A 57159-nucleotide genomic window follows, 5' to 3' on the forward strand; every position below is an offset into this window, starting at 1 on the left:
ACTCAATTGAAGTCGTCGTTTGGGTCGCATTGGGCGGCAGGGCCACGTTATATGGCGCCATTATCGGCGCGATTCTCGTCAACTATGCCAAAAGCTGGTTCACGGTGGAATTTCCCGAAGTTTGGCTGTTTGCACTCGGTGCGCTGTTTGTTCTTGCCACGCTTTATCTGCCCAAGGGCGTCAGTGGCATATTGCGAAGACAAGAGGTGAATTCATGATGTCTAGAACGCTTTGGAGTGAAGCCATTAACCACCCAAAAGAGCAATTACCAGACGTGCGCGGTAGCCATGAATTTATCAATGATCTGACGCGCCGTGATCAGGTGTTTAGTTTTTTGAAACCGCCGTTCAATCCCAAGGTAAATGTGAAAAACAACATGCTGCTGTATGTCGAAGGTGTGTCGGTGTCATTTGACGGATTCAAGGCAATTAACGATTTGAATCTTTATATCAAAGAGGGCGAACTGCGCTGTGTGATTGGGCCTAATGGTGCCGGTAAAACCACCATGATGGACATCATTACAGGGAAAACCAAACCCGATCAAGGTGAGGTGTGGTTGGGGCAGCAACTTAACCTACTCAAGATGGATGAAGCCCAGATCGCGAATGCAGGCATTGGAAGAAAGTTTCAAAAACCGACCGTGTTTGAGGCGCTTACCGTATGGGAAAATCTGGAACTAGCAATGGCGGGTGATAAAGGCACTTGGCACTTGTTTCGCGCAGTGCTTTCGAGTGATCAGAAATGCGACATCATGCAGGTGCTGGAGCTTATAGGCTTAGACACGCACTACAAAATGCAAGCAGGCAAGCTGTCTCATGGGCAAAAGCAATGGCTAGAAATCGGCATGTTATTGATGCAGAAACCGCGATTGCTGCTGGTGGATGAACCTGTGGCGGGCATGACGCACCAAGAGATGGACAGAACCGCTGAGTTACTGCTGTCGCTGGCGGGTAGTCATTCGATCATGGTCGTGGAACACGACATGGATTTTGTGCGGAGCATTGCCTCTAAGGTGACAGTGCTTCACCAAGGACACGTGCTAGCAGAGGGCAAGATGAAAGACATTCAAGATGACCCGCGGGTGCGCGAAGTGTATCTGGGTCAATAGTGTCTGTTTGGGGCAAAAGATTATGCCTGCACAGGGCAATAGTTGGCTGTGTGCAGCGAGAACAAAAAGAAAGGTAACGTCATGCTGAGTGTGAATGGATTGAATCAGCGATACGGTGAAAGCCAAACGCTTTGGGATTTGTCTCTGAATGCGCCAAAAGGAAAGTGCACTGTGGTGATGGGGCGAAATGGTGTCGGGAAAACCACCTTACTGCAGAGCATCATGGGATTGCTAACCGTCGATAACGGCGACATTTTGCTGGAAGGCGAGAATCTAGTGGGTCATCGCGCGGAAACGCGTCCGCGATTAGGCGTGGGCTATGTGCCCCAAGGGCGACAAATATTTCCGCGACTCACTGTTGAGGAAAACTTAGAAATTGGCTTACCGATACGCCCGAAAAACGACAGGAAAATTCCTGCGTTTATTTATGAATTGTTTCCTGTTCTTGCGGAAATGAAAAAGCGTTTTGGCGGTGATTTATCGGGTGGACAACAACAGCAACTCGCGATTGCTCGCGCACTGGTGATTGACCCAAAACTCCTCTTACTGGATGAGCCTACGGAAGGAATTCAGCCCAACATTGTTCAGGAGATTGGCGACATCATTGTCAACCTTAACCAAGAGATGGGACTCACGGTCATTCTGGTTGAGCAAAAGCTCCCGTTTGCCCGCAGAGTCGGCGACAGGTTCTGTCTGCTCGATCGCGGTCGAGATGTCGCCAGTGGTGAAATGAACGATCTGTCAGATGATCTGATCCGTCAGTACTTGACGGTGTAAAGGAGAGCAAATGGCGCAGACCGTGATTGATTGGCCTGTTGATCCTGTGAATCGTGATATGGCTTCCCGTTGCTGGGAAGCTGAGCTTCGTCTAGGTTTTGTCACTCGAGGTGATAAAACGGTTCTCAAAGATCGCACCCATAAAGGCCCTTTGGCTGTACAGAGATCTTTGTATCCTGAAGGCGGGGTCTGTCATACACATCTGTTACACCCACCGGGTGGGGTGGTGGGCGGTGATTCATTGGATGTCACCGTCGGTCTAGCTAATGGCGCGCAAGCACTAATAACTGCGCCAGGCGCAACGCGATTCTATCGTTCGGATGGACGAGTGGGTTCGTTAAAGCAAACCCTGACTGTCGATCAACATGCTCGCCTTGAATGGCTTCCCCTTGAAAATATCGCGTTTCCTAACGCCCGAGTTTTCACCCGCACCCACATTTCTCTCACTGCGCAATCTCAGTTCATTGGCTGGGATGTGTGGACGCTCGGTCAGCCGGCTACTCACACACCGTTTGAAAATGGCGTCATTGATGGCATGACCACCGTCACGGTGGATGATCGTCTGATCCTATGCGAACGCTTGCGAGTTAACCCTGAACAATCACGCTTCCCCGCCGCGGGTCTGCGATCTCTTCCTGTTTGCGGCACGCTTATCGCTCATGGTGATGCAGAAATCTTAGCGGCATTGCTCAAACAGTGGTGGGGCGAGCATAAACAGCAAGGGATAACGAGAGCCGAGCTTTCGCAAGTGGCAGAAATTGAACTCGGTATTACTCAGATAGATGGCGTATTGATCGTTCGTGCGTTGGGACAAAAAACCGATGCGCTTTTTCAGATCTTTGCCTTGTGCTGGCAGCAGATTCGTCAGCACTGGACTGGCGAGATGCCAGATATTCCGCGTATTTGGCGGACATAGAGCCTTTGCTGGCATAAGAACGTGAGCGGGAATAAGAATGCAGGCTTTCAAAGCAGCAACAAGGACGTGACCTGATACACATTCGACATATTTAGGAGTGAGCACCATGGAGTTGACACCCAGAGAGAAGGACAAGCTGTTGCTGTTCACGGCTGCGCTCGTGGCAGAGCGACGTAAAGACCGTGGCTTGAAGCTGAATTACCCCGAATCGGTTGCGCTGATCAGCGCCGCGATAATGGAAGGAGCACGTGACGGAAGAACCGTGGCGGAATTGATGGATTTTGGCCGCACGATTTTGACCGTTGACGATGTCATGGAAGGCGTCCCCAGCATGATTCATGACGTGCAAGTCGAAGCGACCTTTCCTGACGGTACCAAATTGGTCACCGTCCATGATCCGATTGTGTGAGGGCAGAGACATGTCTCAAGCAGGTAATTCTTCCAGTACTACATCGTCAATAACCTCGGCATTTACACCGGGCGAAATTCGAGCGAAAGACGGTGACATTGAGATCAATGCCGGAAAAACGTTGGTCTCAATAGATGTCGCTAACATTGGTGATCGCCCCATTCAGGTAGGGTCCCATTATCACTTTTTCGAAGTGAATGACGCCTTAACGTTCGACCGAACGGCGGCACGTGGTTTTCGACTCAACATCCCATCTGGCACAGCTGTTCGCTTTGAGCCAGGGCAAAGCCGCACAGTAGAGCTGGTGGCTTATTCAGGAAGCCGCACTGTTTATGGGTTTCAGGGCAAAGTCATGGGGCCGTTAGATGGCGCTGTAAACACGAATAAGGACGACTGACATGGCACGAATTTCGCGTAGGGCGTATGCCGAAATGTTTGGGCCAACCACCGGCGATTGCGTGCGGTTGGCGGATACCGATCTTTGGCTCGAAGTGGAAAAAGACTTCACTGTGTACGGCGATGAAGTGAAATTTGGCGGCGGTAAAACGATTCGCGATGGCATGGGGCAAAGTCAGTGTCCGAGCGATGAAACGCCGGATCTCGTGATCACCAATGTCGTCGTGCTTGATTACTGGGGCATTGTCAAAGCCGATGTCGCAGTAAAAGGCGGTCGCATTGCGGGTATCGGAAAAGCCGGTAATCCTGACATTCAGGACAATGTCGACATCATCATTGGTCCCGGAACAGAAGTGATCGCAGGTGAAGGCCAGATCTTAACCGCTGGTGGCGTTGATTCGCACATCCATTACATCTGCCCACAGCAGATAGAGGAAGCGCTGACCTCCGGTGTGACAACCATGATTGGCGGCGGCACCGGCCCAGCAACGGGCACGAATGCGACAACGTGCACACCCGGGCCTTGGAACATCCACCGTATGCTCGAGTCATTGGATGCCTTTCCGATGAACTTTGGCATATTGGGCAAGGGTAACGCGAGTTTACCTGACGCGTTAGAAGAGCAAATCGCGGCTGGCGCATGTGGGTTGAAACTCCATGAAGATTGGGGCTCAACACCTGCCGCTATCGATAACTGTTTAAATGTTGCTGATCTTACGGACGTTCAAGTCGCTATTCACACAGATACGCTCAACGAGTGTGGTTTTGTGGAAGCAACCTTGGGTGCGATTGGCGATAGGGTGATACACACTTATCACACGGAAGGCGCGGGGGGCGGTCATGCGCCAGATATCATGAAAGCAGCAGGGCTGCCAAATGTCCTGCCTTCATCGACCAACCCGACACGCCCTTATACCGTCAATACGGTAGACGAACACTTAGACATGCTGATGGTGTGTCACCACTTGTCGCCGTCCATCGCTGAAGACATTGCCTTTGCGGAATCTCGCATACGCCGTGAAACCATTGCCGCCGAAGACATGCTCCATGACATGGGCGCGTTTTCGATGATCTCGTCAGATTCTCAAGCCATGGGGCGAGTCGGTGAAGTGATTATCCGAACTTGGCAGACCGCGCACAAAATGAAAGTACAGTTTGGCGCATTAGGCTCAGACCCTAGCCACAGCGACAATTTTCGTATTAAACGCTACGTGGCGAAATACACGATCAATCCCGCGGTTACCCATGGTATGGCCCACGAGATTGGCTCAATCGAAGTGGGTAAATTAGCCGACTTAGTACTGTGGAAACCCGCGTTCTTTGGCGTTAAACCCGCACTCGTGATCAAAGGTGGCTTGATTGTTACCGCGCCGATGGGTGACCCCAATGGATCAATTCCTACGCCACAACCTGTGCACTATCGTCCGATGTTTGGCGCTTACGGTGCGGGGCCAGCTCAAAGCTCGCTGTTGTTCATGTCACAGATGGGCGTCGATAACGGAGTCGCCGACATGTTGCAGTTGAAAAGTGGTGTTAGTGCGGTGAAAAATTGCCGAAACATCAGCAAGAGCGACATGAAGTTGAATGACTGGCAGCCGAATATCGAGGTGGATCCTCAAACCTATGAAGTGCGTGCCGATGGCCAATTATTGGTGTGTCAGCCTGCCGATGTGCTGCCAATGGCACAACGCTATTTTCTGTTCTGAGCAGTTTCCGGCTTTTAACAAACTGTTTATTAAAGGGAAAAGGAATGATCGAATTCACACAAGTTATCAATGTTCCAGCGGATGCTGAAAGCCTGCCTACGGTGCATCTCGGCATTGATGCTCGCATCAAGAGTCGAATCAAAATCATGCTAGATGATGGTCACGAAGCGGGATTGTTTTTGCCGAGAGGCATCACGCTTCGTGACGGTGATGTATTGGTTTCTACTGACGGTACGAAAGTACGAATCGTGGCAGCCGACGAAAAGGTGTCAACGGCGCATGCAGACAGCGCACATTTGCTGGCACGTTTGAGTTATCACCTTGGTAATCGCCATGTGCCTTTGCAGGTGGGTGATGGCTGGGTGCGCTATCAACATGATCATGTATTAGACGAAATGGTGGGATTGCTCGGCGGGAAAGTGCTTGTCGAAATGGCAGCGTTTGAACCCGAGGCTGGCGCTTATGGCGGCCAATCTTCAGGTCATCACCATCATCACTAAGTGAAAAAAACACGACGTTTAGCCATACGAATAACAATGGAAAAGTGGAGTAAGAACATGGAAAAGAGCACCTTATTTGCCGCCTTATTCGCGGTCTTGATTGCATCAATGGCGATGCCAGTCAATGCGCATCCACATAAAGAATCCGCCAGTGGCGATACCATCGTCAATACGGTCATGCATGATCATGCGGGTGGCGTGGATACATTGAAGGCATGTGTTGGAAAAGAGGATGAAAAAGAGACATCAGCTGATGACTGCAACGTATCGCCTGTTTCAACTCATTAGTCCGTCCCTGCCTGTGGGTGCGTTCAGCTACTCACAGGGGCTGGAATGGGCCATTGAATGTGGCTGGGTTGCTGATGAGCAGGCATTGTCTGATTGGCTACAAAGTCTGGCGTATGACAGCTTGCAGCAACTGGAACTGCCTGTCTTGCGACGTTTGTACAAGGCGTTTGAGGCTTCTGACAAAGAGGCGATCGAGTACTGGTGCAATTGGCTTTATGCCAGTCGCGAAACGTTGGAATTGCGTCAAGAAGAGATCCAGCGCGGACGGACTATGGGAAAATTGCTGATCAGGCTCGAGTTGATCAATGAAAAGCATGAGTTAGTGCCGTCGATCACCAAAAGCCAATTGGCGGGCTTTGCGTATGCAGGGTTGAAATGGGGCATTGATGAAGACAGCCTTTGTCATGGCTATGCATGGAGTTGGCTCGAAAATACCGTTGTGGCAGGGGTGAAAATGATCCCGCTGGGGCAAACATCCGGTCAAAAAGTATTGATGGCATTAACACCGAGTTTAGAACGTGCGGTAGATGAATCAAAAACAATCAGTGATGACAACGTGGGCAGTTTTGCGATTGCGCAGGCGATAGCTTCAAGTTGTCACGAAACTCAGTATTCACGACTTTTCCGCTCATAAGGAGATGAACAATGAACGATAAACAGCCATTGCGTGTTGGTGTAGGTGGTCCTGTAGGCTCAGGCAAAACGGCGTTGCTTGAGGTACTTTGTAAAGCCATGCGTGATGATTATTCGCTAGCGGTGGTCACCAATGACATCTACACCCGTGAAGATCAGCGTATTCTGACCGAAGCGAAAGCGCTCGACGCTGACAGGATAGTGGGCGTGGAAACAGGAGGCTGCCCGCATACTGCCATTCGTGAAGATGCGTCGATGAATCTTGAAGCGGTGGAATCATTAGCGAAGTTACACAAAAACTTGGATTTGGTGTTCATTGAGAGCGGCGGTGACAACCTGAGTGCCACATTCAGCCCAGAGCTTGCTGACCTGACCATTTATGTGATTGATGTGGCTGAAGGCGAAAAAATCCCACGTAAAGGTGGGCCGGGCATTACGCGATCTGACCTGCTGGTGATCAATAAGATTGACCTAGCACCTTATGTTGGCGCGGATCTGGATGTGATGGATTCAGATACAAGGCGGATGCGACCCAATAAGCCGTATGTATTCACAAACCTCAAAAAGAAAATAGGGCTTCCTGAAATTATTCATTTTCTGGAAACGGAAGGGATGTTAAACAAAGCGGGTTAATCCCGCTTTTTCTTATTTATCTTTTTCAGTGCCAAGCCAAGCCAAGCCAAGCCAAGCCAAGCCAAGCCAAGCCAAGCCAAGCTAAGCCAAGCCAAGCCTATCGACCAAATCCATAATGGCGAATGTAGCCAATGCTTACCCAACTCACCAGCAGTGTGGCGACAGTTAGCTCAATCAAGCCTAAACGCTCTAGCCAAGACCAATGTGGGAAATCTGTTCCTAGCCACAGAGTGAGTCGTTCCATAGCAACGGCACTAATGACAGAAGGAAAGGTTAGTGCTGCCAGCGTGGGCTGGAAGGGCTCTCTTAACAAGTCGAAGTAACATAGGTAGACAAACAATGTCATCATGATGCCGACGCCAGCAAGCGCACCCGCCAGAACAGGGTCAGGGTTAGGAAGATTAACCAAATAGGCCGTCAATGCGAGATTGACGGGTGCAGCCATGATCGCTAACACGGGGCGAGAGTTTCTCGGTAGACTGTCTAAAAACACAAGTCGATACAACACAAACGGAAGCATACAGAAGTAGGCACCAATGCAGATGTGCGCAAGCAGGGTTGATTCGTCACCAAAGCCCAATTTTGGTCCAGCCAATGTACTGCTGATCAACCCTACCGGATATAAAAACCAGCTTGGATAAATATTCGATTTCTCAAACGATTTGAGCTGGTAGAAGAAGAAATAGCACATCATAAAAAGGTGCATTGCCATCGCGGGATACCAAACGAAGACAGCAGCTTTTACGCTCATCTCGCTCAGAAAATCAGCCATGAGCAGCAACGACATGGTCATTGGTGCCATTAGGCTGCCATACAGAGGATCACGAAGGTCTTGAAAGAATCGTTTTGGTTCAAGCGCGTATTTCAGCCAAACAGGGCCAATCAGTAAAATACCGATGATAGAAAGCAGCGGTCGAGAGATGGAGCCTGTGAGGGGGTGGTATAGCGACCAAGCAACGCCCAATCCAAAGTATGCCATCGCCAATGATGCTTGAGCGGTAGGAATAAATCGAAATGGTGAATGAAAAACTGTCAATCTGGCATCCATGGAGTTTTGATAGCGCGGGTGAATAGGAAGCTATTATACGCGGTCATGGTGCGCTTGCGATGGCGCATTAATATTTCTTTTTGATTTTAAATAGCTATGCGAAAACTTTGCCATTTTCATAACGACACGTGATGCCAAACCCGCATATAACATGGGCTGTAAAGCATAATGCTTGCCGATAATGAGTGACCAACCCGACAAAAAACTGTTTTCTGAAACCGGATCACATTCATGAAAATGTGACGTGGCGCGTTTGGCAAGTTTTCTTATACTCAAATTGCACCCAAACATGACTGACGAATGAGGATGAGCTCCAAGCTCGGCGAAGCCAGAAAGCAACAGACTGGCGCTGATACTGGGTTGCACAACAATTTGGAATGTTACACTGGCGTAGGAATACGCATCGTAAGTGAAAGTAGACCTTACTGTCCGATAGAACCCATGCAATGAAAAGCACGAGGTAGGAAGCTCAGCGTAGTGAGCATAGTAAGGCAAGTTTTGTTAGGTACCACCACACAGTATTAGATTTTAAACTTTTTAGAGCTAATCAAAAAGCCACCTTAATAGGTGGCTTTTTCTATTGGTAAATTCTATTGGTAAATTGATGACTGCTTACTTAATCCGATGGGCATTAGAAAGTGATGGACGAACGCCCTGTAGCTGCGTCATTTTTTGGCTTGTCTTCTGCAGGTTTGTCCGAATTCACTGTCTTGGCGCTAGCACTCAGTGACGACTTGGCACTTTTGCTCAATTTACTCGCCGCTTTCTTGTCCACTTTCTCGGGTTTAGCCTTTTTAGCTTGAGCGTTTTTCGCTGGCTTTTGTGTTTTAGCTTTTGGTTGAGCCTGTGGTTTTTTCTCGACTGCGGCAGGCTTTGGTTTTCTTGGTTCTACTGGTGTTGGCGGCTCGTCGCACAGTAACACGTAAAACTCTTCGTTAAACTCAATTACATCACCGTCATGGATCTTACGGCGCTTGCGCGTTTCGACTTCACCATTGACGACAACATAGCCTTCAACGATAGCCATCTTTGCTTCGCCACCACCGCTAACGGCGTTGGCGATCTTCAATACTTTGTAGAGTTCTACTGGGTGCGCTGACACTTCGACGCCAATGGCCTCGATTTCAATCTCTTCTTGAGACATGTTTGTTACTCTTTTACAGGTAGATGTGCGGAGTGTAGCTGAACTCGGTCAAAGATAGCAGCGAGAAATGGCGGTTTGAGGTGTTTGGCTGTGAAAGCGTTAATGGGCAACAAGCTTTAAACTGAACTGTGATGACGCCAGTATGCTTGGGGCGAGATTCACTTGAAACTTGCAATCTAATGTAATACAAATACATTTATCGTGATGGTGTTTGGAATTTTTCCAATTATTCGCTGTCATATCTTTAGCTGCATTATGCATATCTGAGTATACACACCACTCTAGAAGAAGTGCTCCTCTAAAAAAGCGAGGGGATACGTCATTCATTGACACTATGCATACATGAAGTGTTTTTATATCAATCAGGAAGTTAACGGTGTGCGCTGTCTAAACAGTGTGGGTGTTGTTCGCTTGTTTAATACCTGAACTAATAATAAGAGGTGTTTATTATGACTAATAAAGCCAGACGCCTGTGGTTCTATCATCAAAATAAACCGCAAAATACGCGTCCTTTGAAAATGCGTTGATCGCAGCAGTACCAGAAACGTCACTTGGCGTTTCTGGTTTAATACTCCATCTTCATTTTTATCTTTCCTACTCCCCATAAAACGACCTTTAAAACTGATTCATTCATTCGCCCTTGATTCAAGTCGCCACTTTTTCAATAATTTTTGGGGCAACTGTCAGAAAATCATACTTAAAATCAGTTTGTCACTCGGCTTGTGGCTACACTTTAATCACTGCTCACTCATCGAAATTGTGTGAACCATGAAACTGGATAAATTTGGCTTCACCACGATGATATTGCCAACATGGATGTCGGGAGAGAAAGAATGAATGTGTTGTCTTGGGATAATATTTCCAAGTTGACTGGACAGACAGTTCAGTTAATTGACGGTGCAGAAAACGAATATGACGTATTGGTTGAATCAGTACGTGAAGAAAGTGGAAATGGCACTGAGATTGATGGGCGTTTAGTCGAACATTTTACCATGGTGCTTGTCGGGCCAGCTGATACTGAATTTCCACAAGGGAACTACCTCATCTCTCACTCTTCAATGGGTCAGCAAATTCTCTATATGCTGGTGGCTGGGGATAACAGATATACGATCGTCATCAATACTGAGGCGTAGCACGAATTTTGTATTGCTTTGGTGGCTTTGCCAGCAAATGAATTCTCTCTGAACCAGCATCTTGAGTTTGCTCGGGTATGTCGCTTAAATAGTTGTTATGATAGTGCCTTTCTGTCGCGTACACGTAGGGCTCGTATGCAACGCTGCTTCCTGTTAATACTTACCGCATTCTCTTTGTTTGCAGGCTCTGTCGCCGCAAGCGATAGGGTTTTGGTGTATGCCGCTTCCTCGATGACCACAGCATTGAATCTCATCGCCCAAGAGTATGAGCGCGAAACGCAAAAAAAAATCACAATTTCTTATGCATCTTCCTCAGCCTTAGCGCGTCAGTTAGCGTACGGTGCGCCCGCAGATATTTATATTTCAGCCAATGAAAAATGGATGGATTATGCGATTTCTGAAGCGGTTATTGATCCCGTTTCTGTGTCGCCTTGGGTAGAAAATGCCTTGGTGCTGATTGCGAACCCTGACGACGCTGAGACTATCAGTTTGACGCCTGATGCTTTACTAAAAGCTATTGGCAGCAGTCGTATTGCTATTTCTGATCCGAGTCATGTGCCTGCGGGTATTTATGCCAAAGAAGCGCTTCAATCACTTGGCATTTGGCATTCGCTGAAAAACAAAATGGCGTTTTCAAACAGTGTTCGAGCCACTTTGGCATTGGTCGAGCACGGTGAAGCGCCACTGGGCATTGTGTATCGCTCTGATGCCATAGCGTCGCCTTCGGTAAGTGTTGTGGCAGATATTCCTAATAACACTCATACGCCAATCGTTTTCCCTAAAGCGTTAACTACCGACGCGACGCTCGCTGCGCAGCCTTTCTTTGACTACTTAGATTCCAATCAAGCGAGAATCGTTTTGCGTGATAACGGATTCATCGTGATCAACAAACCACTAGAGCACCAATAAGACATGTTTTTAACCCCCGTTGAATGGGAAGCACTGTCCCTCAGTTTGAAAATTTCCTTGGTCGCTGTGGCTGTGAGTTTGCCGCTGGGTATTGCCGTGGCATGGGTTCTCGCCAGAAAGCAGTTTGTTGGGAAATCGTTATTAGATGGATTTATTCATCTTCCTCTTGTGTTACCTCCTGTCGTGATTGGTTATTTGCTTTTGGTTGTTATGGGGCGGCGTGGCGTGGTTGGACAGTGGCTGTATGACACGTTCGGTGTGACGTTCTCGTTTAGCTGGAAAGGCGCAGCTTTGGCGTCTGCTGTTGTTGCGTTCCCTTTATTGGTAAGAGCGATTCGACTGTCGTTAGAATTGGTCGATCAGCGGCTTGAAGAGGCCGCACGAACACTGGGAGCGTCACGATGGCGCGTTTTCTACTCCGTGACCTTGCCTCTGATTGCGCCGGGGATTTTATCTGGATTTGTATTGGCGTTTGCGCGAAGCCTGGGTGAATTTGGGGCAACCATTACGTTCGTTTCCAATATCCCGGGGGAGACACAAACCATACCACTAGCCATGTTTGCCTTTCTCGAAACACCGGGTGCAGAGCAAAGTGTGGCGAGATTATGTGCGATCTCCATTGTGATCGCGCTGCTGTCTTTGTTTGGGTCTGAATGGTTAAGCCGAAGAATGAAGCGAAGGATGGGCATTAAATGATCGCCTTAGATGTGTCACTCCAAAGAGAAGATTTTTCGCTGTCATTGATTGCATCCATTCCATCTACTGGGATCACCGCGGTTTTCGGACGATCGGGTGCAGGCAAAACGTCGTTGATTAACGCAATAAGCGGTTTAGTTACGCCAGATTCAGGCAGTATTCGCATTGGAAGCAAAGTACTGTTTGACAGCACTGCTGGTGTCAACTTGCGGCCAGAGCAACGACGCATCGGTTATGTGTTTCAAGATGCCCGGCTATTCCCTCATATGTCTGTGGCGAAAAACCTCAATTATGGAAGCAAAGTATCCAATAGCGACAAATTTAACGAGGTTGTTTCCTTGCTAGATATTGGCGCGTTACTTTCTCGTTATCCTAATGACTTATCCGGGGGAGAAAAACAGCGTGTTGCCATTGGTCGCGCACTATTGTCAGACCCGGAAATTCTGATCATGGACGAGCCAACGGCCTCGTTGGATAAGCCCCGCCGACAAGAACTCATCTCCTATCTATTGCGTTTGGCTCAGACATTACATGTCCCTGTCATATATGTTAGCCATAGTTTGGATGAAATATTACAGCTTGCTGACCATATGTTGCTGTTGGAAAAAGGTGAGGTTATCGCCAATGGTTCGTTACATGATGTTTGGGGGTCACTACCCATGCGCCCATGGTTGGCAGCGAAAGAACAGAGTGCACTGGTTACAGCGACGGTTGTTGGCTCTCATCCTGTTTATGCGATGACACAGTTAGATCTAGAAGGGCAGCCGCTGTGGGTGACAAAAGTCGACGAGAATGCTGGCGCGTCGGTTAGGTTGCGTATTTTCGCTAACGATATCTCTATTGCAAAAACACGCTCTAATGACACCAGCATTCGCAATGTGATCCCGTCGGTTATTCAGTCAATTGAGAGCGCTACCTCTTTATCATCAGAGAGCGGCTATTGTCAGTTGGTGTTGCGAGTCGGTAACGAAACATTGCTTGCAAACATTACTCAGTGGGCATTGGATGAACTTGGCTTATTGGAAGGTCAGGAAGTTTATGCACAGTTAAAAGGAGTGAGCATCGCCCGTGGCGACTTAGCCCACGATCATCGCAATAACTAACAATTTACTTGCGCACTTTGATTCAATTTTCAGTAGAATCTGCCGATTCCGTACAGTGTGTGCTATGTGCCGCAAAACGGAGGGGTAAGACAGCGTAAAAAAGCGTAATCACGTGCGAATTGGATACCCTCAAAGGGTAACGGTTTGAGATGAGCAAGTAGGAGAAATAAATGTTTGCATGGCTAACCGGCTTGTTTAAGAAAGAAACGATCAAGTCGACTGAGTGGGTAAAGAAGCTCATGCAAGCGAACCGTTCGGGTAGTTACAGCAAGTACAAAGAATACTACGACAAGCATGTCTTTCGAATTCATAATTCTTATCACAAAGATTTCTTAAGATTCGAGCGATTCGCTACCCAAAGCTACAAGAAAAATGATCAGCGTGCATTTATGGCGATTAAAACCGCGATGTACGCACAAAAACTGGGTCAAGTTAAAGTAGCGGCGTGTTTGACTGCATCGGTAATTAATTTAAATAAGACGCTGGTGGAAACTAGACAGGTTCAGTTGCATCCAAGATTGCAACGGGCAGCGTTGGCACTGCACAAACAGATTGTTGAATCACATTCAAAATCAAAGAAGCGAAAAATGGAAAAAGCCTGAATATTCAGGCTTTTTTTAATTGCTGACGAGCAGCGTAACGAACACATTCCTAAACGAACGATTAACTCGCGCTTTCAGAAATAAGTCTATCAATGGCGGTTGTGACTTGAATGCTGCCCTCTTCCATCATCCTTAGATGACCAACCATTGAATGAAAATCACCACGCTTTCCTGCATCAAGTGCAAGACGGCCTGATTCGTGAACTTGTTTATGTGGCGAATCGATAGCGATGAAGGAAGGCAATGAATTAAAGTGCTTAGCGCCTTCACCTTCAAAGTACCATTTCCCTAAACGACATTCGGTATGGCGGTTAACTTGCTGAGAATAGTCGCTGTTGCTGACATATTTATAGACTGAGCTTTTCCATACGGCATGATCCAGTTTTACTGTGTTAAGAAACGATGAAACTGCGGCATTTTGGATAACGCGCTGCATGTTCTTTGATTTATCGATCACTTGATAAACGACAGTCTCAATCTGTGTTGATGAAGTGGCAACATCTTCAGCACCATGCTGGCTTTCTTCAACCAAAGCTTGGATATCACGGTTCTGCGCGATGACTTTTTTAACTAGCGCTTCGATTTGGCTGCTTGCTTCTCCGGCTTTTCTCGCTAATTGTCTCACTTCGTCAGCTACCACGGCAAAACCTCTCCCTGCGGCGCCTGCGCGTGCAGCTTCAATCGCGGCATTAAGGGCCAGAAGGTTGGTTTGTTCCGATATCTCTTTTACAGCCGAAACAAATCGACTGATAGATGTAGTTGTTTCCGTGAGTTCGGCAACCGCGGATTGGTTACGTTGTGCTTCTTCAGTGATTCGATTTGCTCGCAAAGACAGATTTGATATTGCAGAAAGGGTTTGTGCGAACATATCGTCAAGCGCAGCCAACTCGTTTTTTTCAGCAACAAGAATGTCGGCATTGCTGAGGAGACCTTCTCGGATCGTTTCCAACATTTGAGCACCTTGCTGTTGGCACTGACTTGTTTTTAATAGGTCTTCGATACGAGTGTGTAATATCGAAGCTTGTGCATCTTTTTCTTCGATTTGTTGCTCCAACACGGTTAGCTTTTTTTTGTAATTCGTTTCAAGCTCACACAACCTAGCGGTAAGTGCCATTTCGCGTTCTTTGTTGTTCCAAAATGCCATGCTTTGTTTCCTTGGGATGAGAATTCGCTCGTCGAATATGGCGTGATTCTATTGAATAACTTGGCTAAAAACACGTATAAATACTCAGTGTTTACCTGTTTTATTGTCGTTAATGTGTAACGAAGGTTTAGTCAGTGGCATGTGTGAAGCACCACCTCTCTATTTGTTGTTTTATCGAGGGTTTATTGTTTTGTTGAAGGGTCGTTTTCGTTAATGTAATGTGTGGAATCGGTGGCGCTTTCGTCGTTATATATCTATCCCAAAGGTGACTAATGGATTACTTAGTGAAGCTTTACCAAAACCCATTTATAGAAAGTGCAGCATTAATAAAAGCGGTGACGATTAGAAAGCCGATCGGGCCAGAAAAGCACATGCTGCTGGATTGGATTGAAACCCATTTTAATGAAAAATGGCGGAGTGAAGCGGACACTGCTTATTCACGTAAAAACAGCCTTTTTATCGCCATTGAAAATAACGAAATATTGGGATTTTCGTGCTTTGATGGCACCGCGAAAGGGTTCTTTGGCCCTCTGGGTGTGAAAGAAAATGCGAGAGCAAAAGGAGTGGGCAGACAGTTACTGCATAAAACACTGATAGCGATGAAAGATTATGGGTATGGCTATGCCGTCATTCCCACGACGAGTGAAGATTATTACCGCAAATACTTAGATCTCATTGAGATAAACGGCTCTGAAAAAAGTGTCTATCATGACATGATTTCAAATTAACAATATAAAACAAATGGTTGGATTTCTATTTTGTGTTTTGAAAGGCTGTGAATGTAACGAAAATTCATTAGGACACGAATAAAGTGATGGAGATCACCGAAATGTGCTGGTAGAGTTCCATCCCTCACGCCCACAGTGAGAGCAGCATGACTTTTAAATCTCTAATTTCTAGCGATAAACTTGTTTCAACATTGACCATCGGTTTCTTTTCAGCATTTCTATTGGCCGCGACAATGGATATCTCGCGCTTCTCGGAAATCATCAATACACTTTTTGCAAAATCCGCGCATTTTTTCGGACCGTTTTGGCAGTGGCTAATGGTCGGGAATTTCCTTTTGGCACTTTTCATCGCGATTTCTCCTGCAGGTCGTATGACATTGGGCAATAAGACTCAACCTGATATCAGTACCTTCCGCTGGTTGTCGATGATCATGTGTACCTTGCTCGCGGGTGGCGGCGTTTTCTGGTCGGCGGCTGAGCCTGTCTACCACTTCATCTCTGCACCACCAGCATTTTCCGAGTTAAGTTCAACCACAGAAGGAGCAGTGTCTAGCGCGTTAGGGCAAAGCTTTTTCCATTGGGGTTTTCTTGCTTGGGCAGTGTTAGGGACGTTGTCGACCATCATTTTGATGCACGCTCACCACAAGAAGGGCTTGAAACTTCGTCCACGTGCGTTGCTTTATCCCCTATTTGGCAAGAAGCTGGAAAACCATTGGTTTGGTGCGGTTGTAGATACTTTCTCGATTGTAGGTGTTGCAGCCGGCACCATTGGTCCCATTGGGTTTCTGGCTAGTCAATTAGGCTATAGCGTTGAATCCTTGTTTGGCGTGGCAAATACGCTAACGCTTCAAATCGGCATTCTGTTTGCCGTCGTTGCTGTGTATTCCATTTCGGCCTTCACGGGGATGGATAAAGGGTTGCAGTGGCTATCCAAAATGAATGTCATCGGTGCTGTCGCGCTTTTGGTCGCGGTACTCATACTCGGCCCAACGACGTTCATTTTTGAACAATTCGGCTCGGCGTTCGGCAGTTATATTGTGAATTTCCCAGCTTTGAGTTTGGGCGACCACAGTGCGGGTTGGATGACAGGATGGACGTGGTTCTTTTGGGGTTGGTTTATCGGCTTTGCGCCGATGATGGCAATTTTCATCGCTAAAATTTCTGATGGCCGAAGTATTCGTAATTTGGTGTTTGCGGTGGCTATCTGTGCGCCGATTGCGACGAACTTTTGGTTTAGTGCACTAGGCGGTACAGGTATTTTCTTTGAGCTGTCTCAGCCGGGTAGTATTTCTGGTCCCCTTGCCGAGGCAGGCTTACCTGCAGTGCTGATCGCTATGCTACAGCAGTTACCACTTCAGGCGATTTTAGTGCCAGCGTTCTTAGTTTTGACGACCACATTCGTGGCGACAACGGGTGATTCTATGGCGTATTCTATTGCTGTAGTGACGTCAAAAGATGCGACGCCTTCTAAATATCATCGTTTGTTTTGGGCGATGACATTGGGTGTTGTTGCGGCGGTATTGCTGTTGGCTGGTGAAGGTGGCTTGGGTGCTCTTCAGTCGTTCATCGTGATCACGGCGGTTCCTGTTTCTTTGCTGGTTGCTTCGACATTGATTTGTGCACCGATCACCATTCGTCAGATGATGATTCAAAGCAAACAGGAAAACTCGAGCAATTTAGCTTCAGCCACGCCTTGTTCTTAATAGAGGCAGGCAACGCAGAGTAGGCCGTTACGTGAAAAAAGCCATCCGCATAGGATGGCTTTTTGCTATCTATCAATCTCATTATCTCTGCATTAAATCACCAATATGACGACATGTTGTTGAGATAGTGAACGTAGTTATCGAGATCTTCTTGCGTGTCGATATCGATGTTGCACTGGTCTAGCACCAGCTTGTCAATTAAGTGTGCTTTATCCATTAGTAATGCTTTGGCACCGTGATCACCTTGTAGTGCTTTTAGCTCGCTAAACACATTGGCGCTAATAATGGCTGGAACGCCTATTGTGTCTGGATATTGGCAGCAAGCGGCATCGGAGTTGTGGCGTTCATAGACCTGACAAAGCAGCGCTATGTTGTCGCCCGTAATCGCGGGTTGATCGGCAAGAAGAAATAAAATTGCTTCATAATCATCGCCAAGCGTATTCGTTACGCTGGCAATCACATCACCCATCCCGCTTTGCCAGTTTTCGATAAAGAGAAGACGTGCATTCCAAGCGTTGTCTTGGGCTGCTTGAGCAAGCTCGTTATGCCAATAACCCGTGGCAACGAAAACGTCAGGCGTGGCAGTTTTTGCTGCTTCAATAGCAGATTCAATTAATGGTCGATCGTTGATCAGGGCGAGTGCTTTACAGCTGCCAAACCGCGAAGATCGACCCGCGGCAAGAACTACGGCTGCGATTTTTTTCATTCTGATAGGGCACCACTGAACGACATGGCGTTCGCGTTATTAAGCGTTGCAATACATTCTGAAAGCATAGAGATTGCGATACCTTCTGGCAATGCTGCACCGAGTTGCAAACCGGCAGGGGCGTGTAATTTGCAGGGGAATTGTGACAAAGATAACTTTGCAATGGCCAGGACTTCGTCTTTGCGATGAACGGGGCCGAGTAATGCAAGGTAGCGAATGGACGACGTTTTTAGTGCTGAGAGGACAGAGGCATCGAGTGAAACGCTATGTGTCATCACTATGGCGGCATCAACACCGTACTGTTGACAATATGTATCGAGTAAATCGGCGGATGATCGCAAAATCTCATCCACATTTCCGAAGTATTCACGACGCGCGTTGGCGGGTCGAGGATCCCAAACTGTCACTTTCCATCCAAGCTGATGGGCAAGGTTCACGAGAGGTATTGCGTCAAACCCTCCGCCTGCGACCATCAAATGTACGGGTGGCTGAACATAGGTTTTAAGCCATGTTTGTTTGCCTTCTTGCACCTTGCTTGCAATTGTTTCTTTATCACTGCGAAGGTGGTGAGCAGCGATGGAAGGAACGAACTGGGCGTCAATTTCATCATCGTTCGTCGGAATTCTCTGAAAATAATGACCCGATTTTCTCGCGGAGAGATGTTGATACAAGGTGTCTAGCGCAAGGTAATCGTTATTGGCTGAAATTGGGTGCAACATGATATGCACCGTTCCTCCGCACCCAATGCCGAGTTGAAAAGAGAGGTCATCTTCATCTTGGCTGTCATAAACCATTGTCATGGGACGACCCGTCGCCATCACTTTCTTGGCATGACGCTGAATGTCAGATTCCAAACATCCGCCACTTAACATGCCCAACTGTTGTCCAAAACTGTTGAACAACATCATGGCGCCAGCTTTGCGGTAGCAGGGGCCTTCGGTTTTGAAGACAGTGCCGAGCACCCACTCGGCATTGTCTTTTTCGGGATACCACTGACTCAACAAATGAAGAAGATGGTTGGACATGTTTATGCTTCCGTACCTTGTTGATGGCAATCGGTAAGTATTCGTTTACTACTGTTCAAGCTACTACGACCTACGACAGTTTCATCGGCAAGTCATAAAGACGTTTCCCCGTAGCGGCAAACACAGCATTGGCAACAGCCGGCGCAATGGGCGGTGTACCCGGTTCCCCCACACCCGTAGGGGCTTCTGCACATGGCACAATATGCACTTCAATTTCTGGCATTTGTGTTTCTCTGAGAACCAAATAGTCGTGGAAATTGGATTGCACCACAGCACCGTCTTGTAAGGTGATTTCGCTCATGAGCGCAGGTGACAAGCCAAAGCCAATACCTCCCTGCATTTGTGCTGTGATGATGTCAGGATTAACAGCCACGCCACAATCAACAGCGCATACCACACGGTCTACCTGAATCTGTCCATTCTTGACGGTCACTTCGACCACCTGAGCCACGTAACTGTTGAACGACTCGTGAACTGCAACGCCGCGTCCTCGACCTTCAGGTAGTGGCGTTCCCCAACCCGCTTTTTCAGCGGCGAGTTTGAGCACTCCAAGATGTCTAGGGTGATTTTTGAGTAGTGCCGCTCTGAATTCGACGGGATCTTTGCCTGCTGTATAAGCGAGTTCGTCAAAGAAAGTCTCTGTGGAAAAGGCGTTGTGGGTATGCCCAACGGATCGCCACCACAAGACTGGAACCGGTGAAGTGACCGTATGAAGCTGAACTGAAAAATTGGGTATGGCATAAGGAAGTGTTGATGAACCTTCCACTGATGACGCATCAACACCACCATTTACCATAAATTGTTCAAAGGGTGTGCCTGCAGCAATCGACTGTCCGACAATTCGTTGCTCCCACGCTTCAATGTTTCCATCTGCATCAAGTGACCCACGAATTTTGTGTACATACATAGGGCGGTAGTAGCCCGCTCTCATGTCGTCTTCGCGAGTCCAAACCAGCTTAATAGGCACATTGGGTAGCTTCTTGGCTATGTGTGCGGCTTCGACAACATAATCTGACTTCGGGTTGCCTCGACGACCAAAACTACCACCAGCAAAGAGTGTATTAATGCTGACATTTTGCGGTTTTAGCCCCAACACGGTTGCCACCGAAACTTGGTCAATGGTTTGAAGTTGTGCGCCGTACCATAGCTCCGCTTTGTCGCTATCTGCAAGGATCACACAGTTCATTGGTTCCATCGGTGCATGGGCGAGGTAAGGGAAATAATACGTGGCTTCAACCACGGTCTTGGCTTTAGACAGGACCTCCGACGCATCACCATCGTTGCGTGCCGACAGGCCGGGCTTATTCGCCAATGCTGTATATTCTGCCTTCATTTCTGCTGTGTTTTTCTTGAATGCCGACCTGTCCCATTCGATTGTTAGCTTGTCGCGGCCAACTTTTGCACTCCAGAAATCCGTGGCAATCACAGCAATGCCGGTGGGAATTTGTACTACATCGACCACGCCCGGTGATTGCTTGGCGGCTGTTGAATCAAACGACACGACTTTTGCATCGAACGCTGGAGGGTGTGCCACCAGAGCAGTAAGCATACCTTCAAGCTGGACATCTTGGGTATAAACCGCTGTGCCGTTGCTTTTTCCTTTATCTTTTCGAGGCGTGCCTGTTTTACCGATAAGGGTAAATTGCTCGGGAGACTTTAATGTTATTTGCTCATCTGTCGGTACATTCTGTAACGCAGCGAGCTCTGCCATTTGACCAAAGGTGGCTGATTTCCCAGTGGTTTGATGGGAGATAACGCCTTGGTTGACGACGATTTTATCGATGGGAGCTTCCCATACTTTCGCTGCCGCATTCACCAACATGGACCGCGCTTTCGCGCCCGCATATCTCATCTGCATAAAGGAGTTGGCAATAGCAGTACTGCCGCCTGTTCCTTGAACTGGCCCAAATAACAGGTTGTTGTATTCCTTTGCATTGGCAGGTGCAGCTTCTGTGGTGACTTTTGCCCAATCTGCATCGAGTTCGTCCGCTACAATCGTGGCTAAACCTGTTGTCACGCCTTGCCCCATATCGAGATGTTTGATGACAATGGTGACGGTGTCATCTGCACCAATGCGAACAAAGGCGTTAGGTGAGAAAGGCGCTCCTGCCGTTTCTGACGCTTTTGCAGCGATACTCGGTAAATGAATGCCCAGTGTGAGTCCTGCACCTGCCGTTGTCAGCAGTTTGATAAAGCCGCGGCGGCTGGTGCCTTCTTCGTGACCGCTTTCTGTCTTAAGAGGGTCATATCCTTTAAGGTAATCTCTCATGTTATGCGACCTCATTTAGCGCGGTAGCCGCATCTTTAATTGCTTGGCGGATACGCACATAGGTTGCACAGCGGCAGATGTTTCCGGACATGGCAGCGTCAATGTCTGCATCTGACGGAGAGGCGTTGTTGGCAAGAAGTGCGCTAGCAGCCATGATTTGCCCTGACTGGCAGTATCCACATTGAGGCACTTCCAACTTTTCCCACGCGGCTTGAATAAGATCCGCAGCCTTTGATTCAATACCTTCGATGGTCGTGATTTGTTGACCAACAACGGCTGAAATAGGGGTAACACATGAACGTATAGGCTGGCCTGCCATATGCACAGTGCAAGCGCCACATTGCGCTAATCCACAGCCAAACTTTGTACCCGTGAGTTGTAGATTATCGCGAATAGCCCAAAGCAATGGTGTATCGGCGGGAATATCGAGATTGTAATCTTGTCCGTTGATATTGACGGAAACGGCCATGGTTATCTCCTTCCTAGGGTCGGCAGCGTTGTTCTTTTTCCTTTGAGAGGAACGGGGAAGTCTATTTATCGTTTGTCACTATGGCTGCCGTTTGTTCTTTTTGTTATCGAGATGTTCCAAAGTTCTTGCCTAAAACTACGAGTTATCGCTTTGGTTTCACATTAGATGCATCTTAAGTGTCATAATTGTCCGGCTATACCCAAACAACCTCAAAGGTGAACTCAACCCTACAACGTGAGGTTGTTTGGGTATATCAGGAGTAGAAGCACTTATGGAATTCACATCGTCACTGGCGAAACAAGTCGTTGCAAAGATGGGCAGCGAAGGCTGTCACCTCACGGCTATTGATGGGCTGAAACTGTATTCGTGTTCGTCAAATATCCCGTTGATCCCGCTTGTCCTTCAGCCAACGATTTGTTTTGTGTTACAAGGACAGAAGCGTGTAACGACAGGAAAGTCATCGTATATTTACGACACACACACTTACCTCATCAATTCAGTGACGCGACCAGTTGAAGCCAGCCTATCGGAAGTAAGCAAAGATAAGCCTTATGTAGGACTAAGCTTGGCGATTGACCAGCATTTGGTCGGACAGTTAATGATGGAAATGGCGCCCTGGCAGCGTGACTCAATCAATGAACAACAAATGGCACTGACGCAATCAACAAGGTTAACGGCATCAATTGCTGACCTAATTAGTCGTTTGGTGGACACACTGGATAACCCCATGGATCAGCAGATTTTGGCAGATTCTTTGCGTCGAGAACTGTATTACCAGGTGTTGAAAGGCCCATGCGGCGGTTTACTGCGAAACAGCGTGAGTAATCATGCAGGGGCTAATCGCATCGCCCCAGTAGTACATTATCTTGAACAGAATTTTGAGCGTAATCTTGATATTGAAGAAATAGCGAGTGTCGCGGGTATGAGCTCGTCGACACTGCATGAACATTTCAGAAAAGTGACGTCAGTGTCACCGATTCAGTATGTGAAATCATTAAGGCTGCACAAAGCGCGGTCAATGCTTTCATCCGGATTTCAAGTCGCGGAAGTGTGTTATGGGGTGGGGTATAGCAGCCCTTCTCAGTTCAGCCGAGAATTTAAACGCTATTTTGGGTTCACACCGAGCGAATCGCGATCGTCCGTCAGCACGTTAAGCTGACTCCCCAAAAAAAACGGCGGCGTTGACCAACTACACCGATACTATCTCGCTAAATTCGCACTGTGGCTTATTTGGTGATTCCGTTGTGGACAGATGTTTTATCGACTAAAACTCGAACCTGACATTAAAATAAAATTGTTCTTTATAAAGACCATTAGCGCGATAGCTCGCACCGATTGATAGCGCATCGGTTGAGTGGAAACGTCCGCCTATTTCAACAATACTGCGTGTGTCATCAGAATCAAAGGCGACCTGACCGACAACCGCATTTGCCTCAATTTGTGGCAGTATCCATGCTCTCAAGCCCACGTTTACGCCATACGCAAGCTCGCCGAAATCGTGTTTATCATCTTGCGGAAATTTCACTGAATAGATGCGAGCGTCGCCATGAACATCGACAAAACCGTTGATTGGCGCATGAAAGCCAGCACCGCCCGAAGCGATCCAGTCCCCTTCAAATTGACTACTTCCGTTCACCACAAAGTGCGCGCCGTCCATAAAGGCTATTCTGCCCGTTGCAGCTAACCCTGATGGGTTTCCGGTAAAACCAATTTCTAGATTGGTGTAGTTAAAGTTAGTCGCCATTGTTGATGCAGATAATAGGCTCATCAGCATCACAACCCATTGTAGGGTTTTTATTTTTTTGAATATTTTCACAGCATTCCCTGCCTTGTTTACAATTTTTACACTTTTGAGAGTGTATGAGTTGCTGGTCTAAAACTTTAGTGATGATTCAAATAACTTTGACCATGATTGCAAACAATTTCTTAGCAACGGATTGCGTTGGCATTTTTCTGCAAACAGTGTGATATCTTTGCATTCCTCGTCGGCGATATTGATGTGCCGAAAAACTATTAGGTCTTTTCATGCTTCCAACTTCTAAAGCGCTCATGGTGCAAGGCACAACATCCGATGCTGGGAAAAGTGTTCTTGTCGCCGGACTAGGTCGTGTACTTTTACGCCGTGGTATTGCTGTTGCGCCTTTTAAACCACAAAACATGGCGCTCAACAGCGCAGTCACCTCCGATGGCGGCGAAATTGGCCGCGCTCAGGCGTTTCAAGCATTAGCTTGTGGTGTAGAGCCCACGGTGCACATGAATCCGATACTGCTAAAGCCTAACTCCGATTGTGGCGCACAAATTATTGTGCAAGGCAAAGCGGGTGAATCCATGAACGCGATTGGCTTTAAATCTTATAAGCAATTCGCCATGAAGCCTGTGATGGAATCTTTTTCTATTCTTCAACAGCAATTTGAATGTGTGCTGATTGAAGGAGCAGGTAGCCCAGCCGAAGTAAACCTTCGGGAGAATGACATCGCGAATATGGGGTTTGCTGAAGAAGCAGATGTGCCAGTGATTATTGTTGCTGATATCGACAGAGGCGGCGTGTTCGCGCACTTGGTTGGAACATTGGACTGTCTCTCCCAATCTGAGCGAGATCGTGTGATTGGTTTTGTTATCAATCGCTTCCGCGGAGACATTTCTTTACTTGAACCAGGGCTTGATTGGTTAGAAGAGAAAACGGGCAAACCCGTGATTGGCGTCGTGCCTTATCTTCAGGGTTTGATGCTTGATGCAGAAGATGCCATTGATGTCACTCAGGTTACTTTGGACACTGATAAAACCCTTAACGTTGTGGTACCTGTAGTACCCCGCATCAGTAACCACACAGATTTCGATGCACTTCGGATTCACCCTCAAGTGAATTTGCAATTTGCTGCGCCGGGCAAGCCTTTACCTACGTGTGACCTCATCATTCTTCCAGGAAGTAAAAGTGTCATTTCAGATTTGGCATCATTGCGCGAATACGGCTGGGATGAACAAATTACCAAGCACCTGCGATATGGCGGTAAAGTGATGGGGATTTGTGGAGGATATCAGATGCTTGGCAAGATGCTTGAAGATCCCCACGGTATTGAAGGAACAATTTTACGCGCTGAAGGACTCGGCTATCTAAACACTCACACCATTATTGAGCGTGAAAAAGTACTGACGCGTTGCAAAGGACAATTACGTCTCTGTGGTAAAACAGCCCCCGTTTTTGGATATGAAATACATATGGGTATCACAGACTCCGCTGGGGAGCACTTGATCTCATCAGAAAATGGTCTCGACGGGTTGATTAATCAAGATAATAACGTGCTTGGTACCTACTGGCATGGGCTGTTTGATTCGCCAGAAGCCTGCTCATTGCTTCTGGAATGGGCAGGGCTAGGCGATGCGAAACGGGTTAGCCTGGAAGACGAAAGAGAGAGGAGTCTCAATGTGTTAGCGGATGCGTTGGAAACATCACTCGATCTTGAAAAGCTATGGCCGACTCGCTAATCATCATGACTAGGTAAGCAATCAAAGCTTCCTTTAGCACATATATTTCCTCAGTCAATGTTGTAAGTGCATAAAAAAATCTATATATCTGTAAAATTAGGTTTGCACTCTGTGTGGAATGGCGATAAGTTAACAATCAATATGTAGGGAAACACATTGCTTAACCTCTTTGTAGGAGCAATGGTTAGTGAGCAGCAAGGTGAAATAATGAGCATTTATAAAACAGACGACGTACGAATTAGCAACATTAAAGAACTCCTGCCACCTGTGGCAATTCTGGAGAAGTATTCAGCCACTGAAAAGGCGTCTGAAACGGTATTTAATGCTCGTCAAGCTATCCACAATATTCTGAATGACAACGATGATCGTCTTTTGGTTATCATCGGTCCTTGTTCAATTCACGACACAGAAGCTGCCGTTGAATATGCGAAGAAGCTAAAAGCGCTTCGTGACCAACATGCAGACAAACTTGAAGTCGTGATGCGTGTATATTTCGAAAAACCACGTACGACTGTTGGCTGGAAGGGGTTGATCAACGACCCGTACATGGATAACAGCTTCCAGCTCAATGACGGTTTACGAATTGGTCGTAAATTGCTGCTTGATATTACCGATATGGGATTGCCAACGGCAGGCGAGTTCCTTGATATGATCACGCCACAGTACATGGGCGATTTGATCAGTTGGGGTGCAATTGGTGCGCGTACTACAGAATCTCAAGTACACCGCGAGCTATCGTCAGGTTTGTCTTGTCCTGTTGGTTTTAAAAACGGTACCGATGGCAACATAAAAATTGCAACGGATGCGATTCGTTCCGCGGAATCTCCGCACCATTTCTTGTCAGTGACCAAATATGGTCATTCAGCGATTGTTGAAACGGCCGGCAATGATGATTGCCATATTATTCTTCGTGGTGGTAAAGAGCCAAACTATTCAGCAGAGCACGTTGCAGCGATAACCGAGCAGCTGGATGCAGCAAAACTGCGCAACAAATTGATGATTGATTTCAGTCATGCAAACAGCAGCAAAGACTTCAAACGCCAAGTTGTTGTCGCTGACGATGTTGCAAACCAAGTGGCTGGCGGAAACGATGCTATCTTTGGTGTGATGATTGAAAGCCACCTTGTTGAAGGTCGCCAAGATCTTGTTGAAGGAAAAGCGCCTGTGTACGGTCAGAGCATTACCGATGCATGTATTGGCTGGCCTGATACAGAGCAAGTGCTTCAGCGTCTGGCTGATGCAGTTCAAGAGCGTCGAGCAAGCAAAAGCTAACGTCTAGAAATTCCTTGATAAATGAACATCAAAGCCAGTGGGGTCCCACTGGCTTTTTTCTTTTTCTTTTCTGCCATCCCAGCAGTTTGTTTGAAAACAGGCGTTATTTTAGAAAGCGCTTTCTTTGCATAAATGTGAATGGAAGGTCTTATCGAGATGCATTGGTGAAAATGAATAAGTCGTTGAATAAAAAAATAATCTGAAATATTCATATGCGTAGGCGTACATTATTTTTTGTGTCTCCTAATCGATACATCGTTACATTCATCCGCAAATATTTGTATGTCACATCACTTATAGGAAATATACCAAATTCACCCATCTATTCAGATGATAATCTCGCCAATAGTCTATTTTTAATAATAATCACAATGGAAGCTTCTGTTGGTGACATATAGAACCAAAGAAAGCGCTTTCAAAATGATATTTAATAGGCATGTGTTCTTGATGGGTGATTTGATGTATCTCGCAACACTTGGTTAGTATTGCAATACCAAATTCACAATCGGTTAACAAGTAGAGCGATGTCACAGATAGAAGCGACAGAAAATCAAATCATGAAAGCGAAAATCGACGTTCCGATGACACAGAAAGGGGCGTACGGTGCAGGCACACTCACGCTTAACCTTTTACCTGGAGCGTTAGGCGTCTTCTCTTTCTTTCTTATCACTGCTTTTGGTATTGACCCATTTCTAGCGGGTTTATTGGGTGGACTGCCAAGGCTTTTTGATGCATTAACCGATCCCATCATGGGATTCATCACAGACAACACCAAATCACGTTGGGGTAGAAGAAGGCCTTACATTGTTGTTGGCGCCATTCTAAGTGGCGTGTTTTTTGCCTTACTTTGGCAACTCGATCCTGAAGCATCTCAAGCGTATAACTTTTGGTATTTCCTCATTTTCTCGATGATCTTCACTATCGGTAACACCATGTTTGCGACGCCTTTCGTTGCCCTTGGTTACGAAATGACCTCGGACTACAACGAACGTACTCGCTTGATGGCATTCGCTCAAACGATGGGTCAGGTTGCATGGATGATCGTACCGTGGTTCTGGGTAATGATTGCGGATAAAGATTTGTTCCCAACGCAGGCCGAAGGGGTACGTGAACTTTCTCTGTATGTTGCAGGTGCATGTATCGTTTTGGGTATTTTGCCGGGTCTATTCTGTAAAGGTCTTGATGACAGCAAACTTGAGAACCGTGCTGAGATTTCATTCGCAACATTGTGGACGAACTTGAAAGCAGTCTTTTCTGGCATTCGAACAGTCTTCAAAAACGGCCCTTTTGTTAAGCTGTGTGGCGCGACTTTCTTAGTCTTCAATGGCTTCCAATTGGTGGCTTCATTTAGCTTCTTTATCATTGTTTTCCATATGTTTGGTGGCGACTACGGTGCGACAGGTAGCTGGCCAGCATGGTTTGCAACGGTTAGTGCTATGACAACGGCATTTTTGGTTATTCCAATTATTAGCTGGATGGCAAGCAAGTATGGAAAGCGCAATGCTTTCATCATTTCAACGATGATTTCAATTGTAGGCTATAGCCTGAAATGGTGGAGCTTTGATCCTTCAAACCCTTGGTTGATCTTCATGCCGATCCCGTTGATGTCGTTTGGTATTGGTGGTTTGTTTACTCTGATGATGAGTATGACTGCTGATGTTTGCGATATGGATGAACTGTCAAATGGTATGCCACGCCGTGAAGGTACCTTCGGTGCAATCTATTGGCTGATGGTCAAATTAGGCCAAGCACTGGCGCTAATCTTGGGTGGCTTGGTGATTAAATTGGTCGGCTTTGACCCCGGTGCCGCGAGTCAGTCGGCTGAAACGCTGATTCAATTACGTCTTGCTGATATTATTATCCCGGCTTCGACAGCAGCACTCGCGATTATAGTGATGTGGAAATATGATCTGTCGGAAGACAAAGCACGTGCAATTAAAGCGAAACTCGTTGAGCTACGCGGTGAATTGTAAGTGCTAGATCTCATCTAGATTTAACGTATCACCACGTGAAAGGGATGAACATATGTTCATCCCTTTTTTGTTGCTATCTGTTTACTTTAACAACAAGAAAGGAGGGATGGATTTTATTTGAGTCCATTCATATCGCGAATAATCTGCTCAAAAATCTTACTTGAAATATCGATTAGCGTGTCGGGAAAATCATAGCGAGGATCATGAAGAGGCGGGTGGTCGGCTCCGCTGCCAATGCCAAAAAATGCTGATGGCCATGTTTTAGCGTATTCAGAAAAATCTTCGGACCATCGCATTGGCTGCTCAAGCCCAATGAAATCAAATCCTAAGTCTTTACATGCTTGTTTTAACAGCATGTTAGCTTCGCTATGATTGATGGTGGCACTGAATGAATCAATCCATTCAATGTTTAATGTTAGATCATCTCTTTTTGCATAATACTCTGCTCGCTCTTTCACCTGTGCACAGAGTGTCGAAAAGCATTTGTTGCTGTCACTTCTCAATGTCGCCATTAATTCGCCAGATTGAGGTGTCGTTCCAAATGCTGCTTGTCCCAAATTGATATGCACAATGGTCGACATAGCAAACCCTTGAGTTATCTCCGTGGGCAAGGTTTCGATGTCTAGCATCATTTGTCTGATGGCTCGGGAAGGATTGGCCGCAGTTTCTGGGTAGGCTGCATGTGCAGTCGTGCCTTTAAACGTGATGGAAACACCGATCGATGCACAAGAGAAAGTGTTATCTCGGCAGAGTATCTGCCCCAGTGGGTAGCCAGGGATATTGTGATAACCAAATGCGTAATCAATGTTACCTTTTGCCCATGCATTATCATTAAGCATGGCAAGTGCGCCGAGCCCGTTTTCTTCAGAAGGCTGAAAAATAAGGGTGATGGAACCACGCTGAAGGCGCTGAGAAGACAGTCGATGTGCGAGTGCCATTAAGCTGGCTGAATGACCGTCGTGTCCGCAGGCATGCATGGCGCCATAGCGTCTCGATCCATGTTCGTGTTTTGCGAGTTCGTTAATTGGAAGCGCATCAGTATCTGCACGAAACAAAAGACGTGGCCCGTCCAAACCCGTTTCAATTTGAACGACAACACCATGCCCCCCAATGCCTTCTATTGGCTCAAAACCAAAAGATCGTAATTTTTCAGCAAGGATTGTCTGTGTTTTTTTTTCAAAACCAGACAGTTCTGGGATCTGATGCAATTGATGACGAAACAGAATTGGGTTGAACATTTCACCGCCAAATTCGCAGAAATAAACTCAACACTCTACGCGCTCAGATTGGCCGATTTTGTGATCAAAATCTACTTTATTAGGGTTGCAGATCAGAGTTGTTTTTAACTGATTTTGAGTCTAATAAGGGAGAAAAGAAATCGGGCAGATTTGAAATCTGCCCGATTAGTAGGGGGAGTTTGTTTGGAGAGATTCGTGAGTAAATTACTTTCGAATACCTTCGACATGCAACTCTAAATCTACATAGCTAGATGCACCCATGACCGCGATATCATAGTCTTTCAACGCAAGGCGGGTAGTCCCTTCAAAGCCAGCACGATATCCACCCCAAGGGTCTTCACCTGCACCAATGAAATTTGCCTGAATAGCAATTGGATTGGTTTTACCATGCAATGTCAGGTCGCCATTAAGGGTGAGTGTACCATCTGCATTTTCTTCAACAGATGTACTTTTAAAGGTGGCTGTTGAGAACTTAGATGCATTAATGAAGTCTCCACTGCGCAAGTGCTTGTCGCGTTCGGCGTGGTTGGAATCCAGACTCGTTGTATCAATGTTCACAACGATGACCGAATCAGTAACATTCGCGGGATCGTAAGAAAACTCTCCACCAAAATCGTTGAAACGACCTTTAATAAAGCTGTAGCCCAGATGTGGAACTTTGAAGTTGATTGACGCGTGAGCGCCATTGGTGTCGATGACATAGTCATCTGCCAACGTAGCCGCTGAGAATAGTGTTGTCGCTCCGAGCGCTAAAGCAAGTAGGGTCTTTTTCATCACGATTTGCCTCCAATCATTTTCCGTAACGTATTATCTTTATCGATAAAGTGGTGCTTAAGTGCGGCGGCGGCATGCAATACAGCCAATCCGATTAGCCCAAAAGCGGCATAGTAGTGAACGGTTCCTGCAATGTCAGATTGGTCAGGGAATAGCTCACCCAACGCAGGAACTGCAAACCAGTCGAAAACTTCGATGGGACGACCATCTGAAGTGGAAATTAAATAGCCCGACGTGAAAATAACAATCAATAGGAGATAAATGACGTTGTGCGCTGCGTGTGCTGCCATTCTTTCGAATCGTTTACCCTCTATCTCTGGCGTACTTTTGACAAAACGCCAAACCAGACGAAAAAGGGTTAATGCTGCGACACAAAGACCGACTGATTTGTGCCAATGAGGGGCCGTTTTATACCAGCTGCTGTAATAGGTAAGGTCAACCATCCACAATCCGGCGGCAAACAGTCCAATGATAAGCAAAGCACTGAGCCAGTGGATTAGGCGCTGGGTAAGACCATACTGAGCGGGTTTTTCCATTTCAGAAACGTGTCCAATTGATTAGTGTTAATGAGAATTATAATCAATATTGCTTTAAGGTTAAGCACCAGCAACTGAACAACTTGTTCGAAAAAATAGAAGGAACCTTAAATTTTATGCATTCCGTATCATTCTTCTTGCTGCCAACTCAGGCTCAGAGAGACAGAATCGGCAAACCTAAGTGCATGAGGTTTATCGATGGTCACGCGTGCAAACGTGACCCAATGGTGACCTTTAGCGATATCGAGAACACTTGAAACTAATTTTTCGAGCAACAGGAAACGGCCATTTTCGACATGGTCGATGATGGTTTTCGTGATCACCTTATAATTTAACGCTTCGTCAACGACATCGCTTGAGCATGCTTTGTCGCCGGGGTAGTGAATCTCAATGTTCAGCACAACATCCTGTTTCTTTTCTTGCTCATCAGGATTAAAGCCAATGTATGTGCGTAGGCGAAGATTGGTAATAGTGATAATCGCATTTTGCATAGCTATCATTCCGTCTTGTTATTTTAGTGCTCGGCCACCGTCAAGATTGACGCTTTGGCCTGTCATGTAGTTACTGTTCAATATAAATTCAACCGCATTCACTATCTCTGCTTCACCTGGAGCAAGGTTCATCAAAGATTTAGACAGTGCTTTTCGCTTGTAATTGTCGTCGTCACTATCGTTAAACATAATGAGTGCGGGAGCAATGCTATTCACCTTAACTTGTGGCGCAAGTTTCTGTGCGAAAGAGAGAGTGAGGTTTTCCAGTGCCGCTTTACTCGCTGCATACGCGATATGTTTCGCGCTGCCTTTCTTCACGACATAATCAGTAAAGTGAATGATGTCACTGTCCGCATTCTCATCAGTACGCATAAACGGTGCGAGTGCCTGATTGAGCAAGTAGGGCGCTTTTACGTGTACTTGCATCATCTGATCTAACAAGGCGGCATAATCGTCAGTATGCTTTTCTGCGTTCCAATCCGAGGCGTTGTGTATGAGTGCACGAAGGGTAAGGTTACGCTCTGCCAATGTTCTCGCAAATTGATGAATGCCAGCATCGGTTGAAAAATCAGCGTGAATGCATTCCACCCCCATCTTACGTAGGGTGGCGATGCCCGACCTTTCAGTACGATAGGAAACAATCACCGAATTTCCGCCTTCGACAAAATGTTTAGCAAGCGCAAACCCGATCCTTTGCGCAGCGCCAGTGATCACAATGGTGTTTTGAGTCATATATAGCTATTCCAATGCTCGTGCAATTTTCAGTACCGAACGCAATACGTTTAAATAATTGAAAAGATCACGATAATTGATGAATCAGTGTGTTAGGTGATATTAGCAGAACAATTTAGAGGAATAAGGATGAAGAAGACGGTATTGGTGGCTGGCTCACATGGAAGTATTGGTTTGGCATTAACCAAGAGGCTGCTTCAAAACGACTATCGCGTTATAACGGCAAGCCGATCAGATCTTCCTAGTGATGACAGGGTCAGCGCACATTTGTGTGTCGACATGACACAATCGGATAATGTGCAAAAGATTCGAGATTGGCTTTCCCCTTATTCGTCTGATCTTAAGGGTATTATTCAATGCGCAGGAATACTTCACGATGACAACCATTCTCCTGAAAAGCACCTAGGGCAAGTGTCAGCAGAGTGGTTAGAAAAGTCGATGTCGGTGAATGTTTTGCCACATTTATATTTATCGCAGGCAGTGTCCCCGTTGATTAACTCTCACTCAGAACTTACATGGGTATCGCTTAGTGCCAAAGTTGCTAGCATTGAAGACAATCAGTTAGGTGGTTGGTACAGCTACCGCATGTCAAAAGCCGCGCTGAATATGTTTATCAAAACGCTTTCTATTGAATGGGGGAGGCGTTCAAAGCGTTGCACTGTGATTGCGATGCACCCAGGAACGACACCAAGCGCACTCTCAGAGCCTTTTACCAAGAACTGGCCCCAAGATAAGTTATATTCGCCGTCGATGACGGCAAGCCGGATACTGGCCCAATTCGAACATGTTAATGCTGAGGACTCAGGGCGGTTATATCATCACGATGGGACGGTGATTCCTTGGTAGAGATAATCGTTGAAAGCTTATTCAGCAAAATAGCTACGGATCTGCCAGATGCGTGCCGACCAGTATGGGTTGTCTAACGTTGAGATGCTGACACCTTTCGACGAAGAGGCATGCATGAACTGCTTATCACCGATATATATTCCAACATGATAGCGGCGAGCGCCCGTTTTGAAGAAGATTAAGTCGCCATAGGTTGCAGAGTGTAACGTTGTTTTGTTGCCTTTCGTCACTTGTTGCCTAGTAGTACGCGGCAGCGGGTGTTGAAAAACGGCTTGATAAGCTTGCTGCGTAAATGCCGAACAGTCGATTCCCTTCTTCGATACTCCGCCCCAACGATAGGGTGTACCTTGCCATTCTTCGAAGTATTGAACTAATGCCGCACTCAGAGGTTCACCCAATTTAATATATGGCGCTAATGAATTTGGTCTGTCTGTTTTGTAGTGCGCATTCGTGGAATCGTAGGGTGTGGCCGTCGGTGTTGATTCACAACCCGTGAGCACAAAGCTGACGAGCGAAATGGCTTTTAATGTGATGATGGCGCGCATTAGTAGAATAAACACCTGCTATAAGCGAATATCTCCAGTCTAAATGCGAGCAACTTGTGGCGCAATATTATGCCTCTCACAGTGCTGCCTTATTCTCACTAATTAGTCAGACAGATATCGAGTGAGAGAAGCTGCTATGCTGCACTTTGATTGCGGCGCATATACCATTCAGTAATGTAGTCAGCCAGAGCAAGAACCGCGGGTTCACTTGCCCCTGGTTTTAGACTTAGTCCACTGGCAATCGATGTTTCTACCGAATTACTGTTCAACCATTCCAGCAAATCCATATCTTCCGTGACTGAGCAAGCGGCAATCAATGAAACCGCCATGCCTGATTCAATGGCTGCGTTTAAGCCATGAAAATCTGCAGCCGACAGTACCACCTGATAAGGGATACTCGCGCGATCGAGAATATCCATGGCAAGCCGTCCCCATCGGCACTCGACTTCGATGGCTAGCGGGAGTGGTCGGTCTTTGCAGTAGGTAATGTGCTTGGCTTTGGCCCAAACCAGCTTTTCGGTAAAGAGTTGTGTGGCAGGGTAGCTTTGGTCGTGAATATTAATCAATGCGAGATCTAAACGCCCATCCAGTACTTGTTTGAGCAATCGTTGGCTGCTGTTACTTTGAACTGAAAGCTGAAGGTTAGGGTAGCGCTCAGAAAACCCCGTGAGTATCCGACGAAAAACAAGGTTGACGTAGTCGTCACAGACACCCAATTTAACAATGCCGTTCATTTCCGGGCTATGAAAATGGGCCATCGCCTCATCATTCAATACCAGCATTTGGCGCGCATAGCTCACCAACGTCATACCGTGAGACGTAAGTACATGGCGACGTCCTTGTTTTTGAAACAATGCAACGCCTGACACTTCCTCAAGTTTTTTCATTTGCATGCTAACTGCAGATTGCGTGCGGTGAACGCTGTTTGCTGCTGCGGCAAAGTTCCCGCAGTCAACGATCGCGACGAGTGTTCTCAACTGGTCGATATCAAAGTTGGTCATACATCAATTCCTTTGAAGTTTTGTGTGAAAACTATTGGCTTTTCTTAACAATTAAATTGTTTAAATATTGAACTGTCAAGTGGGTTAGTGAAAGAGACACAGATAAAAGGGGAAACGTCATGAGAAGCAAAGCAAGCAGAACGGTAAATTCTCGGCACGGCATCGACATTGATCAAATGCCAAGCAAGCTTCATGGCGGTTTCATCGCAACCCTCGTCCACAAGTGTTGGGGTTTATGGCGTCGTTATCAGTTACGCAGTGAACTTGAACGAAAACTGGAAGATCAACACTTTCTTAACGACGTGGGTTTAACACGCGCTGACGTAGCAAAAGAAATTGAGTTATTAAGGCGTCAGAAGTAAAGAACGAGTCCTTTGGCAATATGCTCTGCATATCCAACCGCATCTTTTTATGAAGTTGCGGTTTTTTTTTGGCTGTTGACTGGGGAAGTATTGAATCATATTTGTATCATGAATAAGACGGGTTCGACGTCTTCGGTTGGTTAATATACCTGTCATCTAGCTGTGTTCTCATTCAGTTCGGTATTGGGGTGATAAATTTACAGGCATGCAGGGTATAAAAAGTTAGGCGAAGAGTTGGTTAATTTCAATTGGGCAGTCTACGCTTAAAGTAACTCAATGAGTATTAAGATGATTTCTTATACTGATGTGTGTGGTGATGTTTACAATAACTTTACATCATGCTTTGTTTTATGCGAGCATTATCACTATATTGAGTCGACGGTTTGATGTGATGTCATGCTGTTGAAGATTGTAAACATGTTGATTCTTTTGGTTGTGCGAAAACGCTTACATCGTTCAACCAAACATCAGCGTGATGTAGCAAAGTACTGTTTCAAATATATACATTGAATAACAATAAGGTTTGCAACGAGCAAACTGGTTTGGACAACAAACAGTCATAAGGATTTGGTTTGGCCGCCGACAACCTAATGATTGGTCCATTTTTGGCGTTACTGCATAGCTGGACTTTACTTTGCTTACGCACTGAAAAGTCAAAAGGTAACCTGACCCGGCTCCATGGACCGGGTTTTTTATTGCCAAAATTTCGCTAACTGACCATCAACAGATCAAAAAAAAGCCAGACGATGTCTGGCTTCTTCGAAGACTAAAGGTGCGATAGGTTATTCGCCCTTTGTAGCAACCGCATCTTCTGCTTCTAGCTTCTCTGCAACGACAGCAAACTCTCTCGTTGGCTTCCCGACAATAGAGCGGGTAGCCTCTTTGATGTCAGTAATATTCACTTCAATCTGGTCGCCCAGTTGGAATTCTTTATTACCGTCAACGGAGATGGTTCCCATATCAGCATTGCATTCAACGCGTTTCTTGTTCTCACAAATCAATGAACCAGGAATAAAGGTCATTGCGCCATTTTCAAGAAGACGAACACGCATGCCGGCACGGTTGATATCGAAAATTTCAGCCAAGAAAGCTTTCTTTTCTTTTACGCTGTCTTTAAGCAAGCGCACATACAACCAGTCAGAAACGTCACGCTCGGCCATGCGATGATGCTTGCGGTGCAGCGCCAGCTCATCGCCAATCAGCTCGTCAGGCGTTTGTGCCGCGGTTTCGCCACGCACGATCGCTTTAAGTAGGCGATGGTTAACCATATCGCCATACTTACGGATTGGAGATGTCCACGTTGCGTAAACATCCAGACCCATTGCAAAATGCGGGGCGGGTGCCGTACCCACTTCGCTATATGCTTGATATTTACGAATACGATTGTCCAAGAAGGTGGTCTCTTGAGTGTTCAACCAGCGACGCAATGCACTGAAACCTTCAACGGTTGCTAGTGTGTCTGCGTTTACGTCACCACCATGTTGGTTGATCATCTCAACGGCATCCGCCATTTTCTCAGTAGAAAAACCAGCGTGAGTGTTAAACACACCAAAGCCAAAATGCTCACGCAAAGCACGACCTGCACAAATATTCGCGGTGATCATTGCTTCTTCAACCATGCGGTTGGCAATACGACGTGGGTCAACGTGTATGGCGATAACGTCATTGTCTTCGCTTAACTCAAAACGATAGTCTGGACGGTCAGGGAAGGTCACTGCGTTGGTTTCACGCCAATTCACACGCGCCTTTGCAAGGCGGTGGAGCGCATTCACTTGCTCTGCAATGACATCTGATGGTTGCCAGTTTTCGCTGTGACCGTTCTCAATCCAATCAGACACGTTGTCATACGCTAAACGAGCTTGCGATTTGATGGTGGCTGAAAAGAAAGTGGCGTCTTCGGCAATCGTGCCATCGGCTTGAACGGTTACACGGCAACAAAGTGCAGGGCGAATTTCTTCTTCACGCAAGGAGCAAAGGTCGTCGCTCAACTCGCGAGGCAACATTGGAATGTTACGACCAGGCAGATAGATAGTGAAACCGCGCTCGCGGGCTTGTTTATCAAGTTCTGTGCTTTCGGCAACATATGCTGTTGGGTCAGCAATAGCGATGGTCAGCGTATAGGTACCATCTTCGTTCGCTACCGTGTGCAACGCATCGTCCATATCTTTGGTTGAGGCGTTGTCAATAGTGATAAATGGCACTTGGGTCAGATCTTCGCGGATGAGCGATTCGTCGAGCATTTCCCAATTTGTCTGAGGTGCGGGTTCTTGGTTCGGCAGATCATGCTTTGCCAATGTTACCCACCAAGGTGCACCCTTGTCGTTTGCGTCAGTGATTTTTTCACTGATTTCACAAAAGAAGCCGTTTTCACCTTTTAAAGGGTGGCGGATAAGTTTCGCCACAACCCAGTCACCGTCAGATAACGCATCATGACTTAGCCCTTTACACGTCTTAGCACGTATAGCGTCTTTTAGCTGGGGACTGTCAGGGACGACATTTAGATTATTGCGGATCATTTTTACTCGACCGATGAATCGAGTAATGGATTGCTCCAATAATTCATCGGGTTCCGCTACTTCTTTCTCTTTTTCGGTGCGGATCAGCGCGACAACCTTGTCACCATGCATCACTTTCTTCATGTATACAGGTGGAATGAAGTAGCTGGTTTTATTATCAACTTCAAGAAAACCGAAGCCTTTTTCTGTGGCTTTGATCGTGCCTTCTTTTTTCGGAATGGTTTCTTTAATTTGCTGTTTTAGTTGTGCTAGTAGCGGATTGTCTTGAAACATTAGCCTGATCTCAGAGTGTGAACCGCAACACTATACGTATTCAAGACATTAAAACCAAGACGTGTGTCCTAACAACTTGCTCAATAACACAGGCTAAAACTTCGTGGCGCATCTCAAAGTTGATGTAACAGCAATGCGAAATTTGATTCGGATGACAGAATGGGTTCAGTCGATGTTGTGTGAGTGGGTGTGCACATGGAAAGTGCTGAATTAGAGCGTCAGATTGAAAAAATAGGGACGAATGACACCCTTGAATCCTGGTGTAAGTGTGTCTTTGAGCAACTAAGAAAACAAAACGGCATCAAGAACATCGCGTTGTTTGTTTGGGGAAATGACGTGCTTCGGCTTGCTGCAAGTCAAACGCAGCATGTGTTTAGTTTTTACGCCAATTTTAAGCCCGTTGAAGAATACAGCGGCTATTTCATTGACTGGCCACTTCTCGCCAAAAAATATCACGACGAATTTTCATTTGTATCTGAATTACCCTTTCATGGCGGATGGCAAAAAAATCATGTCATGTGGGAGCACGCTGTTATTCCCCTGACCAAAAGTGACTGTTTACTGGGTTTTGTTCTGGTTGAGATTGATATACCAAACGAAATCAGAACGCTGCGTCGAGAAGCGTTCAATTGGCTTCGCCAAGATGCTGCCTTTCAGTTGAAATGCAAGGTCCTCAAACACCAACTCACGCAGATGCAACTCTCTAAAAAGCAAAACGAGTTGAACCTAGCCTTAAACAATCGCACCTTATCTTCTCAGCTCACCTACTTAAAAAGCCTTCACGAAATATCGCTTCGATTCACCAAAGCAACGACGACACATTCTCTGTGTCGAATCGCGATTGAGCTGGGACGAGATCGACTCCAAATCGATCGAATGGGCATTTTTCTTTGTGATATGGAAACGTTGAAAATGTGGGGGACATGGGGAACTGATCCCCATGGCAATGTGGTTGACCGATCTGATTTTTGTCAGGAGATGCCCAACAGTCTGTTTATTGAAGAAGCGTTTACTCGGAAAAACGAATTGATTGTGAAAGAAAACGTGCCTCTTTATTTCGGATTAGAGGAAGTCGGGATTGGTTGGAACATCATGATGGCGATGTGGGACCGGGACGAGTGTATCGGTTGGCTCGCGGCTGATAATTTGATTTATCGTTCAGTATTGGACGAACCAAAGAAAGAAGCGATTAAATTACTTGCGGCGTCGGTGTGTCAGAAAATTATTAAATTGCGCGAAACAGAGTCAGCCAATGCGAGATTCTCTGAGCTTCAGATTGTGCACAAGGATCAAGCAAAAGAGTTGGCACAATTAAGACGGGAATTGTCAGGAACCAAGCAACAGGGACTGTGGGCAAATATCACAGATTTCCGTACTGGTTTACCGAATGAAAAACACTTGGCGCTGAGTTTATCCGGTTTTGTCTCACAGGTTCGAAAGCAAAAAGCATCTCTTGCTGTCATATCCATTGCGATAGATTTTTTCCGCGCGTATGAGAAAAAGTATGGCGTGGACTCGACTGATCGAATGTTGCGGTTAATTACAGCATCGATCGAAGACAATTTGGTGGAGCTGGAATCTAGCCATTTGGTGACAACGTCACCGGGTGAATTTGTTGTTTTAGTGCAATATGATGATGAAGTTGAGATACGCGAGTTGGCTGAAAAGATTGTCAATTCAGTTTGTCATCTCAACATTAGCAGCAAAACATCAACAATTTACCAACGCATTACGTTGAGTGCTGGTGTTCATCTGTGTGGTGTTTCGTTGTTTACCAAGCAAAGTACGTTGCTTAAAAAAGCGGAAAAACAACGCATGATGGCGAAGAAATTGGGGAGAAATCGGGTCTGTGTTGACTAAAAAGTGATAGGTGCTGTGCGACCTCATGCCTAAATTAACGACAATTTGCTAGTGAATTAGGCTATTGCAGTCAAAAAGTCGACAGTCGAGGAAAAAATTGTGAACTTGTTCAATTTTTTCTGGCTTTTTTTGGTTTATTAGCGCAGAATTCTGACCCTTATTTGTCGAGGCCCGTAGCGTTAGTTACTGTTGCAGAGAGTAGGAAGTCATTGTCGTAAACAATAATGACCCTGCATCAGTAAAATATAACAGTACGAAACCGCTAGCAGGGGCCCCGTTACTTTAGTCTATATATTGGGATCCCAATGCAAGATACCGTTACTGAATTTCGTCAGCTAGATCTGTCTGAAAACCTTCTTTCCGCTTTAGATTCAATTGGCTTCGTATCACCAACGCCAATCCAAGCGGCTTCGATTCCTCTTCTATTGACTGGTGCTGATGCACTGGGCAAGGCGCAAACCGGTACAGGTAAAACTGCCGCGTTTTCACTGCCAGTTCTTAACAAAATCGATCTGAACCAGCACAAGCCACAAGCTATTGTTATGGCGCCTACTCGTGAGCTCGCTATTCAGGTTGCAGCAGAAGTTAAATTGCTGGGTAAAAACATCGCTGGCCTGAAAGTGCTAGAGATCTACGGTGGTGCTTCTATCGTTGATCAAATGCGTGCTCTACGTTCAGGTGCTCACATTGTTGTTGGTACTCCTGGCCGTGTTAAAGACCTTATCAACCGTGAACGTCTGCAACTAGACGAAGTGAAAACTTTCGTTCTAGATGAAGCTGATGAAATGTTGAAAATGGGCTTTGTTGACGACGTGACTTGGATCATGGAACAAGCGCCAGAAACTGCACAACGTGTGTTGTTCTCTGCAACCATGCCACCGATCGTAAAAGAAATCGTTGACCGTTTCCTTCGCGATCCAGCTCGTATTGATGTAGCTGGTAGCAACCGTACTGTTGAGAAAGTAGAACAGCAATACTGGGTAGTGAAAGGCGTAGAAAAAGACGAAGCAATGTCTCGTCTTCTTGAAACCGAAGAAACTGACGCATCTATCGTATTCGTACGTACTCGTCAGGATACCGAGCGTCTGGCTGATTGGTTGCAAGCACGTGGCTTTAAAGCTGCTGCATTGCACGGTGATATTCCTCAGTCTCTTCGTGAGCGCACTGTTGATCACATCAAACGTGGTGTTATCGATATTCTTGTTGCGACTGATGTTGTTGCTCGTGGTCTTGATGTTCCACGTATCACTCACGTATTCAACTACGACATCCCATTTGATGTTGAGTCGTATATTCACCGTATTGGCCGTACTGGCCGTGCTGGTCGTGCAGGTAAAGCGATTCTGTTGGTTCGCACCAACCAAATCCGCATGCTGCGCACCATTGAGCGTGTCACTTCTACTCGTATGGAAGAAATTCAACTTCCAATGCGCGACAAGGTTGCAGAAGCACGTCTTGCTGCACTTGCTGCTGACCTGCTTGAGCAGAAAGAGCAAGAAAGCTTAGAAGCATTTGTCGGTCTAATCGAGAAGCTTCAAGAGCAAATCGAAGTAGATACTGCAACGCTAGCTGCAATGTTGCTTCAGCGTCAACAAGGTAAGCGTCCGTTGTTCTACACCGGTCCTGACCCAATGCTTTCTGCTATCGAGCGCGAAAACAAACGTCGTGAATCACGTCGTGATGAGCGCCCTCGTGACGGCAGCCGTCCAGAGCGTGGTGCTGATCGCGGTGAGCGTCGTAGCTACAATGCTGCAGATTGGGATACTTACCAACTGCAAGTTGGCCGTGACCAAGGCGTTCAGGTTAAAGATATCGTTGGCGCTATCGCAAACGAACTTGGCCTAGAGAAGCAATTCATTGGTTCTATCAAGTTGGCAACTGGCCATACTTACGTTCAATTGCCGAAGAAAATGCCTAATGAAATTATGGCGCAACTTAAGCAACTGCGTATTCGCCAGAAAGCAACTGACGCACAACTGGTAGAAGGTCATGTGAACATGGAGCCGCCACGTCGTCGTACTGGTGGTGACCGCAATGGTGGCGCTAACGCTGGTGGCGGTGCACGTCGTTTTGATGAGCGCGGACCTCGCGGTGGCAACGGTGGCAAGCCTTCTGGTGAGCGTCGTTTCAATCGTGACCGTGGTGGTAACGGTCGTCCAGCTGCAGCTCGCACTGACCGTCGTCCAGCAGACGCATAATCTGTTGTAAATGACATTAAAAAGCCGACGAAAGTCGGCTTTTTTGTGCCTGTTATATTTTAGGATATCAGAGACTCAATAATAAATGAGTTCCAAAGATTGGGACGTTGTCTCCACCAATGTGGGACTATATTATTGATACAGCAAGCCTAAACTGGGTATGACCAGTGTTTCCCTGTTTGAGGATTGTCTTATGCTGAATATGCAGTTTGATAGACGGGTGATTATCAATGCCAATGATCTCGCTTGGCAGCCTTCACCTATGGATGGCGTACTTCGTAAACCTTTGGCACGTGAAGAGGAAGAACGAGGGCACGCAACAAGTATCGTAAAGTATGCGCCTAAGAGTGTATTCAAACATCACGAACATCCGCTTGGAGAAGAAATTCTTGTCCTAGATGGTGTGTTTTCTGATGAATTTGGCGATTACCCTGCTGGAACGTATATCCGCAACCCTGCCGGAACCTCTCACACGCCATTTAGTCATGTTGGCTGCACACTCCTCGTTAAGCTTCATCAGTTTTCTGCTAATGATCACCATCAGATACGAATAGACACCCGTGATGACAAACATTGGATTGATGGACAAGGCCGTTTAAGAATGCTGCTGCTTCATGAATTTAATGGTGAACAAGTCGCAATGATCCGTTGGCCTGCTGGTCAGCATTTTTTCTCTATCTCTCATTTTTGTGGAGAAGAAATCTTGGTGCTTAGTGGTGAGTATCGAGATGAATATGGAAAGTACCCAGCTGGGACTTGGCTTCGCAATCCGCATATGTTCGAATACAACCCATTTGCCGAAGAAGATACCTTGTTGTGGGTGAAAGTTGGCCACCTTCCTTATCCTGTTGGGTAACGCAACCTGCTAAGCTTGAAAGCGCTTTCTTACCGTGTGGCTTAATACTGATACAGATGTCTTCTCACTATACCGCTAGTATATTGCTTGAGTGTTTAGCTCGATAATTCGAGCGCTTTCTTGATTGTGCCTCAGTAACGCTAGGATATGATGGACTCGGATGTTTCAGACTCAAAATCAATCACAGATGCTGTACTTCGATATCGCACCTGTCCCGATGCTCATTCTCAATGAGCTAGGTGAAATAGTTCATAGCAATCGCGAGTGTCAAAACATATTGCGGTTCGAGCAAACGAGCAGTCATATTGATGATTGTCTTTCTGCGGGCGTTTGGTTGGACATTAAACGCCACTTCTCAATGCCACCTGTTTTTACGCCACCTGAGCCTTTCAGCAAGGTCATCAAGTTCACGTGTTCCAATGCCTCCTATTCTTTGAACGTAAGCGTTGCCGATACCTCTTCTGGTGTTACCTACGTTGCCGCACTTACCTTGCATTCAAAAGAAGTTGCTCCAGGCGGCGTTGCCATGGACAGACTCCCGTTCGGTATGGCAGTAGTAGACTCTGATGGTCATTTTCTTGATATGAATCAAGCATTTTATCAGCTGTTGGGCTACCGAGAAGAAGAACTCAAAACGAAAAAAGACTTTGACCTTACCTATGTGTCAGATGCCAATAGCGAAAAACCACTGAGACATAATTTGATAGGGCGTGGTGGACAGCAGTATCACGTAGACAAGAGATATATACATAAACATGGCCACCAACTTTGGGTGAGAACTTTTGTCTCTGCGGTATCTGATGATGTGTCGGGTGATATGAAATTTATCATCTCCGTTTTTGATATTCATGAAGAAAAACAGCTTCAAGATGTTATCGCGACGTCTGAAAGACGGTTTCGTGTGATTGCAGAAAATGTCAGTTCCGTTGTTTGGATATCCGGCGCCGATCCGATGCGACTTTTCTACGTGAACAAATGCTATGACAACGTATGGGAAGAATCAGCCGAGTCGCTTTACGGTGATCCTCGCGCATTTCTTAAAAAGATCCACCCTGCAGAGAGAGAGCTAGCATCGGTCACCAGATTCTCATCGTCTACGGATTCATGGAATGTGAACTATCGATTGCTATTTCCTGACGGGCGCATTAAACACATTCGTGATAGCGGTCATTGCGTCTTTGATGGCAATAGTGAGCTTATTTACCGCGTGGGTACACTGACAGACATTACGTCAGAAATTGTTCAACGGGACAACGTGGTGACAATGGCGCAACAATTACGTCAATTGGTTGAGTACGACTCTTTGACAGGGATTAAGTCTCGCCACGCCATCATGAATGATATTCGAGAAACCTATCAGCAATTTTCAATGACGGGTGACCCTTCAATGCTTGTGTATATTGACGCAGATGGGTTCAAAGGCATTAATGATTCATTTGGTCATGAGGTCGGCGATCAAGTGTTGGTAAAGATCGCAGAGCATCTGACCAGCAATATTCGTGATTCTGATGTGGCTGGACGGATAGGTGGTGATGAATTCGTTGTCCTTTTACGCCATACCGCTCAATCTGAAGTGCCTCAGATACTGGAAAGACTCTGTCGGGATATCAACTCGGAGGGACTACCAATTAACATTGCTGTGACCCTAAGTTTGGGTGAAAAAGAACTATGTTCAAACATTTTATCAGCAGAACAATGGCTTAGTGAAGCAGATCAAACGATGTACCATAATAAGCGAGAGAAGAAGAAAGCGCGTAGCCAGCATCTAAGCACGTTGTGACAAGTAAAGTACTAGCACTTTAAGCTGATACAGTTCAGTTGTTGTTAAAATGAGACATATCTCTGTATTGCTTCGGCGTATTCTCTTAGTTGAATAACAGGGGGATTGTTTATGCAGAGCGTTGTTGAAGTATTTGGTACAGCACTAGCCAGCTATTACAACGGCAATAAATCAGGGAAACTTATTGTGAGGGAAAATAATGGAACGTCTGTGATACCGACGTCCGATTTTTTCCGCCGCCCTGAGGACGTTGCCACAGATAGAATTGCACTCTCGTATTGTCGACGAAGTGTCTTAAACATCGGCGCAAACGGTGGAGAGCATTCGCTGTTTCTTGTCGCTAAGGGTATCAAAGTTATCTCCGTCGACAGCTCTCCAATAGCGTGTGCCATCATGCATCAGCGTGGGGTTCCGTCAGTGATATGTGGTCACTTGTTTGATCAACACCCCATGTTTGACCGCACTTTTACGTGGTTAGCATTACGCGGCGTGATTGGGCAACTGGGTAACATCAGAAACTTTTTTCACTTCCTCGATTTGGCTCATCGCAATCTTTACCCAGGGGGGCGTTTAATTCTCAGTTCTGAAAACCTGAAATATGAAGGTTATCGAACGCGTCACTTAACTTTTGAATTTGACGGTCGAGTCAGTGAAGAAGTGCCATGGTTTGATGTGGGAATGTCGACGCTGAGACGTGTTGCTGAAAGTAAGAACTTTAATTGTCGTGTTGTCTATTGTGATGACAGTAACAAGTATGTGGCATTACTGACTAAGAAATAATAATGTGACGTTGTCACTATTGTGGTTATGCAGAACCACAATAGTGACAGACTGATAAGTACACAAATCGAAATTGAAAAATGGGGCTGATCACAGCCCCATAATTTTTGAATATTTTTCTACACAGTTTACAAAATGCGCACGCTCATCTTCGTTGTTCAACGCCTGTGCTTGCTGCGTAAACGTACTTCTTTCGGCCAATGCATTTTTTACCTGCCAAACAGCATAAGACGCTTGTTTGTCTAATTCTATTTTTTGTTTTTCATCCGCAGGAAGCAGGGCAAGGTTGTAGCTCATGGTAAATCTCATCATCTGATTAACGGCGTTACCATAGCGAAGAGTGAGAAGAGAGACAAGTGCTTACGCAGCCCTTACGGTTAACTGACACAGTAAATGGTATTTTCCCTAATATTGCCTTATCAAATGGGTAGGTAGTAGAGGGAAACAATGGAATTTACCTATCACGACAGACAAACACTTTATGATGCTTGGATGTCGTACAAAGCAAAATTACGCATTACGCAAATTGATATGGCGAAGCGATTGGGTGTCAGTCAACTCGAGTTATCTAAAGCTTTGCGTGGTGACGTTCCAATGGAACAGAGTTTCGTCTTTCGACTCTGCAAAGAGATCGGCTTGGACCCTCATCAGGCACTGCCCAGCTTGAGAAATAGCAATGCGAATACGCCAGTGGGGAGTGTTACCGTGAGAACATCGCTGACGGTAGATGGGAAAGTGACCAAGGTTGAATACTCAGACAACCAAGTGTTTATCGAATACCTCAAAGAAATGTAAGAAAAGCCATCCCGAGGATGGCTTTTTTGTGTTTTGGGTGAATGGTTCACTATCTTGTTGATTGTTATTTAAGCTGACTCGCTGAAAGATTTGACCAATGCGATAACAACATACCCTTCGGCAAATAGATCTGCTGCCTGTTGATTAACCCAACGCGGCTGATGCTTCAATAAACGCCGGGCGCTGGCTGAGCTTTTGTTGCCAAGTGACAAAAGAAGGCAGTGATTCGTCGATATGAATTCCCAGGTTCTTAATAAAACCGCACATGACATAAGCGGTGATATCCGCTACAGAGAACCTCTCTCCAGCAAGATAAGGCGTTTCCGCTAAGCGTTTTTCGAGCACAGGTAAGAACTCGATAACCCGCTGTTTGGATTCGACTCCCCAAGCTTCGACGCAGCGTTCTCTGTCGTCGTAGATACTCGTGATGTTGCGAAACGCTTGAAAGGCCGAGAATAGCCCTTGAAATTCAGCAATACGGTTCCACATTTCGACCTGACCAATAGAAAGCGGACAATCGCCAAACAGGGCGTGATCTGTTGGAAATTCAGCGTCTAAATAGCGGCAGATTGCAATGGATTCACAGAGTGTTGAGCCGTCATCGAGTTCGAGAACGGGGATCCTCCCATTTACACTGATTTCTTTGAACGCATCGGTGATGTTTTCTCCACCACGAATGTCCACATCCACTCTTGGAATCACAATACCTTTTTCAGCCATGAATAAGCTAACGCGTTGTGCACTAGGTGCAGGGCCTTTCTCATATAATTTCATAACCACTCCATGTAACTGGCTGACATTAAGTTTATGCCATGGGAAGCCAAACCGTGACGATAACGCCATCACCACTTGGGCTATTGGCGATGGCAAGCTCACCTTCGTGAAATTCTGCCACTAAGCGCGCGATGTAAAGCCCTAATCCTAAGTGCGGCTTGTCGGATTTTTGCTTTTCATCCCGAACAGAGACCATAGAAGCGAGCAATTGATTTCCCATATTTTCTGGTAATTTAGGGCCAAGGTTTGAAACCGTGATCCGTGCCTGCTGTTCATCTGGTATCAGCTGAACATCAATAGCCGAGCTAGGTGTATGAAATTCAACAGCATTGGCGATCAATTTGTCGAGAAGTTGCGCCACATATTCCGGTACGCCGACCATGTCATAACATCCTTCGCTTATCTTTAGTGAAAATGCTTGCGTGGGGTAAGCATATTCATAACCTTGAACGCAGCCAGCGACCACTTTGTCGAGAGGGAAATGGGTCTTTTCTGAATGATCAAAGCTTTGCTCAAGCCTTGTTGCTTCAGTCATGCTCGACAAAATGGTAGCAAGCCGAGCAACGCCTTCTTGAGCGCGATCTATGTAACGGCTTTGGTCTGAATCTGTGGTAACAAATGCAAGGTTTTCCAACGATGAACGAACTACGGCGACAGGCGTTCTCAATTCATGAGAGAGGCTTGAGGACATTTTTTCTAAGTAACTGTTGTAGTCGGAGAGGCGGGTCACCATTGTCGACATCGTCCGCGACAGATCGCCGATTTCGTCTTTGCTTTCGGCGGGTTCTAATTGATGGCGCACTCGCCCCTGCGGATCAATGGCACTTTCAGCATCATCGCGCAGTTTTCTGACACGCTTTGAGATGTGAGACCCGAAAAGCAATAAGACAACAACGCCGGTACAAATCACGGCGAGTAACACGTTGAATAATTGTTCAAGTGCCTTGTTTCTCAGTGTCGTGATGCCATTGGTTGTTTCCTCGACAACGACTGCACCAACAATATTGCCATTGACCTTGATGGGGTAAGCGGCGGACAAAATCATAGCCCCTTGTTCTTGTGTGGTACGCCAATTGGCATAAGGTCGACCAATTAGGGCTTGCTGCACTTCTACACCACGGAAGACGGCAGCATGTTGCATTGCGTCGATAATATTTTCGGGTGGGCGCTCTAGCAACTGATAGTAGATGGGGTTAAGAATCTCAGTTTGAATCCAACCCATGATGCCTGATGGTGGGTCTTGATATTTGATGGTGGTTTCCCACACACCATTGGCGGATTGCAAATCGCCCGCTTTGGCAAGCACCCGCCCGTGTTTATCAACGACCCAAACACGGGATTTACCGTCATTAATGCTCTGCAATGCGCGCTCAAGGCTAGGCGAAGGCACTAAGAGAGTCCCTAGGGTTTCGGCGCTACGAGAATTTGAGGTGGCGAGTATGGTTTCCACGTCACGATTAAATGGGTCGTTGACATTGTAGTAAGTGATACCAAGCTTTTCGCCCACCAACCAATCAGGTATGGCGAGTTCGATCACATAGCCTTGGTCGGTTTCTTGCCACCAGCCTCGAATGGCCTCAGAGGGAAAGGTATGTTCGGCATCTGTTATCGTCGTTTCAATCAAGGAAACGTCTGCAGGTCCGCTCTGACTGGCTGAAATAGCATAACGTTTCAGTTCGCCATTTGGGGTTGTTAACGTCAATACAAGATGGTCATTACGGTCGATGCGTTGAAAGTTGTCACGCTTTAATACTGGGGATGAGTCGACGACATCGATCAGCGCAAAGATCTCGTCACCATCGCTTGCCAGAATGAGATCGAAATGAAGATCGTCAGGCTCATAAGGCGAACGGCTGAAGATAACGTTACCATCGCCATAATGTGTTCGATGTACTTTATAACGGTCCCAGTCGAGGGTTGATCCATCAAGATCGATAGGCGTTTGCAGCGCGATAGCGTACAAATCTTTGCCTTTTTCCAATCGGGGTTTGGTTGTTAGCTGTCTTTCAAAAAGCGAAGGTTGCTGGTTGAGTGACATAGAGAAAGCACGCGCCGAACCCATCAGGGTTTGTTCTTGGCCTTGACGCAACACATTTTCCAATTCCCACACATAGTTGTAGCCAATGAAGGGTAATAAAAGAAGCAAACCTGAGAGTAAGACAACTTTGGTGCGAATTCCCGCCACCCAGCGCCAGACAGGTTCTAAATAGCGTTTCATTTGCTGCTATCCCAGCGATAACCCATGCCATAAACCGTGTCGATATAGTCAAATTCGGCATCGATAGCGATGAACTTCTTCCTGATTCGTTTGATGTGGGATGTGATGGTACTGTCATCGACCACCACGTGCGCTTCTTGCATCAAATCTTGACGGCTGCGCACATGACCTGGACGTTTGGCCATGGCATGAACCAGCCAAAATTCGGTGACGGTCAAGTCCACGGTATGGTCTTCCCATTTGACCTGCATGCGATTGAGATCGAGCGTCAATTTGCCGCGTTCCAATAAAGATTCTGTGTCTGTGGCAGCCAGGCTTAACAGTTCACTGCGGCGGAATAGAGCAGCGATTCGTGCCATCAAGTGAGGCAGGCTGATGTCTTTGGTTAAGTAGTCGTCAGCGCCCATGCGTAGGCCAACGACGGTATCAATGTCACTGTCTCGCGCCGTCAGAAAAATCACGGGTAAGGTGGCAGACATCGCTCGAACAGTTTGGCATAGCTGAAATCCGCCATCAATTTCGTCAGCAAGACCAATATCAATGATGACCAGATCGGGTAAACGTTGCTTGAAACCCTCTTCGGCATCTTGGCGATTGGCATAGGCGGAGACGGCATAACCTTGTTTTCTCAACACGTCAGCGTAGTTTTCACGGATAGCGGGTTCGTCTTCTACGATGGCAATACGTTTCATTTTTACTCAGATAATCAACCACAAGATGATTTGACTATACCCGAAAATAAAAGCGGTAAAAGGCCAGAAAAGCGATTCAGTGCAAAAGCTATATTTTTGCCACATTTGCTCGCCACATTGCCATTTTTGCTCCCAAGCAATGCCATTTTAACTTGTTTTAATGACCTCATCGAAACAACAAACGGGTTCATACCCAATCCCTATTAGGATGAGGAAAGCATAATGAAAAAATTGAATAAGACACTGGCAGCGATTTCTCTTGTTATCCCAATGACCGTTTCTACCGCTTATGCGGGAGAGCAACAGGTTAATACTGAGCGTGACACCACGGTCGAAATGATTGGGTTTGGTGGTGGTGCGGCGTTTGGCGCTGTGATTGGTGGGCCAGTAGGTGCGGTAGCCGGAGCACTAGTAGGGGGCTTGATTGGTCAGATTGCTAGCTCTGATAAGCAAAATGCCGTGCAAGAGCAAATCATTGCTGAGATTCAAGATGAAAACGTACAGTTAACGACATACCGCGATATGTATGCGCAAAACGAGCTAGAACTCGCCAATCTAAAAGCGACAATGCAACAGACAGATATCAACCTTGACCTGGCCATGGACATTCAATTTCGTACGAATTCTGCCGACATTGAGCCGCATTTCAAACAACAACTCAATGAAGTGGCAGCATTGATGCGCCATACACCCGAGGTCAGCTGGGATTTGGAAGGGCATGCCGATGTCCGCGGAAATCAAGACTACAATTTGCAGCTTTCACAGCAACGATCGCAAGCTGTGTTTGATTACTTGATTGAACAAGGCGTTGCACCGGAGCAATTGGTACAAACTGCTTATGGCAATCAACTCGCTATTGAAACGGAAGGGGATCGTGACGGCTATTTCTTTGATCGTCGTGTGAGCTTGCGTTCAGTGTCGGGCGGTCAAGCAACGGCAAACAATTAAAGGGAGCGGTTATGATTATTCGTCCCGCTACGTTAGAAGACGCGGAGCGCATTAATGCGCTCTGCCATTCACTTGGCTATGCCGCTGAGCTTAGTCAAACAGAAGTGCAACTAGAGCGCATCATGAAGCAAGAAAGAGATGCGTTATTTGTCGCAGAGGTATGCGATTTGGTGGTTGGTTTTATCACCCTACATACAGTAGATGTCGTCCATGATGATATGCCATGGGGAAGAATTTCCGCCATCGTGGTGGATGACAACTTCCGTGATATGAGCATCGGAAAACAACTGCTCGATCACGCGGAGCAATACCTCAAGCATCGGCGCTGCATGCGCATTGAAGTGACCAGCAATATCAGCAGAGAAGAAGCACATGGTTTTTATCTGCATCTTGGTTATCGTATAACACCACTGCGTTTTATTAAGCTATTGGCTCATCGTGTTCTGGTGGCTGCATCTTGAGGTTGCTTGGGTATATTCGCCGCCATTGCTTGTTCGTGGTTTAGCAACCAAGCTTTGGCGTCGAGCCCTCCCGCATATCCTGTGAGTTTACCGCTTTTACCAATGACGCGATGACAAGGAACAATGATAGCGATAGGGTTTTGGCCATTGGCTGCCCCCACGGCTCGAGAAGCTGAAGGTTTACCAATGTCAGCCGCGAGATCCCCATAGCAACGCGTTTCACCTGCCGGAATGGTTTGCAACGCAGCCCAGACTTGCTGTTGAAACGCTGTGCCCAATAAGTCCAACGGTACAGAGAACTGAACGGATTCCCCCGCAAAATAGCCGTCTAATTGTGCAATCACTTCATTGAAGGGCGAGCGTGTCGTTATCTCTTGCTCGGAAGACGGAATGTCGTACTTATAAGTAGGTAAAGACAAAGATGTCAGCCCCTTTTCTGACGCGGTGAGCGTGATAGCTCCCAGTGGTGAATCGTAGAGGTGACGATACTGTTTCATGATATGTCCTTATTTTTTTCGATGGCACCTTGAGGCTGATTTAATGCTGTGCTCTGCTGTTCGTGGATCTGACTTAGAGAAAGGTAACTGCGCCAAGGTGCTGCATGATTGGAGCTTGACGGTATGTTGTTAGCGTCATCGAGTAAGTCTGCAATATCGGGTAACCCGGCGCCGCGAAGACAGGCATAGTTATACTGCATGGTGCTCAGCGGATGGGTTCTGATATCCCTCACGTTTCGACCATCTGTGTCGGTATCGACAGAAGTGTGTGCCGTTTGCTGGGAGAGGCAAAAGGCTGCCCATGCTGACAACGGCTGTTTATTTGCATCAGGTAGTGGCAATAACTCAACATGCGACAACCATGTATTGGCGCTGGGAAAGTACGCGACATGGGTATTCGCATCATGGATCAATACGTGTTCAATCGATGAAATATGCGCTGCTGCACCAAGCACAGATTCGCCAAACATTGCGCGTACACCGGCCTCGAAGGTATCCCATGTACCTGGAATTCGCGTGCCATTCGATGCTGATTGATTGGTAGCATCAGCCATTGTTTGAGCAATCGCGTCGGGGTTAGCATCGAGATCCAAGAGTTTGCGAATTCGATTGAGTACTGAATACAAATGTTTCGGTTCGGATAATTGGAGAGCGACTCGAAATCTGTTTTTATCCGGTTCCCATGTGGCGGTAAATTGACCTCTCTGATTTCCGTTTATAAAGGTTCTTCCATAGCCACTTTCGCTTAGCCATTCGACGTTGGGGATCAGTCTCGCCGCTACAAACGAATGAAACTGCTTCCAATCATACGGCGGTCGGTAACTGAGCGTGACGGAAAGCGATTCGGAGGGCGACGTTTTCTTACCGCGCACTTGCGTGGGAGATAGCGCGAGCTGCAAATGAAAACAATCATTAAACCGTCGGACACTGTTAAAGCCGGCTGCGAATGCAATATCTGCGATGGGCAATGTCGTTTCATGAAGCAGCTTCTTCGCGAATAATATTTGCTGATAAAGCGCATATTGTTTAGGTGAGCAACCTAAAGACTCGCTGAACAGTTTTCGAACATAGCGATCGGTCACCCCCAATCTTTCAGCCAAATCCGGAATGCTATTTTCTTGTAAGAAGCCATCTTGGATAAGCCCAAGCGCCCGTTTCAGCGTGGTTTCTTTGCCTAACCATGCGGGCGAACCCGGTGCACTATCCGGTCGGCATCGTAAGCAAGGGCGAAATCCCTGAGAGGCGGCTTCATGGGCGGTTGAGAAGTAACGAACATTCTCTTCTTTCGGAGGCGGCGCAGGGCAAATAGATCGGCAGTAAATGCCTGTGGTAAGCACTGCCGTGTAAAACAGGCCATCAAAACGCGCATCTCGGGAAAGGCGTGCTTGTTGAAAATGTGTGATGTTGGTGTTCATGGCGTTCTACAAAGTTAATCTATCTGACGTCACTTTAGCATTTGTCAGTAATAGGGGTCGCCAGAATCGGAACTGAATAGTGAAAGGTATATGGATCAGGAAAGAGAAAAAGCAGAAAGGAGTGAAGAGATTAAGTGGAAAGGGAAAAGAAACAGGCCACCTAAGCAGCCTGTTATCGTCGTTACTTGTTCAAGTAAGCACACGCCGTTGTAAACGCGTGCTCTTGGAACTGTTTCAGCCCCACTTCTTTTAAAGAAACCATCACTGGGTTGCTTTTTATTGATTCTTTCATGGCTGAAGACGTGAAAATCTCACAGTCCATGTCTTGAATAAGCTGAAGCGCTGCTTCCAACTTGAAGCCAATCGCGCTACCCGCAAATTTGCCTCTCATCGGGCGTTCACGGATAACAATCTTGTCTACTTTGTAGTCAGTCATCAGCTGCGCGAATTGCTTTTGGAAGTGACGGATTTGTTCAGCGCTTGCCCCATCGGTGATGGTAAATTTACGTGCACGACAATCAGGTACGTCGAACAATCCCTCTTTTAGTTCTAACAGACAGATGTTCGCCTCATTGCTTTTAAAATCGACAGCACAAATTCGCATTTTTCTTATTCCACGAGTTAATGAACCAAGCATTATAGGCAATAGTGAGGCACGGGTCATGAAGAAAGATAGGAACTATCGTTGATTGGTGTCGTTTAGGGCAAAAAAAGTACGATTTGGGCGGCGGAAGGATGTGTTATCACGTGAATCAGCGGAAATCGCTGAAGCTGGTTTTGAGTTTTGCTTCTGTCAGGCCACGCACAATCTTCAGATCGGGACGTTTTTTCAGGTCAATGTATTCAACTTCTCGAAAAGCATCGGTGCGCGCAGAGTAGAAGAGCTTCACGGTAGGTGTCATGAGATCCTCAGGATTTTCCTTGCAGACCAAACCGACGCGACCATTACTTAGTTCGACGACAGATCCGACAGGGTAGAAACCAATGCAGCGGATAAACTTTTTGAGCAAATCTGCATCAAGGTGAAACGGCGTGAGACCGATCATTATTTTAAAAGCTTCGGAGGGAGACAGTGCGGGTTTATAACAACGTTCAGCGGTGAGTGCGTCGTAAATGTCGACAATGCATGACATACGGCCAATGAGTGGCAGCGCATCGCCTTTAAGGCCATTTGGGTAACCGTTACCGTCGATTTTCTCATGGTGCATGATGCTAACATCTTTGCTGATTGATGGTAGATCGGCCATGTTCTCAAGCACTGGCTGAGACAGTGTCTGATGCTCTTTCATATGCACAAACTCGTCATCAGTCAATTTTCCCGGTTTATTAAGAACTTCGTCTCGCACCAATATTTTGCCAATATCGTGAACGAGTCCTCCAACCGCAAGGTCTTCGAGTGTCGATCGATCCAATTCCAAAAAGCGTCCGAAGTTAACCAAATGGAAAGCAACATTCATCGAATGTTCAAGCAGGTAGGCACTTTTCTCTCGGATACCACTGATCCAGAGGACGGCTTCGCGACGTTCAAAAATATTTTCTACGATGTTGGCACTGATTTCTTTTACCGGTTCGATATCGACTGGATTATTTTCATAGATATCGCTAAGGAGTTTACTCAGTTGCTTCTTGGATCTATCGACAAGATCTTTTGCCACTGCATATTCGTCGTTGCCATTAATCGAGGAATGCTTGCCAACATTCGTTTCTTTGTAGCGTATATCTTCATCAGATGTAATTTGATCCGCATCGATATAGACAAACATCACGCCTTTGGTGCGTAAATTGTCGATGGTCTCTTGTCTTCTGATAAAGCCCGGCTTTTTCATTTTGGTACGTGCTGTCTGAGATTCGATCTGCTCGACATACATTCCAATCTCAACGTTATCAATGTCAACTTTTTGAAGCATTGATGTAGGCTCCGTATCAAGGTGTTACTAGCAATTAAATGATGATTAGATGGAAGTTCAGTGTTTTACCACTCTAAAGCGAACAATGTATTTACTGATGACTATAACTATATACAAAATACGAGATTTTGGCGTAATTAAGAGATAAAACAGTCAGTAATGGTGCGCAATAGCGGTATGACATTCTGAATAATGGTGTTTTATTAGTCTAATACACAATCGGTAGGCTAATGATAATAAGCAACTTTCAATCTAAACTCTGCAGTATTAGTCCTTCTAACACGATAATGACGCAAACACGAAATTTAAGGTTGTATGTATTCTAAGTGAACTTTTTATAAAACAAAGTACGGTAAAATTGATGCTGCAAAATAATGCGAACCTCTTCACGTTTTGTGTTTGCTTCAAGCTGAAGGTCTCGCTAGAGTGCGCGTTTGATTTGGCGCAGTTGTCGCCTGTTGTTGAATTTATGGACTAATGAATGCGAACGCTCCAAACCACGACTCATCCCGATGTACTTCCGTTAGAAGATAAATCTGTGTTCCACCGACTTGCCTCAAGAGCGATTGTTGTGCGTGGCGACAACATTTTGCTGCTCTTTACTGAGCGATACCATGACTACTCTTTACCTGGCGGTGGGGTGGACCCTGATGAGAATGACGTTGATGGTCTGATCCGCGAATTAAAAGAAGAAACGGGGGCACAGAACATCCGCAACATCCGTGCATTTGGTGCTTATGAAGAATTCAGGCCATGGCACAAGGGAGATTATGACGTCGTGCATATGGTGTCTAAGTGCTTTTGGTGTGATATCGACGAAGAACTCGGAGAGGTGTCACTCGAAGATTATGAAGTTAAGAATGGCATGCGCCCTGTTTGGGTTAACATTCGTGAAGCGATTGCACATAACAAAGAGACGATGGCTAAAAGTGATAAGCAGGGACTTTCTGTTGTTCGAGAAACCTTTTTACTAGAACTGATTGCCAATGCAATTGAGTAATGAAAGCGCATAAAGGCTGGTAGCCCAGCCTTTAGCTTCGTACTAATAGCGATAGAAAAGCGTAAAGCTACCATAGCCGTGTTGGTCAAGGCTTGAGGTTTTGAATTGCTTGCTATAAGCCGTCACAGAAGCCACCGCTCCCCATTGTTGCGAATACCAAGACAAACCGCCTGAGATGGAAGCCTGATTACGCTCAATGGTCAAATCATCATTTTCTGGTGGCTTGTCACCTTCAATGGTGATGTCGCTAAAGCGATAGCGAGCCTCGACCGTCGTAAAGAAAAAGAATCCATAGTTACTGTGACTGAGCATGCCGATATCGACAGCGTTCTGTGCAATAACAGACGTTGAGCCAAATGTATTCCCAAGATCCAGTCCAATGCGATAGGTGCCGCCTAGTGCAACTTCATTTTGAAAGTTACCACCCTGACCACGCCCAAACACACTAAATTCTCCAATATGGCTGCGAGAAATCAACTGGTGCGCTTCGAAGCCTACCTGATAGACAAATTCATTTTCAATTTGGTAGTCCCAGCCTTTTGGGTCGGTCGAACCGACGATTTGGTGCACGAATGATTGTGCGGAGTCCGCTGCTGAGCGAGGCCCGACGGTACCGAGCATCAAACTGCCTTTATAGGCGTTGACGTCGGTTTGGTGATAAGCACGACCTTGCGCGTATAGCAAACCTGCGTAGGGGCGTTCATTCGGTTGCGGCGTTTCGAATTCAATGTTTGTTGGCGTCCACATCTGGGATGCAATTTCAACACTGTACCCTATGGTTGCAGGATCTGAAGACCAACGAAGTCCAAGGCCACTGGTGTAGTCTCTGTCGGTACCGAGCGCGCCATCATTATCAAAAGTTAAAGAAACTGAGGCCGCTTGAAGAGAAAA

58 protein-coding genes and 1 pseudogene (2 of these 59 running past the window's edge) are annotated in these 57159 nt (G+C 46.4%); 33 read left to right on the plus strand and 26 right to left on the minus strand.

Going from position 1 to position 57159, the window contains the following annotated elements:
• The 11 genes from urtC to ureG form a co-directional block, all read left to right on the plus strand.
• Positions 1–218, plus strand: the end of a protein-coding gene (gene urtC, locus A1OO_RS14495) for an urea ABC transporter permease subunit UrtC (RefSeq protein WP_026023871.1). The gene continues 862 nt to the left of window position 1, outside the view; only the last 218 of its 1080 coding nucleotides appear in the window; its start codon lies beyond the left edge, outside the window; its stop codon occupies positions 216–218.
• A complete protein-coding gene (gene urtD, locus A1OO_RS14500) occupies positions 215–1108 on the plus strand; it encodes an urea ABC transporter ATP-binding protein UrtD (protein WP_017003440.1) in 894 nt (297 codons plus the stop codon). The genes urtC and urtD overlap by 4 nt, the downstream gene beginning before the upstream one ends.
• Positions 1109–1189: 81 nt before the next feature.
• Positions 1190–1885 (plus strand): urea ABC transporter ATP-binding subunit UrtE, encoded by a 696-nt coding sequence (gene urtE, locus A1OO_RS14505; protein WP_016958612.1) that lies wholly within the window; start codon positions 1190–1192, stop codon positions 1883–1885.
• Between the two features lie 10 nt (positions 1886–1895).
• Complete coding sequence (locus tag A1OO_RS14510; protein ID WP_017003441.1) at positions 1896–2801, plus strand: urease accessory protein UreD; 906 nt, start codon at positions 1896–1898, stop codon at positions 2799–2801.
• A 106-nt stretch (positions 2802–2907) separates the two neighbouring features.
• Complete coding sequence (ureA, locus tag A1OO_RS14515) at positions 2908–3210, plus strand: urease subunit gamma (RefSeq protein WP_016958614.1); 303 nt, start codon at positions 2908–2910, stop codon at positions 3208–3210.
• A 10-nt stretch (positions 3211–3220) separates the two neighbouring features.
• Positions 3221–3607: an urease subunit beta gene (locus tag A1OO_RS14520; RefSeq protein WP_017003442.1), complete on the plus strand. Its 387-nt coding sequence runs from the start codon at positions 3221–3223 to the stop codon at positions 3605–3607.
• Position 3608: 1 nt separating this feature from the next.
• Positions 3609–5312, plus strand: a complete 1704-nt coding sequence (gene ureC, locus A1OO_RS14525) for an urease subunit alpha (RefSeq protein ID WP_017003443.1) — start codon at positions 3609–3611, stop codon at positions 5310–5312.
• Positions 5313–5356: 44 nt separating this feature from the next.
• Complete coding sequence (gene ureE, locus A1OO_RS14530; protein ID WP_017003444.1) at positions 5357–5812, plus strand: urease accessory protein UreE; 456 nt, start codon at positions 5357–5359, stop codon at positions 5810–5812.
• A gap of 57 nt (positions 5813–5869) precedes the next feature.
• A complete protein-coding gene (locus A1OO_RS14535) occupies positions 5870–6100 on the plus strand; it encodes a hypothetical protein (RefSeq protein WP_017003445.1) in 231 nt (76 codons plus the stop codon).
• Positions 6066–6734, plus strand: coding sequence for an urease accessory protein UreF (locus A1OO_RS14540; RefSeq protein WP_017003446.1), 669 nt, complete (start codon positions 6066–6068; stop codon positions 6732–6734). The genes A1OO_RS14535 and A1OO_RS14540 overlap by 35 nt, the downstream gene beginning before the upstream one ends.
• Positions 6735–6745: 11 nt before the next feature.
• A complete protein-coding gene (ureG, locus tag A1OO_RS14545; protein WP_016958620.1) occupies positions 6746–7366 on the plus strand; it encodes an urease accessory protein UreG in 621 nt (206 codons plus the stop codon).
• Positions 7367–7463: 97 nt separating this feature from the next.
• On the opposite strand, the gene A1OO_RS14550 is transcribed toward ureG, so the two are convergent.
• Both A1OO_RS14550 and A1OO_RS14560 read right to left on the minus strand, forming a co-directional pair.
• Positions 7464–8414, minus strand: coding sequence for a TDT family transporter (locus A1OO_RS14550; RefSeq protein ID WP_035008568.1), 951 nt, complete (start codon positions 8412–8414; stop codon positions 7464–7466).
• A gap of 631 nt (positions 8415–9045) precedes the next feature.
• Positions 9046–9558, minus strand: coding sequence for an RNA-binding S4 domain-containing protein (locus tag A1OO_RS14560; protein ID WP_017003450.1), 513 nt, complete (start codon positions 9556–9558; stop codon positions 9046–9048).
• 833 nt (positions 9559–10391) lie between these two features.
• Between A1OO_RS14560 and A1OO_RS14565 the strand changes: the two genes are divergently transcribed.
• The 5 genes from A1OO_RS14565 to A1OO_RS14585 all read left to right on the plus strand — a co-directional run bounded on the left by A1OO_RS14565 (position 10392) and on the right by A1OO_RS14585 (position 14001).
• Positions 10392–10691, plus strand: a complete 300-nt coding sequence (locus tag A1OO_RS14565) for a DUF6916 family protein (RefSeq protein ID WP_017003451.1) — start codon at positions 10392–10394, stop codon at positions 10689–10691.
• Between the two features lie 135 nt (positions 10692–10826).
• Positions 10827–11600, plus strand: a complete 774-nt coding sequence (gene modA, locus A1OO_RS14570; RefSeq protein ID WP_017003452.1) for a molybdate ABC transporter substrate-binding protein — start codon at positions 10827–10829, stop codon at positions 11598–11600.
• Between the two features lie 3 nt (positions 11601–11603).
• Positions 11604–12296 (plus strand): molybdate ABC transporter permease subunit, encoded by a 693-nt coding sequence (modB, locus tag A1OO_RS14575; protein WP_016958625.1) that lies wholly within the window; start codon positions 11604–11606, stop codon positions 12294–12296.
• Complete coding sequence (gene modC / locus A1OO_RS14580) at positions 12293–13399, plus strand: molybdenum ABC transporter ATP-binding protein ModC (protein ID WP_017003453.1); 1107 nt, start codon at positions 12293–12295, stop codon at positions 13397–13399. Before modB ends, modC begins: the two co-directional genes overlap by 4 nt.
• 170 nt (positions 13400–13569) lie before the next feature.
• On the plus strand, positions 13570–14001 hold the full coding sequence (locus A1OO_RS14585) for a hypothetical protein (RefSeq protein ID WP_016958627.1): 432 nt from the start codon (positions 13570–13572) through the stop codon (positions 13999–14001).
• Positions 14002–14062: 61 nt separating this feature from the next.
• Here the strand turns inward: A1OO_RS14585 and A1OO_RS23960 are convergent, their stop codons facing one another.
• Both A1OO_RS23960 and A1OO_RS23965 read right to left on the minus strand, forming a co-directional pair.
• Positions 14063–14437 carry a CZB domain-containing protein gene (locus tag A1OO_RS23960; RefSeq protein ID WP_241819240.1) on the minus strand — a complete coding sequence of 125 codons (375 nt, stop codon included), beginning with the start codon at positions 14435–14437 and terminating at the stop codon, positions 14063–14065.
• A 24-nt stretch (positions 14438–14461) separates the two neighbouring features.
• Positions 14462–15145 (minus strand): annotated as a pseudogene (locus A1OO_RS23965) (methyl-accepting chemotaxis protein); the annotation flags it as partial.
• Between the two features lie 272 nt (positions 15146–15417).
• Here A1OO_RS23965 and A1OO_RS14595 point away from each other — a divergent pair.
• Positions 15418–15873, plus strand: a complete 456-nt coding sequence (locus A1OO_RS14595; protein WP_017003454.1) for a GNAT family N-acetyltransferase — start codon at positions 15418–15420, stop codon at positions 15871–15873.
• Positions 15874–16019: 146 nt separating this feature from the next.
• Entirely contained in the window at positions 16020–17576 is a 1557-nt protein-coding gene (locus tag A1OO_RS14600) for a BCCT family transporter (RefSeq protein ID WP_016958630.1), read from the plus strand.
• Positions 17577–17673: 97 nt separating this feature from the next.
• Here the strand turns inward: A1OO_RS14600 and A1OO_RS14605 are convergent, their stop codons facing one another.
• From A1OO_RS14605 to A1OO_RS14620, 4 genes are all read right to left on the minus strand, one after another.
• On the minus strand, positions 17674–18282 hold the full coding sequence (locus A1OO_RS14605; RefSeq protein ID WP_016958631.1) for a nucleotidyltransferase family protein: 609 nt from the start codon (positions 18280–18282) through the stop codon (positions 17674–17676).
• The gene (locus A1OO_RS14610; protein ID WP_017003455.1) at positions 18279–19307 is read right to left on the minus strand and encodes an XdhC family protein; all 1029 of its coding nucleotides are present in this window, start codon (positions 19305–19307) and stop codon (positions 18279–18281) included. The genes A1OO_RS14605 and A1OO_RS14610 overlap by 4 nt, the downstream gene beginning before the upstream one ends.
• 70 nt (positions 19308–19377) lie before the next feature.
• The gene (locus A1OO_RS14615) at positions 19378–21576 is read right to left on the minus strand and encodes a xanthine dehydrogenase family protein molybdopterin-binding subunit (protein WP_017003456.1); all 2199 of its coding nucleotides are present in this window, start codon (positions 21574–21576) and stop codon (positions 19378–19380) included.
• Between the two features lies 1 nt (position 21577).
• Complete coding sequence (locus tag A1OO_RS14620) at positions 21578–22045, minus strand: (2Fe-2S)-binding protein (RefSeq protein WP_017003457.1); 468 nt, start codon at positions 22043–22045, stop codon at positions 21578–21580.
• A gap of 271 nt (positions 22046–22316) precedes the next feature.
• On the opposite strand from A1OO_RS14620, the gene A1OO_RS14625 reads away from it, so the two are divergent.
• Positions 22317–23204 (plus strand): AraC family transcriptional regulator, encoded by an 888-nt coding sequence (locus A1OO_RS14625; protein WP_017003458.1) that lies wholly within the window; start codon positions 22317–22319, stop codon positions 23202–23204.
• 105 nt (positions 23205–23309) lie between these two features.
• Here A1OO_RS14625 and A1OO_RS14630 read toward each other — a convergent pair whose 3' ends face one another.
• Positions 23310–23861, minus strand: a complete 552-nt coding sequence (locus A1OO_RS14630) for a hypothetical protein (RefSeq protein ID WP_017003459.1) — start codon at positions 23859–23861, stop codon at positions 23310–23312.
• Positions 23862–24070: 209 nt separating this feature from the next.
• Here A1OO_RS14630 and A1OO_RS14635 point away from each other — a divergent pair, with 209 nt between their 5' ends.
• The 3 genes from A1OO_RS14635 to A1OO_RS14650 all read left to right on the plus strand — a co-directional run bounded on the left by A1OO_RS14635 (position 24071) and on the right by A1OO_RS14650 (position 28773).
• Positions 24071–25528 carry a cobyric acid synthase gene (locus tag A1OO_RS14635; protein ID WP_016958637.1) on the plus strand — a complete coding sequence of 486 codons (1458 nt, stop codon included), beginning with the start codon at positions 24071–24073 and terminating at the stop codon, positions 25526–25528.
• 213 nt (positions 25529–25741) lie between these two features.
• Entirely contained in the window at positions 25742–26800 is a 1059-nt protein-coding gene (gene aroG / locus A1OO_RS14640; RefSeq protein ID WP_026023874.1) for a 3-deoxy-7-phosphoheptulonate synthase AroG, read from the plus strand.
• Between the two features lie 524 nt (positions 26801–27324).
• Positions 27325–28773 (plus strand): MFS transporter, encoded by a 1449-nt coding sequence (locus A1OO_RS14650; RefSeq protein WP_016958640.1) that lies wholly within the window; start codon positions 27325–27327, stop codon positions 28771–28773.
• A gap of 113 nt (positions 28774–28886) precedes the next feature.
• Here A1OO_RS14650 and A1OO_RS14655 read toward each other — a convergent pair whose 3' ends face one another.
• The 5 genes from A1OO_RS14655 to folM form a co-directional block, all read right to left on the minus strand.
• Entirely contained in the window at positions 28887–30011 is a 1125-nt protein-coding gene (locus A1OO_RS14655; RefSeq protein ID WP_016958641.1) for an amidohydrolase, read from the minus strand.
• A 204-nt stretch (positions 30012–30215) separates the two neighbouring features.
• Positions 30216–30785 (minus strand): YceI family protein, encoded by a 570-nt coding sequence (locus tag A1OO_RS14660; protein ID WP_016958642.1) that lies wholly within the window; start codon positions 30783–30785, stop codon positions 30216–30218.
• Complete coding sequence (locus A1OO_RS14665; RefSeq protein WP_016958643.1) at positions 30785–31321, minus strand: cytochrome b; 537 nt, start codon at positions 31319–31321, stop codon at positions 30785–30787. The genes A1OO_RS14660 and A1OO_RS14665 overlap by 1 nt, the downstream gene beginning before the upstream one ends.
• Positions 31322–31449: 128 nt before the next feature.
• A complete protein-coding gene (folX, locus tag A1OO_RS14670) occupies positions 31450–31812 on the minus strand; it encodes a dihydroneopterin triphosphate 2'-epimerase (RefSeq protein WP_016958644.1) in 363 nt (120 codons plus the stop codon).
• 18 nt (positions 31813–31830) lie between these two features.
• Positions 31831–32544, minus strand: coding sequence for a dihydromonapterin reductase (folM, locus tag A1OO_RS14675; protein WP_016958645.1), 714 nt, complete (start codon positions 32542–32544; stop codon positions 31831–31833).
• Positions 32545–32673: 129 nt separating this feature from the next.
• Here folM and A1OO_RS14680 point away from each other — a divergent pair, with 129 nt between their 5' ends.
• Positions 32674–33390 (plus strand): SDR family NAD(P)-dependent oxidoreductase, encoded by a 717-nt coding sequence (locus A1OO_RS14680; protein WP_016958646.1) that lies wholly within the window; start codon positions 32674–32676, stop codon positions 33388–33390.
• Positions 33391–33407: 17 nt separating this feature from the next.
• On the opposite strand, the gene A1OO_RS14685 is transcribed toward A1OO_RS14680, so the two are convergent.
• Together A1OO_RS14685 and A1OO_RS14690 are read right to left on the minus strand one after the other, a co-directional pair.
• Positions 33408–33935 (minus strand): C40 family peptidase, encoded by a 528-nt coding sequence (locus tag A1OO_RS14685; RefSeq protein ID WP_016958647.1) that lies wholly within the window; start codon positions 33933–33935, stop codon positions 33408–33410.
• A 134-nt stretch (positions 33936–34069) separates the two neighbouring features.
• Positions 34070–34936, minus strand: coding sequence for a LysR substrate-binding domain-containing protein (locus tag A1OO_RS14690; protein WP_016958648.1), 867 nt, complete (start codon positions 34934–34936; stop codon positions 34070–34072).
• 119 nt (positions 34937–35055) lie between these two features.
• On the opposite strand from A1OO_RS14690, the gene A1OO_RS14695 reads away from it, so the two are divergent.
• The gene (locus A1OO_RS14695) at positions 35056–35298 is read left to right on the plus strand and encodes a hypothetical protein (RefSeq protein WP_016958649.1); all 243 of its coding nucleotides are present in this window, start codon (positions 35056–35058) and stop codon (positions 35296–35298) included.
• Between the two features lie 782 nt (positions 35299–36080).
• Here the strand turns inward: A1OO_RS14695 and A1OO_RS14700 are convergent.
• Positions 36081–38087 carry an exoribonuclease II gene (locus A1OO_RS14700; protein ID WP_017003461.1) on the minus strand — a complete coding sequence of 669 codons (2007 nt, stop codon included), beginning with the start codon at positions 38085–38087 and terminating at the stop codon, positions 36081–36083.
• Between the two features lie 195 nt (positions 38088–38282).
• On the opposite strand from A1OO_RS14700, the gene A1OO_RS14705 reads away from it, so the two are divergent.
• From A1OO_RS14705 to A1OO_RS14725, 5 genes are all read left to right on the plus strand, one after another.
• Positions 38283–39947, plus strand: coding sequence for a GGDEF domain-containing protein (locus A1OO_RS14705; RefSeq protein WP_016958651.1), 1665 nt, complete (start codon positions 38283–38285; stop codon positions 39945–39947).
• A gap of 305 nt (positions 39948–40252) precedes the next feature.
• A complete protein-coding gene (locus A1OO_RS14710; protein ID WP_016958652.1) occupies positions 40253–42145 on the plus strand; it encodes a DEAD/DEAH box helicase in 1893 nt (630 codons plus the stop codon).
• Between the two features lie 193 nt (positions 42146–42338).
• Positions 42339–43001, plus strand: coding sequence for a cupin domain-containing protein (locus tag A1OO_RS14715; protein ID WP_017003463.1), 663 nt, complete (start codon positions 42339–42341; stop codon positions 42999–43001).
• A gap of 160 nt (positions 43002–43161) precedes the next feature.
• Entirely contained in the window at positions 43162–44781 is a 1620-nt protein-coding gene (locus A1OO_RS14720) for a sensor domain-containing diguanylate cyclase (protein WP_016958654.1), read from the plus strand.
• A 111-nt stretch (positions 44782–44892) separates the two neighbouring features.
• Positions 44893–45561: a class I SAM-dependent methyltransferase gene (locus tag A1OO_RS14725; RefSeq protein WP_016958655.1), complete on the plus strand. Its 669-nt coding sequence runs from the start codon at positions 44893–44895 to the stop codon at positions 45559–45561.
• Positions 45562–45651: 90 nt separating this feature from the next.
• Here the strand turns inward: A1OO_RS14725 and A1OO_RS14730 are convergent, their stop codons facing one another.
• Positions 45652–45858 carry a DUF3283 family protein gene (locus tag A1OO_RS14730; protein ID WP_016958656.1) on the minus strand — a complete coding sequence of 69 codons (207 nt, stop codon included), beginning with the start codon at positions 45856–45858 and terminating at the stop codon, positions 45652–45654.
• Between the two features lie 150 nt (positions 45859–46008).
• On the opposite strand from A1OO_RS14730, the gene A1OO_RS14735 reads away from it, so the two are divergent.
• Positions 46009–46356: a helix-turn-helix domain-containing protein gene (locus tag A1OO_RS14735; protein ID WP_016958657.1), complete on the plus strand. Its 348-nt coding sequence runs from the start codon at positions 46009–46011 to the stop codon at positions 46354–46356.
• A 144-nt stretch (positions 46357–46500) separates the two neighbouring features.
• Here the strand turns inward: A1OO_RS14735 and A1OO_RS14740 are convergent, their stop codons facing one another.
• Genes A1OO_RS14740 through pdsR form a run of 3 tightly spaced genes read right to left on the minus strand, consistent with a single transcriptional unit; the run spans position 46501 to position 50040 of the window.
• The gene (locus A1OO_RS14740; protein WP_017003464.1) at positions 46501–47130 is read right to left on the minus strand and encodes a glutathione S-transferase; all 630 of its coding nucleotides are present in this window, start codon (positions 47128–47130) and stop codon (positions 46501–46503) included.
• Positions 47131–47161: 31 nt separating this feature from the next.
• On the minus strand, positions 47162–49348 hold the full coding sequence (pdsS, locus tag A1OO_RS14745; protein ID WP_017003465.1) for a proteobacterial dedicated sortase system histidine kinase: 2187 nt from the start codon (positions 49346–49348) through the stop codon (positions 47162–47164).
• Positions 49345–50040 carry a proteobacterial dedicated sortase system response regulator gene (gene pdsR, locus A1OO_RS14750; protein WP_016958660.1) on the minus strand — a complete coding sequence of 232 codons (696 nt, stop codon included), beginning with the start codon at positions 50038–50040 and terminating at the stop codon, positions 49345–49347. Before pdsR ends, pdsS begins: the two co-directional genes overlap by 4 nt.
• Before the next feature lie 222 nt (positions 50041–50262).
• Between pdsR and pdsO the strand changes: the two genes are divergently transcribed.
• Together pdsO and A1OO_RS14760 are read left to right on the plus strand one after the other, a co-directional pair.
• Positions 50263–50988 (plus strand): sortase-associated OmpA-like protein PdsO, encoded by a 726-nt coding sequence (gene pdsO, locus A1OO_RS14755; RefSeq protein WP_017003466.1) that lies wholly within the window; start codon positions 50263–50265, stop codon positions 50986–50988.
• Positions 50989–50999: 11 nt separating this feature from the next.
• Positions 51000–51449, plus strand: coding sequence for a GNAT family N-acetyltransferase (locus A1OO_RS14760; protein WP_016958663.1), 450 nt, complete (start codon positions 51000–51002; stop codon positions 51447–51449).
• Here A1OO_RS14760 and A1OO_RS14765 read toward each other — a convergent pair.
• From A1OO_RS14765 to A1OO_RS14780, 4 genes are all read right to left on the minus strand, one after another.
• On the minus strand, positions 51422–51946 hold the full coding sequence (locus A1OO_RS14765; protein ID WP_016958664.1) for a methylated-DNA--[protein]-cysteine S-methyltransferase: 525 nt from the start codon (positions 51944–51946) through the stop codon (positions 51422–51424). The two genes, A1OO_RS14760 and A1OO_RS14765, sit on opposite strands and share 28 nt — an antisense overlap.
• Positions 51943–53361, minus strand: coding sequence for a bifunctional transcriptional activator/DNA repair enzyme AdaA (locus A1OO_RS14770; protein ID WP_016958665.1), 1419 nt, complete (start codon positions 53359–53361; stop codon positions 51943–51945). Before A1OO_RS14770 ends, A1OO_RS14765 begins: the two co-directional genes overlap by 4 nt.
• Positions 53362–53542: 181 nt before the next feature.
• Positions 53543–53965 (minus strand): DUF3010 family protein, encoded by a 423-nt coding sequence (locus A1OO_RS14775; protein ID WP_016958666.1) that lies wholly within the window; start codon positions 53963–53965, stop codon positions 53543–53545.
• A 148-nt stretch (positions 53966–54113) separates the two neighbouring features.
• Complete coding sequence (locus A1OO_RS14780; protein WP_016958667.1) at positions 54114–55268, minus strand: HD-GYP domain-containing protein; 1155 nt, start codon at positions 55266–55268, stop codon at positions 54114–54116.
• 481 nt (positions 55269–55749) lie between these two features.
• On the opposite strand from A1OO_RS14780, the gene A1OO_RS14785 reads away from it, so the two are divergent.
• The gene (locus A1OO_RS14785) at positions 55750–56268 is read left to right on the plus strand and encodes an NUDIX hydrolase (protein ID WP_016958669.1); all 519 of its coding nucleotides are present in this window, start codon (positions 55750–55752) and stop codon (positions 56266–56268) included.
• A gap of 42 nt (positions 56269–56310) precedes the next feature.
• On the opposite strand, the gene A1OO_RS14790 is transcribed toward A1OO_RS14785, so the two are convergent.
• A protein-coding gene (locus A1OO_RS14790) for a lipid A deacylase LpxR family protein (protein WP_016958670.1) crosses the window boundary here: on the minus strand, positions 56311–57159 show its 3' portion. Its footprint extends 54 nt past the window's final position; only the last 849 of its 903 coding nucleotides appear in the window; its start codon lies beyond the right edge, outside the window; its stop codon occupies positions 56311–56313.

Origin of the sequence: Enterovibrio norvegicus FF-33, assembly GCF_000286835.2 — a bacterium.
Lineage (GTDB): Bacteria > Pseudomonadota > Gammaproteobacteria > Enterobacterales > Vibrionaceae > Enterovibrio > Enterovibrio norvegicus_A.

Coding starts and splice junctions, on each gene's coding strand:
- urtD (WP_017003440.1), top strand. CDS start 215: ATGATGTCTAGAACGCTTTGGAGTGAAGCCATTAACCACCCAAAAGAG.
- urtE (WP_016958612.1), top strand. CDS start 1,190: ATGCTGAGTGTGAATGGATTGAATCAGCGATACGGTGAAAGCCAAACG.
- A1OO_RS14510 (WP_017003441.1), top strand. CDS start 1,896: ATGGCGCAGACCGTGATTGATTGGCCTGTTGATCCTGTGAATCGTGAT.
- ureA (WP_016958614.1), top strand. CDS start 2,908: ATGGAGTTGACACCCAGAGAGAAGGACAAGCTGTTGCTGTTCACGGCT.
- A1OO_RS14520 (WP_017003442.1), top strand. CDS start 3,221: ATGTCTCAAGCAGGTAATTCTTCCAGTACTACATCGTCAATAACCTCG.
- ureC (WP_017003443.1), top strand. CDS start 3,609: ATGGCACGAATTTCGCGTAGGGCGTATGCCGAAATGTTTGGGCCAACC.
- ureE (WP_017003444.1), top strand. CDS start 5,357: ATGATCGAATTCACACAAGTTATCAATGTTCCAGCGGATGCTGAAAGC.
- A1OO_RS14535 (WP_017003445.1), top strand. CDS start 5,870: ATGGAAAAGAGCACCTTATTTGCCGCCTTATTCGCGGTCTTGATTGCA.
- A1OO_RS14540 (WP_017003446.1), top strand. CDS start 6,066: ATGACTGCAACGTATCGCCTGTTTCAACTCATTAGTCCGTCCCTGCCT.
- ureG (WP_016958620.1), top strand. CDS start 6,746: ATGAACGATAAACAGCCATTGCGTGTTGGTGTAGGTGGTCCTGTAGGC.
- A1OO_RS14550 (WP_035008568.1), bottom strand. CDS start 8,414: ATGGATGCCAGATTGACAGTTTTTCATTCACCATTTCGATTTATTCCT.
- A1OO_RS14560 (WP_017003450.1), bottom strand. CDS start 9,558: ATGTCTCAAGAAGAGATTGAAATCGAGGCCATTGGCGTCGAAGTGTCA.
- A1OO_RS14565 (WP_017003451.1), top strand. CDS start 10,392: ATGAATGTGTTGTCTTGGGATAATATTTCCAAGTTGACTGGACAGACA.
- modA (WP_017003452.1), top strand. CDS start 10,827: ATGCAACGCTGCTTCCTGTTAATACTTACCGCATTCTCTTTGTTTGCA.
- modB (WP_016958625.1), top strand. CDS start 11,604: ATGTTTTTAACCCCCGTTGAATGGGAAGCACTGTCCCTCAGTTTGAAA.
- modC (WP_017003453.1), top strand. CDS start 12,293: ATGATCGCCTTAGATGTGTCACTCCAAAGAGAAGATTTTTCGCTGTCA.
- A1OO_RS14585 (WP_016958627.1), top strand. CDS start 13,570: ATGTTTGCATGGCTAACCGGCTTGTTTAAGAAAGAAACGATCAAGTCG.
- A1OO_RS23960 (WP_241819240.1), bottom strand. CDS start 14,437: ATGCAGCGCGTTATCCAAAATGCCGCAGTTTCATCGTTTCTTAACACA.
- A1OO_RS14595 (WP_017003454.1), top strand. CDS start 15,418: ATGGATTACTTAGTGAAGCTTTACCAAAACCCATTTATAGAAAGTGCA.
- A1OO_RS14600 (WP_016958630.1), top strand. CDS start 16,020: ATGACTTTTAAATCTCTAATTTCTAGCGATAAACTTGTTTCAACATTG.
- A1OO_RS14605 (WP_016958631.1), bottom strand. CDS start 18,282: ATGAAAAAAATCGCAGCCGTAGTTCTTGCCGCGGGTCGATCTTCGCGG.
- A1OO_RS14610 (WP_017003455.1), bottom strand. CDS start 19,307: ATGTCCAACCATCTTCTTCATTTGTTGAGTCAGTGGTATCCCGAAAAA.
- A1OO_RS14615 (WP_017003456.1), bottom strand. CDS start 21,576: ATGAGAGATTACCTTAAAGGATATGACCCTCTTAAGACAGAAAGCGGT.
- A1OO_RS14620 (WP_017003457.1), bottom strand. CDS start 22,045: ATGGCCGTTTCCGTCAATATCAACGGACAAGATTACAATCTCGATATT.
- A1OO_RS14625 (WP_017003458.1), top strand. CDS start 22,317: ATGGAATTCACATCGTCACTGGCGAAACAAGTCGTTGCAAAGATGGGC.
- A1OO_RS14635 (WP_016958637.1), top strand. CDS start 24,071: ATGCTTCCAACTTCTAAAGCGCTCATGGTGCAAGGCACAACATCCGAT.
- A1OO_RS14650 (WP_016958640.1), top strand. CDS start 27,325: ATGTCACAGATAGAAGCGACAGAAAATCAAATCATGAAAGCGAAAATC.
- A1OO_RS14655 (WP_016958641.1), bottom strand. CDS start 30,011: ATGTTCAACCCAATTCTGTTTCGTCATCAATTGCATCAGATCCCAGAA.
- A1OO_RS14660 (WP_016958642.1), bottom strand. CDS start 30,785: ATGAAAAAGACCCTACTTGCTTTAGCGCTCGGAGCGACAACACTATTC.
- A1OO_RS14665 (WP_016958643.1), bottom strand. CDS start 31,321: ATGGAAAAACCCGCTCAGTATGGTCTTACCCAGCGCCTAATCCACTGG.
- folX (WP_016958644.1), bottom strand. CDS start 31,812: ATGCAAAATGCGATTATCACTATTACCAATCTTCGCCTACGCACATAC.
- folM (WP_016958645.1), bottom strand. CDS start 32,544: ATGACTCAAAACACCATTGTGATCACTGGCGCTGCGCAAAGGATCGGG.
- A1OO_RS14680 (WP_016958646.1), top strand. CDS start 32,674: ATGAAGAAGACGGTATTGGTGGCTGGCTCACATGGAAGTATTGGTTTG.
- A1OO_RS14685 (WP_016958647.1), bottom strand. CDS start 33,935: ATGCGCGCCATCATCACATTAAAAGCCATTTCGCTCGTCAGCTTTGTG.
- A1OO_RS14690 (WP_016958648.1), bottom strand. CDS start 34,936: ATGACCAACTTTGATATCGACCAGTTGAGAACACTCGTCGCGATCGTT.
- A1OO_RS14695 (WP_016958649.1), top strand. CDS start 35,056: ATGAGAAGCAAAGCAAGCAGAACGGTAAATTCTCGGCACGGCATCGAC.
- A1OO_RS14700 (WP_017003461.1), bottom strand. CDS start 38,087: ATGTTTCAAGACAATCCGCTACTAGCACAACTAAAACAGCAAATTAAA.
- A1OO_RS14705 (WP_016958651.1), top strand. CDS start 38,283: ATGGAAAGTGCTGAATTAGAGCGTCAGATTGAAAAAATAGGGACGAAT.
- A1OO_RS14710 (WP_016958652.1), top strand. CDS start 40,253: ATGCAAGATACCGTTACTGAATTTCGTCAGCTAGATCTGTCTGAAAAC.
- A1OO_RS14715 (WP_017003463.1), top strand. CDS start 42,339: ATGCTGAATATGCAGTTTGATAGACGGGTGATTATCAATGCCAATGAT.
- A1OO_RS14720 (WP_016958654.1), top strand. CDS start 43,162: ATGTTTCAGACTCAAAATCAATCACAGATGCTGTACTTCGATATCGCA.
- A1OO_RS14725 (WP_016958655.1), top strand. CDS start 44,893: ATGCAGAGCGTTGTTGAAGTATTTGGTACAGCACTAGCCAGCTATTAC.
- A1OO_RS14730 (WP_016958656.1), bottom strand. CDS start 45,858: ATGAGCTACAACCTTGCCCTGCTTCCTGCGGATGAAAAACAAAAAATA.
- A1OO_RS14735 (WP_016958657.1), top strand. CDS start 46,009: ATGGAATTTACCTATCACGACAGACAAACACTTTATGATGCTTGGATG.
- A1OO_RS14740 (WP_017003464.1), bottom strand. CDS start 47,130: ATGAAATTATATGAGAAAGGCCCTGCACCTAGTGCACAACGCGTTAGC.
- pdsS (WP_017003465.1), bottom strand. CDS start 49,348: ATGAAACGCTATTTAGAACCTGTCTGGCGCTGGGTGGCGGGAATTCGC.
- pdsR (WP_016958660.1), bottom strand. CDS start 50,040: ATGAAACGTATTGCCATCGTAGAAGACGAACCCGCTATCCGTGAAAAC.
- pdsO (WP_017003466.1), top strand. CDS start 50,263: ATGAAAAAATTGAATAAGACACTGGCAGCGATTTCTCTTGTTATCCCA.
- A1OO_RS14760 (WP_016958663.1), top strand. CDS start 51,000: ATGATTATTCGTCCCGCTACGTTAGAAGACGCGGAGCGCATTAATGCG.
- A1OO_RS14765 (WP_016958664.1), bottom strand. CDS start 51,946: ATGAAACAGTATCGTCACCTCTACGATTCACCACTGGGAGCTATCACG.
- A1OO_RS14770 (WP_016958665.1), bottom strand. CDS start 53,361: ATGAACACCAACATCACACATTTTCAACAAGCACGCCTTTCCCGAGAT.
- A1OO_RS14775 (WP_016958666.1), bottom strand. CDS start 53,965: ATGCGAATTTGTGCTGTCGATTTTAAAAGCAATGAGGCGAACATCTGT.
- A1OO_RS14780 (WP_016958667.1), bottom strand. CDS start 55,268: ATGCTTCAAAAAGTTGACATTGATAACGTTGAGATTGGAATGTATGTC.
- A1OO_RS14785 (WP_016958669.1), top strand. CDS start 55,750: ATGCGAACGCTCCAAACCACGACTCATCCCGATGTACTTCCGTTAGAA.